Raw genomic sequence first — 55,904 nt, 5'->3', positions numbered from 1 at the left:
GGTACATGGAGTCGAGGAATGAGTAGTGGTCATAGTGGAATTGATACATATGATAACGATTCAGATCGCAAGGTATCAGCCCTAGTAGGTGGTAAAGTTGTTCATGTCAAAAAAGGACTTACTTTGAATGGAGTTGCAAGTTTATACAACCAAGGAAAGTATAACAAAGGTTATCATCCAACTACGGGGCAATTAGTAACAGCATCTGATTACAATGCTGAAGTAATTATTTGGAATGAACAACTAAATCGTTACTTTCATTACTACCATTTTGCAGATATTTACGTTTCTGTCGGGCAAAATGTTAGTTCAGGTCAAGTAATTGGTTTTGAAGGAACTACGGGGTATTCTACAGGTACTCATACCCATCTATCTGTGCGAAAAGATTCTATGTGGGGAACTCTTGAAGATCCTTTAGTTATTCTTGGAATTGCTAGAGGACAACGTTTAATTTAGCAGAATAGGAGTTTAGCATTGCTAAACCCCTACGTTTTGGGCTGGGATGAGTGCGATCGCTTTTCTATTCTCATACATACAGGAAGTGCGTTGGCGCAGCCCGCCGCAGGCATCGCCTTTGTAACTACTCCTTCGTGCGATCGCTTTTCTATTCTCATACACGATCAAGTGGTGCGACGTGACGGGAGCAGAGTGCGATCGCTTAGTTATTACTCGAACAAATTAAATCCTTTGTTGTCTCTCAACTTTCTGTCAAATGTTGCTGTTGTAGTACAACCAAATTGTTGAGCGATCGCCCCAATCAAATAGTCCGAAAAATCTGCACTTCCCTGCTTAAAACGCTGCAAAGCTTGATAAACTACAGAGCGATTTTCTAACTCAAAAACTGCACATTGCAACATCATGTCTATAGTCTTACTGATTTCTTCCCTATTAAATTGATAAGGCTTACCGCGCAAAACCCAAACTAATTCACACAGAACTATATTAGCAACAAAACACTGCTCTGCTCCTTCGATAATCTCAACAGCTTTCTCCCACTGCTGCTCATCATCTTTCGTCAGGTAGCGCACTAAAATATTGGTATCAACTCCAATCACTTGACCCTTCTCTAATTGCTGTTTCCATTTCCTCTAAAGTTGCGCTTTTCATTCCTGGACGATGTAAAATCCCTGATAAGCTTTGAACAGGGATATTCAAGGGAATAAGTGTCACTATCCCATTTTCATCAATCACAAAATCAACCTTGCTACCTGTGTCTAAATTAAGGTAATCTCTAATTTCTTTAGGGATAGTTACTTGTCCTTTTGTCGTGATGGTTGCACTAGCCATTACTCCAACTCCTTACTTTTGTTCCTTACTAGATTATCAAGTCGATTGTACACCAGTTTTCACGTATTTGAATCACACTGTAAGGACACAGCATTGTTCTCTACGGCAAATGTGGTCTATTTAGCTGAAAGTGCGATGTCTAAAAGCCTGTATGCGTCTACGCTGTTTGTGACAACGCAAAGTGGGATCGCTTTTCTATTGTCCATGACGAAGTGCGGTCTTCGTAGCTTACCGTAGGTATCGCTTTTCTATTCTCATACATAATGAAGTGCGTTGGCGCAGCCCGCCGCAGGCATCGCTGCATTTTTGACGAAATGCCCATCCAGGGCATAGAGAAATAGAAAATTTCTTGAGTCTTTTTCTACACCTTTTTTAGTATTTCTCAAGCTAGATGTATTTTTTGATAGTTGCAGCAAACTAAGTAATAATGAGCATCAACCATAATAGCCATGAATACCGAAAATCAAACGAATTCCCCCAATATTTCTGCTAACTCCCAACCATATGAAAGCAAAGAGGAACTTAACGAAAAAGCTCCTTTTGAATTTGGGCTAAGTGTTACATTGGGCGTTATAACAATTCTTCTGATTGCCGCAACTGCTTATTTAGGACTCATTAAGTTCTAACTCCAAAGAAAAGATTTTGCACGAATCAGCGAAACGGTTAACCAACAAAATTATTGTACGGGCGGCGTAACCTGCCCGTACTTGCTGACACTTTTATGATGTAACTTTACTTAACGCTTTTAGTGACTACCTCACGCACGCGATATATGGGGCGTCCTTGAGATTCGTGGTAAGTACGCATTAGCAACTCTGCCAAAAGACCGAAGCAAAAAAGCTGTACACCAGTTACTAATAAGAGAACCGCCAAAATCAGTAAAGGGCGATCGCCTATATCCTGATGAAAAGCTAATTTGACAAAAGTCAAGTAAATAGCGATCGCTCCACCCGAAAGCATGGAAATCAAACCCCACAGTCCAAAAACGTGCATTGGACGAGTGAGGAACTTTTTCATGAATAAAATAGTTAGCAAATCCATCAACACCCGGAAAGTACGGGATAATCCATACTTACTCTGACCAAAGCGGCGGGCGTGATGACGTACCGGAATTTCGGTAATTCTTGCTCCTTCAATGTACGCCAAAGCTGGTAAAAATCGGTGCAGTTCGCCATAAAGATTCATATCTGCAACCAATTCGGCACGATAAGCCTTCAGCGAACAACCATAATCATGAATATTTACACTAGTAGTCCGTCTAATCAGCCAGTTGGCAATTTTGGAAGGAAGTAACCGCTTCAAAGCACCATCTTGACGGTTTTTCCGCCAACCGCTGACCAAATCGTAACCTTCTTCTAACTTTGCCAACAGCAACGGTATATCTACTGGGTCATTTTGCAAATCAGCATCTAAAGTGACAATTGCTTTACCTAAAGCATGATTAAATCCAGCAGACATCGCTGCCGTTTGACCGTAATTGCGTCGCAAAATTACCGCTTTTAAATCGTTGCGTGTTTGCGCTTCTCTTCTGAGAAACTCCGCACTGCCATCAGAAGAACCGTCATCCACACAAATGATCTCATAACTTAACTCACTTGCAGTTAAAGTAGAAGCGATCGCCTCCAACAAATGCGGTATCGATTCAACCTCATTATATATTGGCACCACAACCGAAACATCAGGAACAACCGACGACATCGCCCCATTTTGTTCAGTCATCCTTTGGGAAATCAACCCACCCCTCATATTCCTTCGCGTCCTTCGCGTCTTCGCGGTTCGTAACTCATCACAACCCTACCAGCACCTCGCAGTTGTTGATAATATGACTGACTAACCGCATCTCCCTGTTCCGTCAAACAGTCAATTGCAATACCATTTCGTCCCTTATCTTTGCCAGAACTATGGATGTAATAACCATCCGCCAAATAAAGTCCAACATGAGTCGCTTTTTGGGGAGTGCCAAAAAATACCAAATCCCCCGCCTCTAGTTCTGCTGTACTAATTTGCCGGGTGAATTCTTCTTGCTGATAAGCGTCTCTAGGTATCCAAACACCCACCGAAGCAAAAGCCGCTTGCATCAACCCCGAACAGTCGTAGTTTGGTGCTACGGTACCACCCCAGAGGTAATAATTTGCTTGTTGCATCGCTTGTTGCGTAAAAACAATTACCTCAGCGAGCAGTTTTTTTATCTGAGATTGAGAAAATGCAGTAGCTTCATAAGGTACAGTAGCAGATTGTAATAAACTCAAATCTGTCAGCGATACCCATCCTGGATAGTCATCCTCACACAAACAGACCTCAACGGCTGAATCATTATCATTTGATGTTATCCGCAAATGTCGCCCTACTGCGGCTTGAGTTGCCAAGCGCGTACATTCAGGAGAATCATATAAGTTTAGGTCAGCAAGACACTGATACTCGTCAGATTTTAGATTAAAGGACATTCTTCAAGAACAATGATTTTTTTTAAGCAAGACGAACAACTAGAAAATCTTGGGTTAGGCATTTTAGAGGCAACTTGGGCACAATTTCCCACTTTAGCCCGTAACCAAATTGCTCTGACTTGGATTGTCTACGATCCGCCGATACTTGTAAATACTGGTGGTGCTTTAACTCCAAATGCTTTTTGGAACCATTCTGTACGTGGTTTTACTTATCGTGGCGTTGAACGTATTTATCCTGCGAGTGTGGTAAAGCTGTTTTACATGGTAGCGGTAAACGAATGGCTGGAAAAGCAAATGCTTCAGACTTCCAAGGAATTGGAAAGAGCCACGCGAGATATGATAGTTGATTCTAGCAATGATGGTACCAGCTTGGTTATAGATATGCTGAGTGGAACCACTTCGGGTCCAGAATTATCGGCAGGACCATTTGAAACTTGGAAGCATCAACGCAATATTGTTAACCGCTATATCAAGTCTTTGGGGTGGGAAGAATTAGAGACGATAAACGTTTGCCAAAAAACGTGGGGTGATGGTCCTTATGGACGGGAACGGGCATTTTATGGAGAAATGCTGGAGAATCGCAACATGTTGACAACAAACGCCACTGCCAGATTATTGCATAGTATCGTTGGTGGAGTGGCAGTGTCAAGTGGGCGATCGCAAGCAATGATGGCTTTACTCAAACGCAGTCTCAAAAGAGAAGATTTACCAACAGACGTTGAAGAAGACCAAATTACAGGCTTTTTAGGTAGTGGACTTCCCGAAAACGCGCAAATTTGGTCAAAAGCCGGTTGGACAAGTCAAGTTCGTCATGACGCAGCTTACATCGAGTTACAAGATTTGCCACCGTATCTTTTAGTCGTATTTACAGAAGGCAAAGCACACGCAAAAAGTCGCGATATTTTGCCCTTTATTTCCCAACAGTTTGCTTTATCAATTAGCAATTTAGCATAGCCTAGTAGGGGTGGGGTCTCCCCGCCCTTACTAAAAAGTTTACATAAATGAACTTGAGTCAAACTTTTCATTATCTATAACAACATTTTCAATTGCGTAGACGCTCTTAGCGGTGAAGCAGCGCTGCGGGAGGGTTTCCCTCGTGCCGACTCTGCACCAAGCCGTAAGCGCAAAGCGCAGGCTTCGCCAACGCGCAGCGTCTTTGCGATTGAGAAGGGCTTGTCGTAGACATCGCTCGTCATCTTGATCAATACTATTTCTCAATAAGCTATTGAGAGTATTATCATGACCATTCGTCTAACCGATACAGACTTTGGTGAATTGTCTAACGATGTGCAGCTTAATGACTGTGAGAGAAAAGTAGAATTATCTACTTGGTTTGGTCAAAGCAGCAGTCACTGGACTTTTCTTCGCCATAACCTTGAGCTAGCAATCCATGAAAGCGAGTATTCTGAAGCAGTGATTGTTGAAGGTGAACACGATGATTTGCCTTTTCTGACATCTAAATTTTTTCTGTCTGGTGGTATGAGAACCACTACGCCAAATGTAGCTGGTGTAGATGACGATTACGAAGAAGTTGCAGGCTACAACTACTTGTTTTTCTTGCCTGATATTCGGGAGTTTGAGCATTTTGCTGCGAATCAGCGCAAGCAGTGTATTAGCATTTATTGGTATCCCGATTTACTTTCTAGTTTCCAAAGCAGCTTTGAGGAATTGCCTGTTTTGCTCCAGCAGTTGATAGAAAATCCCACAAAGCAGCGGTTTCATCAGCCATTAGGAGCGATTACACCTGCAATGCGACTGGTGCTGAAGCAAATATTGCAGTGTCCGTTCCGAGAAACACTCAGAGAAATGTATTTAGAAGCAAAGGTGTTGGAATTACTGGTACTTCAGATTGCACAGTGGGGGGAAAATAATCAGGTATTGCAGCGATCGCTCTTTTTCCGTCCCGATGAAATTGAACGTTTACATCACGCTAAAGCCATTCTAAATCAAACGCTTCAGAATCCACCTTCTTTACTAAATTTAGCCAGACAAATCGGACTCAATGACTTTAAGCTCAAGCGGGGATTTCGAGAAGTTTTTGGCACTACGGTGTGTGGGTACGTGCAATCTTTGCGGCTAGAGCAAGCACAACAGCTACTCCGAGGCACTAATTTGGCGATCGCAGAAATTGCTTATCAAGTGGGGTATGAAAGCACAAGTCATTTTGGCTACTTATTTAAGCGGCAATTTGGTGTCACTCCTAGAGATTATCGTCAGCACAAAGGCTTGTAGCAAAAGGTAGATCCCGATTCAGATAAAAAAAATCCGGTTTCAGATATATGCAAACATCCAAATTTTCGTATTCTCCTGAATAGAGTTACATAATAATAATTCTCAAATATTAAGCTCTGTTTTCAGAAATACGGTTGGGTGTGTGGAGTTATGAAACTGTTGCGATCGTTTTTTATTTCCTGTTTTCTTATTGCTGTCGTCATACAACCAACTCAGGCAAAGGAAGTTACTAAAATTCCTCGCGTGCAAGAGCTAGAGCGTTCTGCAAGAACAGTGAAAGAATGGTTGGCTCAGATAGAACAAGACAAGCAAACGCCACAAACTGAAGTTGTGCAAGTTACCTCAGTTAAGGCAAATCCCACTGATAAGGGTGTGGAGGTGATTTTACAGACTAGCCAAGGTGAACAGTTGCAAGTCACAAATCGCAGTGCGGGTAATAACTTTATTGCTGATATTCCTAATGCTCAACTGCGCTTACCCAACGGTGATGCGTTCACATTCCGCTCTAATAAACCAATTGCGGGTGTTACTGAGATAACGGTAACAAACTTTGATGCCAATACTATCCGCGTGACAGTGACGGGTGAGGGGAGTGTACCAACAGTCGAATTGTTTGACAGTCCCAACGAGGGTATAATCTTCTCTGTGGCTAGTGCAGCATCGGGAGCGCCAACACAGCAGCCACCGCAAACCCCACCAACTCCCTCTCAACAAAAGCCAGAAAGTCAAACACAGCCAAACCAACCATCTGCACAAGATGATGAACCGATTGAGTTGGTAGTAACGGGTGAACAAGATGGGTATCGAGTGCCAGATGCAACAACTGCCACAAGAACTGATACCCCAACCCGTGATATTCCCCAGTCGATTCAAGTTATCCCCCAACAAGTTATCAAAGATCAGCAAATCACCCGGATTAGCGATGCTGCACGGAATGTCAGTGGTGTGACTCCACAAGGGGGCTATGCTGGGGCTACGGATAATTACAACATTCGGGGATTCACAACCTATGACAACTTGAGAAACGGTTTTGCCGTTCAGGACAACTTTGTGAATCCGACTAACATTGAGCGGATCGAAGTTCTCAAGGGTCCGGCTTCAGTGCTATATGGACAGTTTGAGCCGGGAGGTGTGGTGAATTACATTACCAAACAACCACTCAGCGAGCCTTACTACTCTGCTGAATTTACAGCCGGAAGTTTTAGCACTTATCGTCCCTCCATTGATATTTCTGGACCGCTGAACTCAGACAAAACATTGCTGTACCGTCTGAATGCCGCATACGAAAACTTTGGTAGTTTTATCGATTTTAATCATCAGGAAACATACGCGATCGCACCAGCACTGAGCTACAAAATTGGTGATGCGACAACATTGACACTGGAGTATGAATATCTCAATGTCGATCGCACTTATTATGATGGTCTTCCGCCCGATCCAAGCGTTTTTAAAGCTCCGATTAGTCGTTTTCTAGGGGAACCAGGCGATCGTTTCTCCAAAGAGACACACTCTGTATTTCTGAATGTCAATCATCGCTTCAGTGAAAACATCCGGCTTCGCAGTGGCTTTTCTGTTACGCTTGATGATTCTGAAGAGTCAGAGTTTCGACCGAATAGCATTGATTCAGATGGTCGTACCGTGCTGCGAAGGTTTGCCGCAGGTCCTGGTTATTTACAAAACTACTCTCTGCAAAACGACCTAATCGGTAATTTCAGCACAGGTTCCATCCAACATCAAGTTCTTTTGGGGTTGGAGTGGAATAAATATATCTATGGCTACGATTATCTCCGAAGCACTGTTTCACTGACTCCCAGTATTGATTTATTCAATCCTGTGTATGGCGCTTCCCCACCACCAGAGTTTGATGAGGCAGCGCAACGGGATCGTTATGACCGCAATACGATCGCCCTTTATCTGCAAGATCAAGTTACATTGCTGCCAAATCTGAAGCTATTGGTGGGCGGCAGGTATGACTTTGTTCACCGCAAAAATCGCTCTCAACTGCTGGATTCTTTCGGTAGAGATCCAATTGATGACGCTACCAATGAGCGGCTTTATGATGAGGCTTTTTCACCTCGCGTTGGCATTGTTTATCAGCCCCTACCGCCGATTTCAATTTACGCCAGCTACAGCCGCTCGTTTAATCCCAGCTTTTCGCGGACGGTAGATGGAAATCTACTGCCACCAGAGCGCGGCACTCAGTATGAAGTCGGAGTCAAAGCGGAACTGGTTAAAGACAGGCTATCCGCTACTTTTGCCGCCTATGATATTACCAAGGAAAATGTCGCTACAACCGATCCCAATCCAGATAACTCTGACTTTTCCATCGCAGCTGGAGAAGTGAAAAGTCGCGGTTTGGAATTTGATATTTCTGGGCAGATTCTACCAGGCTGGAATGTGATTGCATCCTACTTTGTCAACGATGCTTTTGTAAGCAAGGATAACAGCCTACCAGTGGGCGACTCTCTTGTAAATGCTCCCAGTGCTGGTGGTAGTCTGTGGACAACTTATGAAATTCAAAGCGGTGATTTGAGAGGATTAGGGTTTGGTGGGGGAGTATTTTATACAGGCGATCGCGAAGCCACACTCCCCAACACATTCAAAATCCCCTCCTATGTGCGTGCTGATGCCACCATTTTTTACAAACGCGATAACTGGCGGGTTGGGCTGAACTTTAAGAATCTTTTTAGTACTCAGTATTACGATTCTCAAGGCTACTATCTGCGTCCTGGTGCGCCGTTGACTGTTCTGGGAACGATTTCCGTGCAGTTTTGACCTTGCAAAGGGAAAGGGAGCATTGGGACTTCTTGATGCTGCATCTGAGAGTACATCGTGAACCGGAAAAAACTACGCGATATCGTTTTTTACCTGCACCAATATATCGGTTTTTTTGTTGGACTGGTGCTGCTTATCGTTGGCTTGACAGGTAGCCTGTTAGTGTTCGAGCAAGATTTTGACCACTTTATGATTGCTCAACAGTATGGAATTATTACGCCCCAACAGGTGCAGTTATCTCCAGAGTCTGTGGTGAATACAATTGAGGCGAAGTATGCCGCGCGAGGCGATCTCCATCTTTTTCGTATTTATTTGCCAGATACTCCTTCTTCTCCCTACGTGGGGCAGTTGTCATCAACTGATGAGCAAAGGACAGAAGTTTTTGTCAACCCTTATACAGGCAAAATTATCGGTGAGCGTATATCGGATAAAACTCTAATTGGTATGCTCCTTAAACTGCACGTTAGCCTAATGGCAGGGGAAACCGGAACTATAATTGTTGGCATTGCTGCGTTTCTAATGTGTATCCTCACTATCACAGGTTTAGTTCTGTGGCCCGGTTGGCGTAAGCTAATTGCAGGCTTCAAAATTAAGCTTGATGCTCATCCCCAAAGGGCGAACTTTGATATTCACAAAGTGGCTGGCATTATCGCTGTGGTTTTTTTATTCTTTACTGGCTTTACGGGCTTCTGCTGGAATTTCTACGATTTGACTGAGCCGATCATTTATGCTGTGACATTCACCCCTTTACCATCCGAGCTAGTATCCAAGCCAATTCCTGGTAAATCGATTTTAGGACTAACACAGCAACTGAAAATTGCCGATGCTGCCTTACCTGGTGCTGTTACCAAAAGCATTTACTTCCCTGGTAAACCAGAAGAAGCTCTACAAATTCGCATGAAGCTGCCGCAGGAAAATGTAGAGTATGGGAATAGTAATGTTTATCTTGACCAGTACAGTGGTGAGGTTTTGCGAGTTGATAATGCTTTAAAGATGCGGTTGGGCGATCGCGTCCTCAACTCCTTTACTCCCCTACACTATGGTACTTTTGGTGGCTTGCCTACTCGCATTCTCTATGTGTTCGTGGGACTTGCACCACTGATTCTATTTGTCACTGGCTTTCTAATGTACTGGTATCGTCACTGGACAAAACGTCCTACAAAAAATAACATTTATACAACTTCAAATTGACGCCCTATAAATTGGCATTACAGCACAATTCACGCATTCATTAAATTACAGAGCGTATTTGCTTTCTTCTTGGAAGAGTGAAGCTAGAGATTCATAGCGATCGCTTCCACATCTTCTACAGAAAGGGACAAAGCATCAGCCACTTGTTCTCGGTTTAATCCCATACTCAGTAGTCGAGGTACTGCTTGTTGCAGGCGTTGTTGTGCAGCTTGGGCTTGTTGTTGTGCAGCTTGGGCTTGTTGTTCTGCGGCTTGGGCTTGTTGTTGTGCGGCTTGCGATCGCGCCATTAATTCCCCAAATGTCATAAAAAGCTGACCATCTGGGTATGAAAGTTGCCACTGTTCACCGGAGACATCAAAATTAATTTGCAGCCGTGGACTCACCCATTTTTCACCAACATCTATCCAGTCTAAACCATACTCACCGCGTAACCAAACTCGTAGTTCATTATTTGCTGGGTCATATATATAGTATTCTTCCACACCGTATTGACTGTAGAACAGCAACTTACGATCCATTTCTACTGATGTGTTGACTGGGGAGAGAATTTCAAACACTACTTGGGGCGGTTGGTTTCCTTCTTCCCACTGCTTATAAGAAGATCGGCGACCTTTGGGACGACTAAGGGCAACCATCACATCAGGTGCATATTTAATCTTGTTATTGCCTTCGATGGGATACCAGAACAAATCACCAGCGATGAAAACATTGGGATCATCTGCAAAGAGAATATCTAAATTACCTTTGATCAGCACGATAATTTCAAAGTGTTCTGTATTATTTGCCATCGGCTGACCATCAGATTCAGGATAGAAAATCTCAGAAGGTGCAGAAGATTCAATTTGGGAAACCATCGCTGTTACCTCCACTCGTATTTCTATTTTAGGCGATCGCTGTTTTTCTTCTGAGCTTTGAGTGTTGTCACCATTCAGATGTAATATGTCTAAATCAACGGCGATCGCGTTCTTCCACTTCTATTGCATCATTGTCTGTTCAAAAGCATTGTAAAGCACTGTTAATCCATCTACCACACTCTGAAGCTGCTCTTTTGGAAGGTCAGCTAAAACAGAGGCAATTCTGGCACTCGTCATCGCACGAACTTGTTGCAAATGATACTTACCTATTTCTGTCAAGTTTAGTACAACATGGCGACGCTCTTGAGGATTTTCTACTTTGCTGACCAAATTCTTCTGTACAAGACGCTCTATCAGATTTGAAGCTGTAGCTCTAGTTACACCTAGATGTTCCGCTACTTGCTTCATAGAAGCACCAGGATGACGGTCAAGGAAAGCAAGCATCCTAAATTGTGGTACTGAAAGCGATTCTGTCAAAAAAGAGGCATTGCGCCGCATCTCTGCCCGAAAAAACTGTGTGATGATAGGAAGCGTTTCCATCATTTTGGCAGCGCATTGTTGCGAAGTTACTTCTGTTGCAACTTTTTTGGGAGTCATTCCGTCTTCATTCTCCTGTGAACGGGCAATTCCAAGGCATTTTTATATCTTCACCTTTTTAATCAAAGAACTGGCATTGCTATGACTTGACTAAAGAAGTATGAAGGATGAAAAAGGAACTCAGTACACGCCCCTCGTGAGCGAAAAAATCAAGCTTTTTTCCTCAGTTCAAGCCGCATCCCTTAAGGGTTGGGGTAATTTCATACTTCATTTGACTATCTTCAGTATGTCAATTGAAAAACGTGAATTTATGTATGTTTTTTTGCTCATACCTCATAAATATTTCTGTAGACAGATGAAAAACTAATAGTTAGCATAGCTAATTAATATTAGTTAACATTGAATATGTATTTCTAAAAATCTACAAAAATTCTTTATTTAGAGGCTCTCATCTATGCTCCCACCAGTTAGGGTGAGATATTTATCTCCTAAGTTAAAAACTAAGCCTTTCTCAAACACTGAAAAATTTGTGTGCCAGGGATTGCCGATGTTGCCAAAACAGATCGCAAAGGGAATCGTACTGCTAGGTTTGATTGGTCTTTGTAGCTGTACCGCTTCTGAGGCACAGTCTAGTAAGCAAAAAGATAAAACTAAGCAAGCTGTACCTGTTGTGGTTGCTACAGTGACTCGGAAAACTATACCGATTGAGTTACAACAGACTGGAACTGTGGTAGCGTACTCGACTGTAACCGTTAAATCACAAATTGCTGGGCAGTTGATGGGAGTTTATTTCCAAGAAGGTCAAAATGTTAAGAAAGGTCAACTGCTGTTCAAAATAGATTCAAGAACGCAGCAAGCAGCGTTGATGCAAGCGCAAGCGAACCGACAGAAAGCGATCGCACTAGTGAAACAGTCACAGGCAAACTTATCAAAAGCTATTGCCCAAGTCAATCAAGATAAAGCTACCCTCCTGAAAGACCAAACCCAAGCGAAAAATGCCCAAGTCCAAGCACAACGGTATAATAGTCTCTTAGGTCAAGGAGCGATTAGCAAAGAGCAAGCAGAGCAGTTTCGCACCTCATCTGATGCCCAAAAAGCAACAGTATTAGCAGATAATCAAGGTATTGCCAACTCCGTTGCAGCAGTTGAAGCGGCAAAAGCAGACGTAAATAATACCAAAGCAGAGGTGAGTGCAGCAGACGCAGCAGTTGACACCGCGAAAATCGCACTTTCTTATAGTTCGATTTACTCACCAATTGCTGGACGTACAGGCAAGTTGAATGTAAATCAGGGTAACTTGATTGGAAACAATGACAGCAATCCTTTAGTGACAATTAGTCAAATTAGCCCAATTTACGTTAGCTCTTCGCTTCCGCAACGTTTACTGCCAGAACTTAACAAATATCGCGCACAGGGAAAAATAGAAGTAGATGCGATTATTCCCAAAGATGAACAGCATCCGGAACGCGGTGAACTTTCCTTCATAGACAGTGGTGTAGATACTTCAACAGGAACCATTCAACTTAAAAGTACGTTTGCTAACACATCAGGACGCTTATCACCAGGGCAATTTGTCAATTTAGTTGTGAGACTAACACAAGAACCGAATGCGATCGTTGTACCAACCACAGCAGTACAGACAGGGCAAAAAGGTCAATTTGTGTATGTGTTGAATCCTGCCGACAAAACTGTAGACATGCGTCCAGTTGTAGTCGGTAACGCAGTTAACAATGAAACAGTCATTACACAAGGGTTAAAAGAAGGGGAACAAGTCGTCACCGACGGACAATTTAACCTCAGACCCAAAGCCAAAGTGCAAATTAGTCAGCAGTCAAGAGTCAATAGTCAATAGTCATCTGTTGGTTGTTGGTTGATAGTTGTTAGTTGATAGTTGATGGTTGGAGCGTTGGTAACCATTAACTACTAATTACTAACACCTAACCACTAACTCCTAACCACTAACAACTAACACCTAACCACTAACCACCCCCATGAACATCTCTGCATTATTTATCAAGCGACCGATAATGACCACACTCGTGATGCTGGGCATCATGCTGTTTGGGTTAGTGAGTTATCGATCGCTACCTGTAAGCGACTTACCAACTGTGGATTTTCCCACAATTCAGGTGTCAGCAACTTTACCTGGAGCAAGTCCAGATACGATGGCATCTTCGGTCGCAACACCATTAGAACAGCAATTTTCTAGTATTGCTGGTGTTGATTCGATGACTTCTACAAGTTCTCTGGGTTCGGCACAAATTACCCTGCAATTTAATTTGAGTCGGGATATAGACGCTGCTGCTCAAGATGTACAAGCGGCAATTTCTAAGGCAGCACGGCAGTTACCGACTAATATGCCTAATCCCCCATCATTCCGGAAGGTGAACCCATCAGATTCACCTATTTTGTATGTAGCATTGAGTTCGTCAGTGCTGCCTTTATCAGAAGTAGATAAATATGGAGAGACAATTTTAGCGCAGCGTTTGTCGATGGTTGACGGTGTAGCGCAGGTACAAATTTATGGTTCGCAAAAGTACGCGGTTCGCATTTACCTAGACCCACAATCGTTAAGTGCTAAGGGGTTAGGAATTGACCAAGTAGCAACGGCAGTATCCAAAGGAAATTCCAACTTAGCTACTGGTAATTTGTATGGCGATCGCCAAAATTACACGATTGAGGCAAATGGGCAATTGCAAAACGCCGAAGCATATCGTTCTTTGGTAGTTGCTTATCGTAACGGCGCACCGGTTCAGTTGGGAGAATTGGGAAAGGTATTTGATAGTGTAGAAAATGACAAGATAGCAAGTTGGTTTAACGGTACGCGAGCGGTCCTCCTAGCAATTCAACGACAGCCAGGAAGCAACACTGTAGAAGTCGTAGAAGGTGTCAAGAAGATTTTACCGACCTTTCGCGAACAAATTCCCGCAGCGGTGGATATGCAAATTTTGTATGACCGCTCCGAATCTATCCGCGAGTCGGTGAATGATGTGAAATTTACCTTATTTCTCACCATTTGTCTAGTGGTGTTGGTAATTTTCCTGTTTTTACGCAACCTATCAGCTACAATCATTCCCAGTTTGGCAGTGCCTTTGTCACTCGTGGGAACTTTTGCAGTCATGTTATTGCTGGGTTACTCCCTGGATAACCTGTCTTTAATGGCTCTTACCCTTGCTGTTGGCTTTGTGGTGGATGATGCGGTGGTGATGTTAGAAAACATCGTCCGTCACATGGAAATGGGCGAAAGTCGTATGCAAGCTGCCCTCAACGGTTCCAAAGAAATTGGTTTCACCATTTTATCGATGACAATCTCCCTAGTAGCCGTATTTATTCCCCTTATTTTCATGGGTGGGATTTTGGGAAGATTGTTCAGCGAGTTTGCTGTTACTATCAGCGTGTCAATTTTGGTATCTGGTTTTATCTCCCTCACCCTGACACCGATGCTTTGCAGTCTTTTTCTCAAGCATGAAGGTGAGCATCAGCATTCAGAAAACGGACACTCAACATCAAATAATGGTAACGGACATTCATTAAAAAACGGACACGCCACATCAAATAATGGTAACGGACATTTCTTAGAAAACGGACACGCCACATCAAATAATGGTAACGGACATTCCTTAAAAAACGGACACGCCACATCAAATAATGGTAACGGACATTTCTTAGAAAACGGACACGCCACATCAAATAATGGTAACGGACATTCATTAAAAAACGGACACGCGACATCAAATAATGGTAACGGACATTCCTTAAAAAACGGACACGCGACAAGTAACGAATATCAAATAATTAAAACCAAAAAACAGAAACCAAAAAACTGGAAAGGTCGTCTTTACAATGCTTCTGAATGGGTATTTGATACTATGCTGGGGGGCTACGAAGCAACCCTGAAGCTGTCAATGAAATATCATCGCACAACGATGATTCTTTCTGGGGTGATTTTGATTGCAACTATATATCTGTTTGTTATCGTTCCCAAAGGATTTATTCCCAATGACGACACCGGACAGTTGAACGTAAGCACCGAAGCTGCTCAGGATATTTCCTTTGCGGAGATGGTGAAGCATCAGCAAGTAGTCGCAGACATAGTTCGTCGCGACCCGAATGTAGAAGCGATTAACTCCAGTGTTGGTGCTGGTGGAGCTAATGCCACAGCTAACTCAGGACGCATCTTTGTTAAGCTGAAGCCACGTTCTGAACGACACAAGAATGCTGATGATGTAGCGCAGGAATTACGACCCAAATTAGCGGGTATACCGGGAATTAGAGCATTTGTGCAGAATCCACCATCTATACGGATAGGTGGACAGCAAACAAAAGCATTGTATCAATTTGCACTATCAAGTCCCAATTTACAAGACTTGTATCAACACGCACCGACTTTGGAAATGAAAATGCGGCAAATGCCCGAACTGCAAGAAGTTAACAGCGACTTGCAAATCAAAAATCCGCAAATTCAAGTAAATGTTAACCGTGAACAGGCATCAGCTGTTGGTTTGACGGCTAATCAAATCGAAAGCGCTCTCAACAGCGCTTATGGTACTAGTCAGGTTTCTACTATCTATGCATCTGATGGTCAGTATCAAGTGATTATGGGTGTAGACCCGCAGTATCAACTTAATCCCAATGACCTGGACTTACTGACGATTACCTCTAGTAATAATCAGCAAGTACCTTTAAATGCTGTTGCAACCATTACTAAAAGTGTGGGACCGTTAACGGTTAACCATTCCGGACAACTTGCTGCTGTGACGATTTCCTTTAACCTCAAACCGGGAGTATCTCTCGGTAGCGTTACCGGCAAGATTGAAAAACTAGCTCGTGAAACTTTACCCGCAACCATCAGCACCAGCTTCCAAGGAACAGCGCAAGTGTTTCAATCTTCGCTTTCTAGCCTGGGAATTTTACTGGTAATTGCTATTTTGGTAATCTACATTATATTGGGGATTCTCTACGAAGATTTTATTCACCCGATTACAATTCTTTCTAGTTTACCTTCGGCGGGGTTTGGTGCTTTACTTACCTTATTGCTATTTGGCGTTGACCTGAATATATATGCTTTTGTCGGTATCATCATGTTAGTCGGCATCGTCAAGAAAAACGGCATCATGATGATTGACTTTGCTGTAGAAGCTGAAAAACATCAAGGCAAAACGCCGTATGATGCCATTTATGAAGCTTGTGTGGTCAGGTTTCGTCCGATTATGATGACAACAATGGCGGCATTGATGGGTACTTTGCCTATAGCACTAGGTTTGGGTGCAGGTGCAGAATCTCGTCGTCCTTTAGGTTTGGCTGTGGTTGGTGGATTAGTGTTCTCTCAAGTATTAACGCTTTATATTACCCCTGTTTTCTTCACCTACATGGAAGCTTTGCGTAAGCGCTTGAAAAAGCAAGGTAAAAAGCAAAAGGAGAAAAACAAAGAAGCTACAGTGTTACACAGATAAGTTTAAGGTTTTTTCAGTTCTCTGGGTGCGTCCGCCAAAACGACGAACATGACGAGAACCAATGCGAACGATCCAGATTTGGGCATCAGGGTGACGGGTTTCGAGGCGATCGCAGGCAGCAATTTCGCTGCGATCAACTTCAAAATCTCCGGTTTCGATGTCGATCGCTACAATTTTACCGTAGTTGCCTTCCTCAACCTGTTGACGCACCTGAGACTCATAAATCTCATCACCTCTTCGAGCAAACTCTTCTTTACTATACCGAGGGGGTTGAACTGTCATAGGCTTGACCTCGATTTCAATGTTCCCCTACATTTTATCCTGTGCAATGGATGTGGCGATCGCCGAAGCAAAAGAGGTGAGCAAACCTGAAGTGGTTAGATTTCATGTATCAATTGTTTAGTAAGCGCTTACTACAATCCCTTATTTAATCTCGGAAAAACAAAAATTGTTGCCCAAAATGCAAATATGGGCAAACAAATTAAATGAACTAATAAAACCGATGTCGCTACCCCGAAAACTTGCCTTTGAACTCCTATCAGTAACGCTGCGGCAAATATCCCAGTAAATATAATATTCCACCGCAAATCTAAATTAGGTTTACCAATAGCTACTAATAACTGAGAAGCGGCATCTGCAAAAGGTCGAGAAATTGCCGATAAACAAATCATTATCAAAACTGGAATCGCAGGTACCCACTTTTGACCAAAAACAATTGGCACATAAAAAGGAGCCAAGCTAGCTTGCAATATAACAAAAGGAATAATAATACAACTAATAGTTTTTATACTGGTAAAATAGCGTTTTTTGAACTCAAACCAATCAGAACGCGCCGCACATAAATGTGGTAAAATTGCTGAACTAACGGCGTTGATAATACTTAAGCTAATGCCTAAACCAGCATTAAAGCCAAAGAAGTATATACCCAGTTCTTTAATGCCGATGAAGCGTCCAACTATGAGATAATCTAAGTTATTTCTGAGAGTTTTGAGTAAACCAACACCGAGCAAGTTTTTACCAAAGCTGAAAATTTCGCCCCAGTGCTTGGTGGTGAATTTAGAGTGCGATCGCCAATCGTGAAAATAATAGTATATGATTAGCTCCAGCGGTGCCACCAAAAACGCTGGCAGCACAAAAGACCACACACCCATCCCCGCAACCGCTAATACAGCAGAAAATATACTTGCAAACGAGTTTTGCAAGCTATCAGTTACAGCGATAATTTTTAAGCGATTTTCTCTTTGAATTAAAGTCTTTTGAATAGCCGAGACGGGCCATATTAAATAAACAAGTCCTGATACAATAATTGGCAAAAGAATCTGATTATTTTTATAAAACCAAGAAATCGGAAAAGCGGCAACACTCTGGATGAAAAATAAACTAATAAAAATCATCCAGTTTAACCAGTATGCAGAATTGCACAAAACCTCTAATTCTTTTTCTTCAGCTTGAATAATTTTTGCACCTATACCAACATTCGTAAACGTCAAAGTAAACTCGCGAACTGTCATCACAATTGCTCCCAAACCGTAGTCGTAAGGAGTCAAAAAACGAGCAATGATGACTACTAATCCTAAACGCAAGACTCTGTAGACGATTTCTGTTATACCTAGCCAGCTAAGATTGCGAAGAAACTGGCTAGATAGTTTTTCTTGAAGTCGATTAATTAATGAGTCAAGAAAATTCGGTTTCTGTAGATGCCGCTTATTAATGAATGTCATATTCTAATACATAAAAGCAGAGGGTATTATCCCAATCGTAGTGAGCGCTGAAGCGCTCAAGCAAAAACTTTTAAGGGCTAGAGCCGCTTACTACAATATTAATTAGGACTTACGCAGTCTTTCACGGAGTAACGAACCGCGTTCGGCTTTGCCGTCTCCGAAGGAGAAGGTGCGTTCGCGCTTCGCGTCTCGAAGAGAAGGACACGTTCGCCCTTGGCGTCTCCGTTCGCGTAGCGTCTCCGAAGGAGAAGGAGAAGGAATAAGAGTTTAAGAGAGATTTTGCGTAAGTTATATTAATGTTCAACGGTGTTAGCAACCGTACCTAAAATGGAAACACGAGAAGATTTTAATTCTTCTAATGCTTGTTTCAAAGTAGGACGAAGTGCTTTACCTAATCCGGTGACTAACACAATTCCATCTACTTGTGAAAGCAAAACATTGGTATCGAGACGACCTAAAAGATGTGGTGTATCGTACACAACTAAGTCGTAATTTGTTTGCGATATATCGATAAAAGTCTGCATTGTTAATGAAGACAAAAGCTTTGTTGGGTTAACAGGTATTCTCCCAGCAGTCAAGATAAACAAATTATCATCTGAGGGTGATTGCTGAATTACTTTGCTGATATCTATACCGTCAGAAAGTACTTCACTAAATCCTTGATTGTTTAATAAACCGAATCTCAAATGTATTTGCGGATGGCGTAAATCTCCATCTACTAATAATACTCGCGCTCCGGCTTCTGCCGCCATCTGTGCTAAATATGCCGCCACTGTGGTTTTCCCTTCGCCAGATGTTGCGGAAGTGATAGCAATTGAGCGAATAGAAGCCTCCATTTTATAAGATTGAACTTTCGTATAAAACGAGCAAAATGCTTCTATAAACTGAGCCGATTTGTATTGTACAGATTTAGCATAATTATCTAGTTCGCGTTCCGGATTATGTTTTTTAGTTAACTGAGCTACATCACCTGCACGCGCCAATTTTTTCAGTTCTTTATGGAAAGGAATTACCCCCAATAAAGGCAATTGAGTTGTCTGTTTTACCTCGTCACCATCGTGATAGACATTTTCTAAATTATCGAGAACAAAAGCAACTAAAATGCCTAAAAGAATACCTGCAACTCCTCCTAAAAGTATGTTACTTGCACCGCTAGGTGAAACGGGCATTAGTTGACCGGTTTTGTTACGCGGTAATGTGGGAGGCATAATTAGTTCCCAAGGAACTTCTTGTTGTGCAGCATCTACGCGCAATGCTTCTTGGCGATTTAAAAGCTGATTCAACGTATCAGTAGCTGCTTGCAATTCTCGTTGCATATTAGCGTACTGACGTGAAAGTACTGGATATTCAATAATTTGTTGATTTAATTTAACTTGAGCCGCATTTGTAGCTGATAAACTAGCTTCGAGTGACTTAACTTGGTTAGTATTATTAGCCAGTTGTTGGATAAGTTCGCGGCGAACAGAATTTTGAAAACCGCCTACTTGCGATGAATTTAATTCGACATCGGGTGCGTTGTTTCCTAATGTTAATTGTGCTTCTTGATTCAATAAAGGTAATAGTTTTTCTCGTTGTTCGCGCAAAAGCCTGATTGTCGGACTTTCGTCACTAAAACGAACTGATTCTGTAGCAATCTTGGCTTCGATGTCGCGGATGCGAGTGAGTATCTGTTGATATTGAGGTGATTCACTCAAAGCTGAAGCTGCGATCGCTTCATTTTGTGGCATTCCCAACTGACCTTGCAAAGAAAGATACAGTGATTTTGCCTCAGCCAATTTTTTCTCAGTTTCTAACTTCGTAGCTTGCAGTTCATCACGTCTTTTTAACAGTTGTTCCCCTTGTAGCTGCGGGTTAAACAAGTCATGTTGCTGCTGAAAAAATTGTAATTGACCTTGCAGCGCATTTACCCGATACCGCAATTTTGGCAACTGTTCATCAACAAATTTGATTCCCTGACGTAAATTCGTTTGCTGTTGTTGTTGACTATACTTGCGATAAGCTTGCGATACGCGATCCAAGACAATCTGAACTTTTTGCGGATCGGAATCACGATAGCGAACCTCGATGATTCGAGATTCATCTTTACCTTTTGCCATTCGGTTAACATACAGTGTACCTTCTCGCCCGCTAGCTAGTTTACCAGATACATCATTGCCAACCAAGCGATCGTAGCTAATTTCTGGATATTGTTTTTGCAGTTCTTGAATTACCGGATTTATCAGCTTCGGACTTTTCAAAACCTCCATCAAAGCTTGATAATCCAACGCAGTAGTATTTTGTCTGCTGATTTCGTTGACATTTTGCTGCAACGTTTGCGAAAGCAAAATCAGTAACTCATTATCAGAAGTTTTTAACGGTTCAACTAACAGTTGAAACTTGCCTTCATACTTGGGAATACGAGTTGCACTCCAGCCAATTGTTCCTGTTGTGACTATAACTGCCACGCTAGCAATTACAGCTATTCTGCGGCGTAAAACTGTAACAATTTGACTCAAACCTTGATTGTTTTCATTGCCTTCAGGTTTTTTCCAAAACCCATAAGATTCTCTTGACAATGAATTGGAATTTTTCAGTTCCTGCAAATCTTCTTCCTTAATTGGCATCTGCGTTCCCATGCAAAACTGTTGAGGATATCAATTTGATAATTCTCTTTCGGAAAACTTAATTTTTTTTCCAACCGAGGTAGGCAGATAATTTGGATAGCTACCAATAGCTAATGTTGCGATTGCCAAAACCTAGATTGGATTGTTGAGAAAAAGAGCGAACAGTCAACATAAAGTTATATTGTAGACCCTACATCTTGGATTAATTATGTCTCAATAAATCGATTTTGGAGAATAAGAGACATGATACTTACCAAAATTTTTCTAAGTCTAGATATCCTCAACATATCCTGTTAACAGAATAATGCACTGCGCTTAGTCAAAATTTCATCAAAAAATATTATTGATGAAGATTAAGTAAAGTTAATCCTAAAATTCTTTATTCCAAGTTAAATTTGGGGACAGAGCCGCGTCAAATCTTAACCAGGATAGTATTTTCTCAGTTCTACCGCTCTTCAAATCGCCAATGCTAGTAATTACAGGTTAATGCATTGATTTATAGCTGACTAGAAATTTGTACAGATGGTATTCCGGATTAGCTATTGATAACATCTGCGTGCTGACTTGTTAATTAAATAACTTTATCGGCAATTTTGGCTTGGCTACTCATGCTATTAAAAGGGACTTTTTTCGTCTCAGTAATTTCCTTTTGATAGCAGTACTAAAGTGGAAAAATCGAGTTGTGATGCTTAGATTTACAAGGCTAGTTGAAAAGGCATTTGTTGTATTTTCTCTTTTTCTTTCAACAGCTGCCTTGATACCAGTGCTATTAGAAAGTCCAGATGGTAGTATTCCCCAAGACCCTTATAGTCCCTTACTTTTCATGGGGATTTATATGGTGACTTTGCTTTTGCTTGCGACACAGCGAAAGAGTTTTCTGCTAGTTGCACAAAAGGACTTTTTAATTTGGGTACTGGTAGGAATTGCATTAGCATCAGCAATTTGGACTGTAGCACCAGATATTACCCTACGCCGCAGTTTATTGTTGTTAGGAACAACTCTATTTGGCATATACTTAGCTATGCGCTACAGCTTGCGAGAGCAACTACAGTTATTAAGCTGGGCGCTAGGTTTGGTAATTTTACTTAGTATTGTGTTTGCCATAGGATTGCCATCTTACGGTTTAATGACCATTCAAGAGGGAGGCGTTCACGCAGGTGCTTGGCGGGGTATAATGTCGCACAAAAACCTCTTGGGACGGTTGATGGTTTTGAGCAGTATGGTGTTTTTATTTGTAGCAAATTCTGATTCAATTGCTAACAGTAAAAACCGCTGGTTGCCGTGGATTGGCTATGTTCTTTCCATTGTTTTAATAGTTCGATCAACATCCAAAACTGCTTTAGTTGTATTTGTGGTGTTGATGCTAATTATGCCGCTGTATAGAACTTGGCGGCGTAATTTTAACCAACTAGTACCGATAGCGATCGCTCTCATTCTGGTAATAGGAAGTGCAGTTATTTTGTTTGTCGATAACTTACCCTTCATCACCAGTGCATTAGGGAGAGATTTGACACTAACAGGACGCACAGAGTTATGGAGCGTAATGCTTGAACTCATTCAAGAACGTCCTTTATTAGGTTACGGATTCAATGGCTTTTGGAGAGATTGGGATAGCGATGTCACTGCCTATCTTTGGCGTACACTTCAATGGGAATGTCCCTACGGTCATAACGGCTTCATGGATTTATTAGCCGAATTAGGTATATCCGGATTAGCTGTATTTTTATTGAGTTTAACAACAGCTTATATCCAAGGAGTACGCTGGTTAAGAATTACCAAAAACGTAGAAGGACTGTGGACATTAATGTATTTAAGCTTTTTGGTAATTTATAACATCAGCGAAAGTACCCTTTTAGCTACTAACAGCATCTTTTGGATTCTATATGTGTCCACAATTTTTTCAATGGCTATAGAGTCAGAACAAGCTCAAATTTACAGCTATGCGGCAGTAATGGCACAAGAAAAAGAGCCAAACTTTAGATAAGGAGAAAGAATGCTAATTTCAGTATGTGTAGCAAGTTATAAACGTCCTGAAGGATTAAACCGCTTGCTAACAGGTTTAAATCAGCTAACTTTTAATAAGTGTGAAACACCAGAAATAGAAGTAATTATTGTTGATAACGATGTCACTGGTTCAGCGAGTAAAGTTTGCACAAGTCAACTGCTTAAATTCAAATGGAAAATGAAATATTCCATTGAACGACAGCGGGGTATTTCCTATGCGAGAAATAAAGCGATCGCCTGCGTTAACAAAAATGCAAACTTCATCGCTTTCATAGATGATGACGAAGTTCCCCACCCATCTTGGTTAGATGAACTTTTATTCGTTCAGCAAACACATAATGCAGACGTAGTAACCGGACCCGCATTACCACACTTTATCAAATCAGACGTACCTAACTGGATTATCCAAGGTAAATTTTTTGAGCCACAACGTTACCCAACAGGACATCTCCTCAAAGTTGCATTTACCAACAACGTACTAATTCGCTCCTCAATTTTACACAATATAGATAAAATTTTCGACGAGCGTTTTGCACTCTCCGGCGGCGAAGATTCCCACTTTTTCATGCGCCTTCACCGCGCAGGATATAAACTAATATGGGCAGACCAAGCCTTAGTTTACGAGTGGATACCCGAAAGCCGTACTAACATCAAATGGATACTCCAACGCGGTTATTTAGGTTGGAGCAGACACAGCTTTTGCGAACGCGAACTTTACCCTTCAATAATCCTACTCACCATACGCATCACCAAAGGAATCGCACTAATAGCTCAAGGATTATGCTTCATCCTTCCCTCCCTTTTCTTCGGACAACATCAATTTATTAAAGCATTATTACGTATCTACAAAGGCGTAGGAACCCTAGCAGGTATCGCCGGAATGCGCTACCAAGCCTACAAAATAACTCAAGGAATCTAACCAAACAGACTTGAATCTAACCCTTCAAAAATAGATTCTCTCCTCCTCTTCTCTTCGCGTACTTCGCGTCTTTGCGGTTCGTTAAACACGTGCATCTCAACTCATCTCCTGCAATTGTAAGAACCTAACTCTTCAACACACCTCACAAATTATTTAAGCACTTTAGTGCTTACTACCTAAAAACTCCAAGCTACGTAATGAAAATATTATACTTAACAACCGTCCTTCCTAGTAAAAAAACAACAGGCGGTGAAATTGCATCACAGACATTTATCGATGCACTTCAACATAACGGACATGAAGTCTTAATCCTAGGATATCAACGCCCAAGCAGTATTTTCCAACCAAAACACAATGAAATCGCCATCGCTCAAAGACACATAGAAACCGACAAATCCCGACTTTATCCAATGCTTTGGATGAGCTTAGGACTATTAAAAAATCTTCCCTACTCCTCAGCAAAATATTATTCCCAAAAATACATCAATCAACTCAAAATTTTAAAACAAGAAAACTTTGACATTTTCATAATAGATCATGCCCAAATCGGCTGGTTAGCACCTTTCATTAACAACAAAGCAAAAATTATATTCATCGCTCATAACGTTGAACATGAAATATATCTAGCGCAATTGAAAAACTCTCAAAGCCAGATATCACAACATATATATCAGCGAGAAACTTACCTCATCAAAGATATGGAAGATAACTTGGCAAGAACAGCTACACAAGTTTGGACATTTACAGAAGATGATGCTAGCTATTTTTTAAATATCAATCAAGCAACTAAAATTTTTCATCTACCTTCTAGCTTGAAAATATCACCGAATCAACCTACAATCAAAAACTTTGATATAGGTATTATCGGTTCTTGGACATGGAAAGCTAATAAATTAGGGCTGAATTGGTTTTTAGATAAAGTTTATCCGCACCTACCCACAAACTTATCAATTCACATAGCTGGGTTAGGTGCTGAGTGGTTGCGCGGACAGTATCCTAATATCAATTATTGCGGTTTTGTCCCCAGTGTCCAAACATTTATGGCAGAGGCAAAAGTATTAGCAATTCCCTCTATTAGTGGGGGTGGTGTACAGATAAAAACTTTGGATGCGATCGCTTCCGGTTCTCCTTTAGTAGCAACACCTACGGCATTACGTGGCATATCTGAATATCCCTCTTCAGTTATAGTTGCCGAAAAACCAGAAGAATTCGCTCTTTATTTAATTCAATTATTAACTTTAAACACAATACCAGATATTTGTGCCGAGGCGATCGCCTGGTCAGAAAACCGCCACTCAAAATTTATTGCGGATATTATTTATGCCATAAATCATCTTTAATACATTATTTTTACATGCAACGACTCAAATCAATACTACAGAGAAGCTTCACAGCAAAAATTGCCATTGGCTTCATCTTAGTTTTACTCTCTACAAATCTCTACCTTTTTTCGCCACAATTCCCCAGCAGCACAGAAGCCGCAGCTACTAATATTATCTTGCCCTTATCGACTCGCGGTTCTCAGATTCTTGATGCTAAAGGCAAAATCGTCATGCTGCGCGGCATCAACTGGTTTGGTATAGAAGTTAACACACATGCGCCTCATGGTCTTTGGATCAGAGACTATAAAGACATGCTGGCTCAAATTAAAAGTTTGGGCTACAACTTCATTCGTTTACCCTATTCCGTAGAAGCACTGCGTTCTCCAAACGTCAGCGGTATCAACTTTTCTATCGGAGCAAATAAAAATTTGCAAGGGAAAACTCCTCTTGAAATTATGGATTTAGTAATTCAAGAAGCTCAACGTCAAGGATTGCTGATTCTGTTAGACAGTCATTGTCTTAAAGATGACCGAATTTCTGAATTATGGTATGGAGACGGATTCACTGAGAAAGACTGGATTGACACTTGGACGATGCTGGCAAATCGTTACAAAAAATACACCAACATCATCGGAGCAGATTTGAAAAACGAACCCCACGGTAGTGCAAGTTGGGGAACTGACAACCAAGCTACAGACTGGCGATTAGCTGCACAGCGGGCAGGAAACCAAATTCTCAGCATAAACCCAAATTGGCTAATTCTCGTTGAAGGAATAGAGAAAAATGTGCCCGGTCAAAAACAGTCAAATTACTTTTGGGGTGCAAATCTCGAAGGTGTCCGCAAATATCCAGTGCGTCTGAAAATACCCAAAAAACTAGTATATTCACCTCACGAATACGGTGGTTCTAATGTGTCCTGGTTTGCAGATCCGATATTCCCCGCAAATCTTTATCAACGCTGGGAAACTGGATTTAATTATATTGCCACTCAGCGTATTGCCCCAATTTTAATTGGTGAATTTGGCGGATATTTTGTAGATAACAAATCAAAAGAAGGAATTTGGCAACGCTTTCTTATCGATTACATTGCTAAGAAAAAGCTGAGTTTTGCTTATTGGTGTTGGAATCCCAATAGTAAAGGTACTGGCGGCATTCTCCTAGATGACTGGCAAAATATAAACGCTCCAAAACAAAAGCTTTTGAATAAGCTACTGAAATAAACTTCCCCAAACCCCTAACTTTACACTCTTTCTTTGCGCCTTTGCGCCTTGGCGTGAGGTAAATTTTAACATGTCGAAAAACACCAAACCAAGAATTTTAATTATATCCATGAGAAACTTGCATTCTCAAGCTTTTCGCTCTGCCGAATATGAATTTGAAGATGCAATTTGCACTTTTGACTATGCTGATATGCTGACACCTGAGTTCGCTTCTGGCTTTAGAAAGCAAATAAATAAAAAGTTAGCAAATTACGCCGGATTAACTGTAGGTAACGGCAAGCTTCTCAAATCAGGTTGTCGGACATCAACTGTGGATAAAGAATATGATTTATTATTTTTTATCTGCCAGCATTTTTGGGATATAACCTGTATAAATTCAATAAAACAATGGCGAGAAAAGTGTTATAAAGCTGTTTTATGGATAGATGAAATATGGGCTAAAGAAGTTTTGGAACATAAGACTAAGCTTTGTCTGGAACTTGTCAAAGATTTTGATTATATTTTCACGACTCAAGCCAAGAGTGTTGATGCGATCGCTAATCTACTTCAGCGTCCTTGTTACTCTCTACCTTATGCCGTCGATGCTATCAAATTCTGCCCCTATCCGCTTCAACCTCAAAGAAATATTGATGTTTATAGCATCGGTCGTCGTTCACCAATAGTACACAAAGCTTTAATAGAACTAGCAGAAGACAATTTTTTATATTTATATGACACTCTCAAAGGTCTGCAAATGATTAACTATAAAGAACATCGAACTTTATATATTAATCTAATTAAAAGAAGTCGTTATTTTATCGCTAATAAAGCAAAATTTGACAGCGTTAATCAAACAGGTAATCAAGAAGAATTAGGTTCTCGCTTTTTTGAAGGAGCAGCAGGTGGAGCAGTAATGATTGGAATTCCTCCAAATTGTGAAGCTTATACCACATACTTTAATTGGCAAGATGCAGTAATTGAAATACCCTACAATGCCGTTAATATAGCTGATATCATAGCAGAACTTGACGCACAGCCCGAACGCATAAAGAGAATACGTCAAGACAATATTATTAACTCACTATTACGCCACGACTGGGTATATCGCTGGAGCCAAATATTAGATAAAGTCGGACTCGAACAAACACCAGAAATGTTATCTAGACAAGCTAATTTAAAGAATCTAGCCAAGTTAGTAATAAAAGCATAAATTAGCTTAAATAACAGATTTACAAAGTTAATAACTCAATCTATTATTTAGCCCGCGTAGGCGGGCTTTGTCTGTATAGCCCCGACTTCTAGTCGCTAGGGCTTTTCTGTAAAAATCTATTATTTAGCCCGCGTAGGCGGGCTTTGTTTGTATAGCCGCGACTTCTAGTCGCTAGGGCTAATTACAATCTATCAACAATTTCCCAAATTCTGCTATCATCCTTACGGTCTTTTTTCAGAAATAACTTGAATTTTTGTTTCAAAAGTAGTATAAAGAAAACAACATCATCTACTAAATATCTTTTCCACAATCTTTTAGGTTCACGTAATAACCTAAACAACCATTCTAACCCTACTTCACTCATCCATTTAGGCGCTCTTTTCACATTGTCGGCTTCAAAATCGATAGTTGCCCCTAATGCCATAAATATTTTGATAAATGGCAAACTATCTTTGTACTTGTATATCCACTTTTCTTGTTTTGGAGCGCCAAGACCTATCACCAGAACTGTAGCACCTGAATTATTAATCATGTCAATTATGTTTTGACATTCCTCTACGTCATGTTCAAACCCAAAAGGCGGAGAATATGTAGCAATTACCATATTTCTGCCGATTTTTTGATTTATCTTATTTTGAGCCGTGAGAGCTACTCCTTTACCTGCTCCTAAAAGAAAAATCTTTATTTCTTCATTTTTCTTATGGTAATTGTAGAAAGCAGGAAATATGTCTGAACCGGAGATTTTTTCTTTGATTGGTGTTCCGAGAAATCTTGAAGCATAAATCAGGATTTTACTGTCACAAAGGTTATAATCACTAATGCTGTATGCTTGCAAAAATTCCGGGTCTTTTTCGAGTTTGATGAGATGATCGACATTGGGCGTAAATACTACCCCCGATTCTAAGTTTTCTAAAAACTCTCTCTTTGACAAATTGTCAAATTCCAAGTTCAGAATTTTAACTTTATTCATGGTAGCGCCCAGTACGTGATAACTTTCAAATTGTTCACAAAAAAAACAATATACAGTGAAGCGTGAGGAGAAGTTTCAAGACTCAATATTGTTCTTTCATTGTTCAGGATTTTCTGGGTCTAGACATTTGTCATCAAATATGAATACAGTAAATTGGCAATACATGAAAGCCATTTAGTAGCAGTTACATCAATTGTGGATAAACATTCCTGACGGGGCGATATCGCGCCAATCATGCTTTCTTTACATGGGGAAACAATCATTTCATTGCTGCCTGACCTCGAATCTGCTTTATCTACGCCCTTAATTATCACGAACAAAACTAGAACATTTAACCACACAATCTGTAATGTGAGAAACTAATTCAAAACCAAGTAAGTTGAGGAGCAATATAATTTTGGTTTTGATTTACCAAATTTTTGCCGGAGATAAAATTTAAGCTTACAGGAAATTTTCTCACGACTGAAATTTGATAATAACTGATAGCTTAACATAAAAGATAAAAAGATAATAGTAGCTTCACCTATTTTTCATGAAAAAAATATGAAGTTCAGTTGATATAAAGTCAAGAAAAGCCGGAAAATTCGAGATTTTATCTGTTTTTAGTTGCAGAAGTTAGGCGATCGCTCAAGCGTAAAAAATTTGTAAAGCAGAGTCCAGAGACTGGGATAGTCGATTAATGTAAAAATTACTGTAATCCAATTTTTGTTGGGGAGGCTGTGCAAAGCAAAAACAACTGCTGCATCAGCACTGTTGCACTTTCATGCGGAGGCATCACCATTCCGAACTGCCGTAGAGACTGGAGAGAGCGCGGAACGTCTCTACTCCCCATTTTCATAGGAACAAGTATAGTTAATTTTTGTCAACCGTTAAATTCAGGATATATTACTTGATTTTATGGTGTCAAATATTAAATACTTTCCACCCAATTAAGTATGTGTGAATTGATTTTTTGGTGTTAAATTTTGAATATTGCCAGAAGTTGACTCAAAACAACTAAACCCTTATCTATTTTGGCAATATTCTTAGAGGAGTGAATGTGAGTAATATTTTTCTTCGTAAACGTGTTTTTTGCCTGACCAGTGTAACTGTAGCAGTTCTAGGTAGCGGCTTATCTGCTGTTGCTCAGACAGTACCAGCGGTTCAACAATCAACTCAGCTATCCACAACTGAAGTGTCTGTTGACCAAACGAGTGCTGGGGTAGAGACTCAAAGCCAAAACTTCTCTACTGTATCAGAAGGCAATCCTGTTTTGGTATCAAATTCTACAACTTCGCAACAGTTCCCAGGCATCAATACAGAGGAAACTGCTAATCGAATAGTCACGCCTGTTCCCGGAACAACGTCAACCTCATCTGCGGCACTAACTACTCAATACCCGCAAGCGCAATTTCAAGCATCTTTACCAAAATCTAATTCTCAGGTGGCACAAGCGGATATTGATCCGGGTAGACCTACCCGTGGTGGCAGTAGCTATGTTGGTATCGCTGCCAACCTTGGTATAAGTGGCGGTGACTCCGCTGTGGGCGACGGCAATTTTATGGTGATTAGCAAAATAGGATTGTCAAATGCCATATCAGTGCGACCGTCGGCTGTGATTGGCGACAATACTGCTTTTTTGATTCCTGTTACTTACGACTTTTCCTTTCAGCAGTCATCAGATCCATTTAGCGAACCATTACCGATCGCTCCTTATGTCGGGGCTGGTGCAGCGATTAATACTGGGGATGACACTCAAGCCGCTTTTTTAGTAACTGGTGGCGTTGATGTGCCTCTAAATGCTCAATTTACGGCAAATGCTGCTGTAAATGCCGCATTTTTTGATGAAACCGACATCGGATTGTCGATTGGAGTTGGCTACAACTTCGGTCGCTTCTAAATCTAATAGGTAATTGGGCAATTGTTTAATGGGCAATGGGCAATTGTTTAATGGGCAATGGGCAATGGGAACGTGAGAATAAAGTCAAATCTTTTTCCCATGCCCACTTGGACGATGCCCCATGCCCCATGCCCCATGCCCACTTGGACGATGCCCCATGCCCAATTACCCATTACCCAATTTTTACTTAGGGCTAACTTTATCTATCGTCTTAATTTTACCGTCGTCGCCAACTGTCCAGACATCGTAAACACCGACCACATCGCCATTTTGGTCAATATCTACGTTGCCGCTGGCTCCCTGGTAGTTAATTTTCTTACCTTCTTTCAGTAACTTCAGTCCCTCGCAGACATCAGCAACTTCTGTACCAGGACCATTGGCAACTTCACGGATTTTGCTGGCTATGCCGACACCTGTATTATCTTTAGCGGATTGCGCTGCCAATGCTAACAAAGCGGCAGCGTCCCAAGCGTGGGCAGTATATGGTGCTGGTGGAGATCCTTTTTTGGATTGCCAAAGCTTGGCGAAAGCATCTAATCCTTTACCATTGGAACCAGGTACAGTACCGATCGCTCCACTAACAATATATTTACCATCACCAGCTTTCCCAACTCTATTTGGGAAGGTATCTGACTTGGTGCCATCTGTCAGCATAATCTGTACTCCCTGAGCCAGACCTTGCTGATAAGCAGTTTTTAGTAGTAAACTAGCAGTTTCTTCATAAGCTACGACCAATACTGCATCCGGTTTCCCGGCAAAAGCTGCTTGAGCTTCGGTATCAAAAGTGGTGGCTTTGGGGTCGTAACGGGTGGGGCTATTTTTGTTAACTACTGTTCCACCTGATTTTTCAAAAGCTTGGACAAATGCTTTTTCAAAGCCTACACCGTAGTCGTTATTTATTACAACTGTGGAAACTTTTTTGAAGCCTTTTTTATTCGCAAGTTGAGCCAAGGCTAATGCTTGGTAGGTATCGGGGGGAGCAGTACGCGCCCAATAACCTTTATAATCTCCTTTGCCTGCCTTTTCGGTAAATACTGGGCTAGTACTACCTGGAGAAATCAACATCACTTTATTGGGTGTAGCGATGGAAACTGCGGCTGTAGAAACGCTGCTGGCAAAAGACCCAACTACACCACCAACTCTATCTACGGTTGCTAATTTTGTCATCCCCGCAGCACCGGCTCTAGGGTCTGTTTGGTCGTCTACAGGTACGAGGGTGACTTTTTCACCGTTCACCCCACCACAAGCGTTAACTGTATCCACAACTAAGGGAACAGCACCCACCATCTGCTGACCGATGGAAGCTAAGTCACCAGTTGAGGGTAACAGCGAACCAATTTTCAGTCCTTTGGCATTACTCGCTGTGGTAGTTGAACTGGCAGGGGCAGTAGTAGCACCATTAGTTGTGGTAGTGGTGCTACTAGTAGTTGTAGTCGTTTTCGTACAAGCTGCCGCGAGGAAGCCAGATAATAAAGTAGCTAAACTTAGAGCTAAGGCGGAATTGATTTTTTTCATAAATTACTTTCACTCCTCTGATTTGTGGGAGCCTGAAAGCAATATTCTAACTGGATTATCAGGACTCCGGATGATAAATCATATCATCATCCTTAGGGCATCATCCTTGGGGAATAAAAGTATCTGCTCTTAGTCGATAATTTTTACTGATTCGTAGTAAGCGCTTAAGCGCTTATCTTAGGCACTGAAGTGCCTACTACGAACCTCAATTCACACTCTTCGGTGTGGATTGCAGTTTTAGTTTTGACAGACTGGGAAAACGGAGAGGGAGGGATTCGAACCCTCGGTACGGAGTTGCCTGCCGTACAACAGATTAGCAATCTGCCGCTTTCGACCACTCAGCCACCTCTCCAGTGTCACGAATATGAATAATATCAGATTTTCAAGGCACAGTCAAGGGGGATTTGTTATTTGTTGGTTATTTGTTGGTGGTTAGTTGTTAGGTAGAGACGTTCCACACCGAACGTCTGTACAAAAGTTAGTTGGTAGTTGATGGTTGTTGGGGGTTGGGGTCAAAAAATACTACTAACTACTAACTACTAACGACTAACTACTATCCAAATTCCACCAACTATCGACTAAAGTTAGAGGACTTGCGATCGCAGCCAAGCTACTGGCAAACTGCTTAACTTTTTCCACTGAGCCACGTAGGCGCGTTGACTAAACACATCATAATCGTTACGTTCAATAACGCTTAAAATGCGACTGTAATGCATCAAAGATGCCCACACAGGCAAGCGGGCATCGGGTGACAAGTAAGATATTCCTTTTTCTGCTTTGATATAATATTGGCGTGCCCTGGCAATTTGAAAACGCATGAGAGAACGCCAGCGCTCATCGACAACACCTTTCAACAAATCTTGCTCGGTGTAGTCAAATCGCGCCAAGTCTTCTTGGGGAATGTAGATTCGTCCTCGCCTTGCGTCTTCACCCACATCCCGGAGGATGTTGGTGAGTTGGTGGGCAATTCCTAAAGTGATCGCTTCTTCGGTGGGAATGTATATCGGTTTTTGGCGATTCCACGGCGCTGTGTTGGCGTTTGTATCAACTCCCATCACTGCCGTTGACATCAAACCGACGGTGCCTGCTACGCGGTAACAGTAAAGATATAACTCTTTAAATGTTTCGTAGCGGCTACGGTATAAGTCCATACGCTGACCGGCAATCATATCCCGAAAGGGTTGAATGTCCATTGAGAAGCGTTGGATGGTATCTACCAAAGCTACATCGAAATTTTCAAAAGGGCTGCCGCTAAAAATAGATTCTAGCTGCTGTTCCCAAAAATCTAGTGTTTCCGGCGTAGTAATAGCAGATGCAGGACCATCCACCAGTTCGTCTGTTCGGCGGCACCAAGCGTAAATTGCCCAAATAGCGGGACGCTTTTCCTTACTCACTAACAAAGTACCAAGGTAAAAAGTCGTGGAGTACTTTGCTATCAGTTGGCGACAAAGTTTATAGGACTCATCCACAGAGACCAGCGTTTTCATGCGCGCTTTGGAATCAGGCAGTTGCAGCATTCGTTGCAGGCGGTCGGGTTGGCGTTTGCAGGCTTGAGGAATTTACCTCTGGGTGTACTTCCGAAATCGCCTGCGCTGTAAGCTTACCAGAAAGCACGGCACCTTCCATACTCCCTAAGTAGCGTTGCATGGTATAACTGCCTGCGAGATAGAAGTTTTTTATCGGGGTAACTTGGGTAGGGCGGTATTGTTGGCGACCAGGTATCGCCGTATAAACCGATCGCGGTGTCTTGACGACATGATATTTCAGCAGTTTTGCTGGATTGTCTCCCCCTAAGTCGTCAGGAAAGAGTTTTTTCAGTTCGACTAGGGAAGCGCTGACAATTTCCTCATCGGATTTGTCAATCCAATCTTTCGCTGGTGCTAAAACTAACTCCAGCATTGAGCGATCGCTATTGGCGTATTCGCGGCAGGTGTTGCTCATATCAGCATAAACGCTGAGAAGAGGCGATCGCGAAAATAATAAGTGGTCTATATCTGTCAGTTTCCGGTCAAACCACAGATGCAAGTTAATTACCGGCACACCTGACAAACCTTCGAGCTTTTGGAAAAACTCTATTGACTGCCAAGGTTTTGGTAACATCACTTTCATTACATCCACCGACATTGCCGAAACATACAAGTCAGCGGTAATAATTTCATCTGCTGCGCCATTCAAGCCCCGAATCACAAATGCTTTCACAGTACCATCAACGTTTAGCATTATCTCTTTCAGGGGCGCATTTAACCGCACTTCGCCACCACCAGAGGTTATATGGTCTACTATCGGTTGACACAATCGCTCGGTAGGAGAACCATCCAAGAAGGCAATTTTAGAGCCATATCGTTCTTGGAGAAAGCGATTCAGCGCTGTTAGTAGAATTGTCGCGGAAACTTCATCCGGATTGATAAAGGTCAGCGCTTTGGATGCGGCGATAAAAATATCACTATTCACCCGTTCGTCTACACCTTGCCTTCTCAGCCACTCTATGAGAGTGTACTTATCCATATCTTCAACATACTTCTGACCGCGAACCACGGCTGGGAGTAGTCCTATGGCGAACTTAATTTTTTGCTCCCAAGTCAGCATGTCATTGTTGCGAAGAATCGACGCGATCACGTTGAAAGGTGCCGGAATATCCGGAACATCAAAACGTGAGAGAGTTCCCGGCTTTTCTGGCTGATTGAAAATTAGCGTGTGCTGTTTCCATTGCAGCCGGTCTTCAATTTGTAACTCTTTTAATAACTGAAGCATATTCGGGTATGCTCCAAAGAAAGCGTGCAATCCGGCTTCGTACCAGTCGCCGTCTGAGTCTTTCCACGCTGCCACTAAACCACCTAATACGTTTTGGCTTTCCAAAACAATTGGTGTGTGTCCTGCGTCCGTGAGATATTTCGCGCAGGAAAGTCCTGCTAAACCCGCTCCAGCGATCGCTACTCGCATTTAACCTTACTTTTCTTCAATATTTCTTAATCGTTTTCTCGTTTTCATTATACGTTGCAATCCGTTACATTTATCATCCCTCGTGCGATCGTCTCTGAAGAGGCAGGGGGGAGGGGGGCTTTCTTGCAGGGAGACAAGGGAGACAAGGGAGACAAGGGGGACAAGGGGACAAGGTGACAAGGGAGACAAGGTGACAAGGGGACAAGGGGACAAGGGGACAAGGTGACAAGGGAGACAAGGTGACAATTCTTTCTCCCCATCCCCCCATCCCCCCCTCCCCCCCTCTCCCCATCCCCTGCGTTCTTCATTAAAACTTATTTGTCTGAGTTATAAATTATTCAAATTATTCATCCCTGAGTTTTTATGTTATTTTGCTAGACCACAAAAAGATGAAAACCTTGCCCATTCTGCCTTATACCTTCTGAGAACGACAGATTATTAAATAATTTTCTCTGAAAGTATATTTGCTATACCTAAGCTGGAAAAGATGCTAATAGTCTTTAAATATTTTTTTGTAGTAATTACAACTATTTTTTTGAAAACATACTGGAAGTTCATTCACCATTATTATCTCTGAATAACTGATTTATTCAGTAATAATGAGCATTTGCGAGCTTGATAAGTTTACGGCATTGGTAAAGAATGCTAGCTGCTTCATCGTATATCTGGCTTAAGTAAATGAGAAGCAATATGTATGATCTATATCCTTAAATAAAATAAATTTAGTATTTTTACTGTTGCAAATGATGTATTGCATCTTTATTTTAGGGTTTTTCTTAGAGTTATTCATAACAAATTTAAATCTAAAAGTAGTAACTAATCGACATCATCTCAAAGCTTTATTTACTTATTTGCCAACAACGGTATATTATGATTTCTGCTGGGGATCGCTCATTAGCGTGCTTCTAACTAAGGAGAGATTTGTTTAAATTGGCAAAGAATATAGAGTTTGATTTTTTTGGATAAAAATTATCTTTGCCAAAACTAGGGTTGCACTTCTTATGTATGCGGGTACCTAAAATTTGACTTAACCATGCTATCTTTGGGATTTTTTTGCATTGCATCTTGGATTGGTTCATTTTTGTCGTTGAGCGAAAACTTGCCACCAAGTTTTATGCCAAAGGTTTCTCCGACAAAGGTTTCATCCAATCTAGATAAACTATTAAGTAACAATCGGGAATTTTTGGAGACACCTAAGCAACGATTAAATGTCTGGAGTACGACGATATTACCTACAAGGTTTTTGAAGATAGATTGGGGTTCTAAAGAATCACCACCAACGAAAGCTAAGTTATCGAATGTTTCGGTAAGCAAAGTAAAGCAAAGTAAAAATCAGTTTTGTAGTTCTCTGCCAGATATTGCATCTGAGAAGATTCCGGTAAAAACGGCAAGTGTTTTGCCGATTCCTCGGTTGATAGAATCAAGCTTGAATAACCGAGATTTGTTGTCAAATAAAATTTTGCGATCGCTGCAAAATTTCTTCAACTTCTCGACGATAGAGCAAGGTGTAACAACACCAGTAGTAGTTGTTCGTCGCGACCAAGACAACTATGAAGTGTGGGTAAATAACCGTATAGTTGCAACTTTACCCGACGAAATCGAAGCCAAATCAATGCAACAACGTTTAACGCAAGTCGTCAATTTGCCTAGGTTAGATGCTAATCAATTCCGACCGGCATTAGTTGACGGTATACCCGCGTTAATGGTAGGAAATCGCTTTTTATTTGCAATACAAAAAGAAGTTTCTCACTCCTCTCACCGCAGTGGTGAACTATTAGCGATTGAATGGATTAATAATCTTCGTTCAGCTTTGCAAGCACCTGCTTTATCATTAGTGGAAGGACAGCAACAAATGTATGGTTTAACTCCTTCCAAGAAAAAAATGTTTGGTTTAGCTTCTTGGTATGGTGGTTATTTTCATGGTCGAACAACCGCGAATGGTGAGAAATACAATCAAGATGAATTAACAGTTGCTCATAAGTCACTGCCTTTTAACACTTTCTTACAAGTGACTAATTTAAAGAATGGCAACTCTGTGATTGTGCGCGTAAACGATCGCGGTCCTTATATTCCACCAAGAAGTCTCGATTTGTCAAGGGAAGCAGCGAGGTGTATCAACAGTGAAACCGCTGGAGTAGTACCTTATAAAGCCGTAATTTTGCAAAGTAGCGAACCGAAAAAGTTCTTGAAAAATTCATCTATTTCTACCGCAAATCTTAAACCAGGTAGAAAACTCGCAGTAGTTTCAGATTATTGAACGGCGATTGTGGGTAAATGGTAATTGGGAATTGGGAATTGGGTAATAGGTAATTGGTAATTGGTGAGCCGGTGCGTTGGGGAGGCAGTGCGCTGGACGGGTTTCCCGGCAGACGCGCACCTGCCGTCGGGTCTCCCGACTTGAAGCAACTGGCGAACCCGAAGGGTAATGGATAATTGGTAATTGGAGGAGCAAATTCCCCCTTGTCTTCCTTGTCCACGCCAGACGCACGCCAGGTGCTACAACGGGGGGAACCCCCGCAACGCACTGGCTCCTCAACGGAGGACGCCTCCGCACAGCGCTGGCTCCCCTTGTCCTCCCCTCCCCTTGTCCCCCCCTCCTCCCAGTCCCCATTCCCCATTCCTGCCATAGGTAAATCATTATGTCAGTATCGCAACTTGAGCGCTTTGGACATCACCTGATTCTGGGTATTTCGGGTACCACATTAAGCGATGATGATAAACGCGCACTCAGCGAATTGAAACCGATTGGGGTGATATTTTTTGCAAAGAACTTTCGTCAAGGTACTCATTATCAAGTTTGGTTGGAAGCTTTTAAGGAACTAATCGACCAGGTAAGACAATACGCTGAACGCGATTCGATGTTTCTCACTCTTGACCATGAGGGAGGTTCTGTAATTCGCACACCTTTGCCGATCGCTCGATTTCCTCATCCTTTTGTGTTGGGAACACTGGCTATTGAAGTAGCGAAGGCAACAGCATTAGAATTAAAGTCATTGGGAATCAATGTATCTTGGTCTCCTGTAGCGGATATTTTTTCTAATCCTGAGAATCCCGTCATTGGACCGAGGGCTTTTGGTACGACTGCACAAACTGCTGCACAAGGTGCCTGCGATTACTATTTGGGATTGAAGGAGTCAGGAATTTTGGGATGTGCGAAGCATTTCCCCGGACATGGAGACACTAGTCAAGATTCGCACATTGAGCTACCAAGGCTAAATCTGACAGTCGAAGATTTGCGATCGCGTGAACTGATACCTTTTCAAGCGCTGATCGAACAACAAATACCGATGATTATGACCGCACACATTCTATTTCCTCAGATAGATGCAGTGCCGGCAACCTTGTCAAAATTAATTTTAAATGACATTCTCCGCAAAGAGCTTGGTTTTAAGGGAGTGATTGTATCTGATGACTTAGATATGAAAGCTGTCTCAGATATGTTTATGAAAAGTGGGACTGTGGCAAAAGCGTTTAATGCAGGTTGCGATTTATTTATCGTGTCCCGCAATATCAATTCATCATCTCTGGAAAGAACATATGCGATCGCTCAAGATTTCTCTGATTCGCTTGATAACGGCAGTCTTGATGAATCGGTAGTTGCAGCAGCTAAAGCACGAATTGATAAACTACTTGAGGTGACTCCTCAATATATAGTTCATAGTCTTGATAAAAATACACTCTTGAAACATGCTGGACTAGCGATCGCTTGTTCGTGTGGAGAGACAGATTACTTTAAGGATCTACTACGTGCAAGTTTCGGAAATTCTAAAAGTTTAGACGTTGACTGAAACATTGTTCTCTAAAGCAAGTATGGAGACTTCACAGGTATGACCATGTAAAGTTTTAAGACGCTTGCGATTGAAGATACTTCCATCGGACTGTTTGGTCTGTAACACTAGCTAAAAACTCAGCATCCGAATCATCTTGTAAATCGCTAACTTTTACAGGTTCCCGATTAATACAAGTCCAGTACATCACCTCAGCTTTTAAAAGTGACAAACCTTCAAATTGATGATTTAAAAGATTGCGATCGCCGTTCGCGGTTAAGCTCCGTAGCAATCTCAGTTGGACTGTAACCACTAAGTAATCCCCGCAAACAAGCTTTTTCAGTCGGAGTCAGTTGTTTGCACTGCCTGCGTCTTTCTTGCTGCTTGGCATCCGCAATATCTCGGTATAACTTTTCTAGGTTCCAACACTCGCTTGCTTCGGCGAACTTCTCCGCTAAATCATCGCTTCGTGGATGAGGATGTAATGCCATTACACTTATGGTCAGAATAAATTTTACTAATAGATATTAGGCTAACAGTGTTTATACAGGCAAGAAACTACATGTAATCTTTATAATTCAGTGAATATAAGGACTGGTAGCTTCATCAAGATTAGGCATCTGCACTTCGCGATCGCTTGGGAATCTGTGCAAATTACCATTTAGGCATCTAGCTGGGAGTAACGCACTCTGTACCAGGCGATCGCTTTACAATGAAGGTGGATGAACCGGATACGCTTATGACTTTGCCAGAATTGCAAAAACAAGCACTGCAATTGCCGATTAATGAACGTTGGCAATTAGTACAAACTCTGTTGGAATCGCTACAACAAGAAACTTCTCCTGCGAAGAAAAAAGGCAATTTATCCCGTTTGCGGGGTATTGCTAAAGGTACAAAGTCAAGCGATCGCTTTTAATTTCCGAGACTTTGAAGATGCGGTGCAATATGCTTGTGCAATAGCGCACGGATTAGATGTAATTGTTACCCGTGATGTATCTGGGGAGTGTAAGTGGGGAAATTCCCGTAGTGTCACCTGGGCAGTTAGGGAATATTTCAAGTTAACTTCTCAAATCACTATTTTACAAGCTTTATATATCTAGTCATCAGATAAAATTCAACAACCAAACTCATTGTTTATTGTTTGGTTGTTGAATTTTTTGCTGTGATGTTATTTGCTGTATTGGTCTAGCTGGGGTTTTGTGTTGCGGAAATTGCTAATGATGTTGCTAACGCTCATTAGGTGACTTGAGGTGAGAGCTTTGGCTATGTTTTGTTTATTACTTATAAAGCATGGTATATATGATTAAAAAATTCACTGCCATAAAATCACTTCTTCTCCTTACAAGTTTGGGGCTAGGAGTTACATCCCACATAGGTCAGGCTCAGGCGCAACAGGCAGCAAAAATGAGATTCGTCTGGGATTTTACAGCTTCAGGCGGCGCTGTTTATCTAAATATCTGCTCTGATCCTAAGTTCAATATCAACGAAAGAACTGGAGGGTGTGCAAAAATCGACATTTTGAACTCAAATGTGACAACGAATAGAGATAGAACACGCTTGGTAACAGATAGATTAAAGTTTGGTCAACAATACAAAGCTTGTCTAGTAGCTGACAACACTTTCAGCAACAGACAAGGGCGATGGATTGATTGTGTAGATTTTGCTGCTGTAGAAGGACAGACCATCTCATTTTCGCTAGGTAGAGCAAGGTATGTCGGTGCCCCCTAATCCTTAAAGTAAAGCGATCGCACTTTCGATAACCCGATTATTTCATGCGATACCTAACGGTAAGCTGAGTCCGAACGGGACACCCTGCCGGAACGCTAACGCACTTTCCACCACACGTCATCAGATCCCCGACTTCTTAAAGAAGTCGGGGATCTAGGGGAAGCGATCGCAAAGCGCGATAGTCATTAGGTAGTAACTTTTAAGAAAGTCAGGCGATCGCACTTTCCACCACACGTCATCAGATCCCCGACTTCTTAAAGAAGTCGGGGATCTATCCCAGGCTAATCATCCAGCAGCAGTCTTTTGAAACCAGCGCTATCAGGTAGGTTATGATCTGCCAAAAATTGTTGATAAGCTGATTGTTCCTGAATCTGCATCTTGACATACTCTGTTTTGGGTAGTGTTCCCGCTCGTAAACCTGCATATTCCAAATAGCTGGAAAACTCCCATTCTTCAGGTTGCTGCACGAGTCCTGCTTTCACCGGATTGAGATGAATATAGCGTGAGAGATTGACAAGATAATCAGTTTGTGAAACATGAATACTTTGAAACCGTCCCTGAAATAACACCCCAGAACGATTAAAACGCTTATTAATTGCCTTTGTGTATGAGAGTGAGAGGGATTTCATCCCATCAGACAGGGTTTCATCTCTCAGATAGACCAAAAAATGATAATGATTGGGCATTAAACAATAAGCAACAATATCTACTGCATTAGTGATGAGATGTTCTCTTATCAACCGGAGAAAATAAACATAGTTTTCACGCTCAAAGAAAATCGAGGAGCGATTATTCCCCCGATTGTAGACATGGTAAAAGTTGCCAATTTGCAAGGGAATCCGTCTTTGCGGCATAGGCTTTGAATCTGGGATGTTGCCTTTAGTATTCCCTTTTTTGGACTTTAGATCCCCGACTTCTTTAAGAAGTCGGGGATCTAGGGGAAGCGATCGCACTTTCTATGACTCGATTATTTTGGGCGATCGCACTTTCCATAACCCGATTCTTTAATGCGATCGCGCTTTCGATTACATGATGGTTTTATGCGATCGCATTTTCGATGACAGGATTATTTTAAGCGATCGCACTCTTGATGACACGCTGATTTCATGCGATGCCTACGGCGGTAAACTACGCACTTTCTCCCGACACGATGATTTTGGGCGATCGCCTATTTATATCCATATTACAAAGAGTGCGATGCCTACGGCGGTAAACTACGCACTTTCGGTGACATGATGATTTTAGGCGATCGCTACATTTTTCTTAACTCAATAAGTCTTAAAAATTAAATGAACTTTTGGCAATCTCTAAGGGTAATAATCCTACTTAATTTTTTAGGATTATTTACAATAAATATTAAATCTGCCCAAGCAAATCCCCAGCAATGTTATCAACAAGCACTACCTACCTTTACTAATTCGTATACGGCTGATTTAGTAGCATGGATGTGTCAAGGAGCTACATCTACCATACCAGCTCAATGTTTTAAAGCAGCACTTCCTACTTTTTATGATAATCAAGTTGCCAAACGAGCAGCTATGGTATGTAAAAGAGCTACATCTACAGCACCAGGAAAATGTTTTCTTGAGACTATAGGTACTTTTTATAACTCCGAGTCAGTTGAACGGGCTTTTAAATTATGTAAAGTAAATTCTAATACTTCTGATACGTCGTCTATTAGTAACAATTCTAGAGAACTAGATAGGTTATGCAAAGTAGCCCAAACAGGCAATGGGAACACTCTCTACTACTCCAATGGTCAAGTTATAACACATTATACAGGAAAAAAAGGAGCAACTTGGTATCACTCCAATGGTCGAGTCATGACACATTATGCAGGAGAAAAAGGAGCAACTTGGTATCACTCTAATGGTAAAGTTATGACACTTCATGCAGGAGAAAAAGGAGCAACTTGGTACTACTCTAATGGTAAAGTTATGACACTTCATGCAGGAAAAAAAGGAGCAACTTGGTACTACTCTAATGGTCAAGTTATGACAAATGATGGAAACTTAATATCAGAAGAAGAACTGCTTTACCCATGTAGCTACATTGAGTAGAGATAATCTTCAATTTAGTCACACTTGATACACCAGACGCTGCGCGAATCCTAACGCACTTTCCCTTAGACGATGATATAGAGCGATGCCTACGGCGGTAAACTACGCACTTTTGATGACACGATTATTTTAGGCGATAGCCGTAGGCTTAACTGAGTTATCACACTTTCCATAACTCGATTATTTCATGCGATGGCTCCGCCCGCCGCAGGCATCGGACTCTCCACCACACGTCATTCATATCCACGACTTCTTAGAGTGGATATAGAAGAAGCGATCGCACTCTCTATTACACGATTATTTCATGCGATCGCCTATTTCTATCAATATCACTAAGAGGGTGATCGCGCTTTCCAATACATGATATTTAGTGCGATCGCATCTACCCACCTAAAATAACCTGCAAAATATTACGTAATGCTTGAGTGTCAACTTCCTGGAGTTCTCCTAACTTTTTAATCACTAGTTTTTTGTCAATGGTAGTTAAAACTGGTTTAATAATTGAAGGTTTAATTAAACCAGCCGCTTTCCACTCAGTAATTGTCATTTCACCAAAAGAGGTTGCTGGATTTACTTGACTTGTGACAGCTATCAACACCACATCTGAACGTTCGCGTTGATAATTGGTAGAACTAATAATAACTGCTGGGCGTTTTTTAGTAGTAGTCTGGTCAGTGAAAGGAAACGGTACTAAAACAACATCACCAAACTTATAATTGGTCATACTCAGCATCATCGGGGTTATCCCAGATTTTATGTAAAGCTGGTTCAGAAAGCTTTGCAGCAGCTAGAGTGAGGCTAACATCTGTATTTTGCTTAGATAAAGAATCAATAAAATTTTCAACTAGTACCATTTGTTCGGGAACTAGATGACGTATTTTTTCAATTAACCTTTGCTCCGATATTTTGTCAGCTTGCATTATTTACACCCTCCTTTCCTGTTTATTATTTTGTGCGATCGCTCTCTCCAATACCACAATTATTTTATGCGATCGCCTAAACATTAAATCAAATCCCGTGACTCTTCCCAATCACCCAATTACGCCGGAAAAACCGCGCTAAGGCTGATTCTTCCAAAGATAGATAAATCGGGCGTCCGTGGGGACAGGTGCGCGGGTTGCGGGTACGTTGCCAATCATCTAATAGTGTCTGCATTTCTGGCAAAGTTAGGGGTGTACCGTTGCGAATTGCACTGCGACAAGCTACGGCTACTTGTGCTGTTTGTAAGTCACCACCCCAACTAAGTTCTAAAATTGCTTCTGCACAATCGTCTCTTTGCTGTAACATTGCGGGTACGTTACGAACTGCCCAAAGTTGTTCACCAAAAGGTTCTATATCTATATTGATGCGTTGCAGTTGCGAAACTTGCGCTGGTGATAATTGATATAAAATAATTGCCGGTTCCACAGCAACAAGTTGCCAATTATCGCATAATTGCTCATATAAAACTCGCTCATGAGCAATATGTTGTTCTACCAACCACATGCCATTTTGATGTTCGACAACTATATATGTATTGCTAACTTGGGCGACGGCTTTGAGGGACGGGGAAACCCCGCCCTTACCATCGTCGGGATTGGGACGATTGACATGATAACCACCTTTTTCTTCTGCGGCTTTGATTAATTTACTAACTCGTGTTGTGTGAACTGCTTCTTTGATATTGACAGAATCGATGCGAAGTGCTTGTTCAATCGCGCTGGATATTTGTTCTTGCCAATAGCTTAATTCATTGAGGTAAATTTCCGTTTTTGCCGGGTTGCGATTCCAGTTAATTTGATCGGGGGAAATATAAAGATGTAAAAAACAGATTGGATAGCGATCGCGTGGTAATGTTCTGTGAAATCCTGTGAAAATCGTTTGCTCTAATTCTGGCGATTTTACCATGCGTCCGTTGATTGCTACACGCACCCAATCTGGACGACGACGATGACAGCGATCGGGCAATCCTATCACCAATGAAAGTGAGGATTTAGCAGTAGGGTAGAGACGACCCGCCGGGTCGTCTGTACAGGAGTTAGGAGGATTGGGTAATTCTAATTTTAGTTCTTGTAAATCGCCTTGTTTAACTTGATGTAAAATTTGCGGTAACAGTTTTCCGGTTGTGGCGGCTGGTGAAAGAGTGAACCATTCACGGTCATTTTGGCAAACTTGCCAGGTAACATGAGGATGACATAAGGCGATTTGATAAATCGACGCTTGCACTGCTTTCATTTGAATAGCTGATGTTGGCAAGCCTTGACGACGAGTTGAGCAATTTCCGAATAAATTCGATATGGTGACAATTGTACCAGGTGCGATCGCTGCTGCTTCCACTACGACAGGTTCCCCACCATAGCCATACACAACCCTAAATCCACCACTTGAAGAATTTGCCGGACGACTTAAAATTTCTAAATCTGCCAAAGTCGTCAAACTGTGCAGCGCTTCACCCCGAAATCCTAAACTGTTAATTTGCCACAAATCTGCACAAGAGCGAATTTTACTGGTACTGTGGGCAGATGCTGCTTGTTGCAAATCATCCAAATTCATCCCACAACCATTATCTGCTACGCGCACCCGCCACTGCTGCGCCCATACAGAAATTACAATCCGCGTTGCACCTGCGTCTAGGGAATTTTCTATCAATTCCCGCACCACAGAAGCTAGAGAGTCAATTACCTCTCCGGCTGTAATGAGGTATACTACCTCCGTTGGTAAAGCTTGAATCGTAGAAGACATAAATCTCAGTGTAGGCGAGTTGCCAAGCACTGAATAGAATAAGCAAATTTGTTTACAATCAGCTAGGAAATTTTATGAATTGTAAAGAAATTTTTTCGTACTAAGCGCTTCAGCGCTAATTATAAAGCGCTTCAGCGCTTAGTACCTAATTATCCCGCATCGCTAAAGCTTTCATCGGTTCGGGTTTCAGCAACCCATTCAACAATGATGCCGGACGTTGACCGTAGGGCCAAGCAAAAGCATGACGGAAAGCTGCATCTTGACAAGCTTGTAACTGTTGGAAATTAATAATGTCGTAAGTTAAGAGATTTTCATACTCAAAGGGTAGACGGACATTATGCAAACCGGCATTATCAGTACAAATAGCGATATCTACCCCCGCATCAAAACATCGGTCAAAAACTAATTTGAGTTGACGTATATCCTCTAAAGTACCGGTTTTTAAGTATGTTGTCGGGCAAACTTCCAAACACTGCCCGCGTTTAGCTACATCTTTAAGTAACTCTGGATACAATAGCGGAATTTGGATGCCGTGACCAATCCGCATCAAATAAGGTAATAATTCTGGATAGCAGCCAGCGGTGGTTTCATAAAGGTGTCCGGTGGTTTTGACATTCAGCGATCGCGCATAATCATACAAACTAATCCACTCAGAAAGGCGATCGGCATAATAGCTATCACCACCAGCAACATCTATTCCACAAATATACTTGGTATTTTGTGCTGCTAAATCTACAATCGCTTTATTCACCTCATAAGGTAAGCGCGAGTGCATACAAAGTATTTGGCTGGTAATAATCGGATATTCTTGTAATTGACTTGCTTGCCCAACAACTTCCACAATTTCCGCCATTTTGTCAATTCTCTTTGATTGACTTAAATGCTTTGGTGTGCGGAGATAAGGAGTATAGCGCAGTTCTAGATAAGCCAAATTCTCAAAAATATAAGCACCCCGCATCAAACGATAGATAAAGTAAGGCAAACTTTCGGCATTTTGCACGCTTTCAACTAAAGTGTGCAATTCCAGATACTCATCTAAAGTACTGCGCGATCGCGTGAAAAACTCTTCAAAAGCCGAATAGTCAGCAAACTGCGAAAGTAACTTTGACGAACTGCGTTCTAGGTATCGCCACAGAACACGGGGTACAACCGAACCGCCCAGATGTCTATGCAATTCAGCGTATAAAGCCATAATGGTCTTTTCCCGGAAAAATTATAAAAAAGTCTAATAATCTTAACAATAGCGCAGAAAAGAAGAGTGGGGCATTGGGCATTGGGCATTGAGAATTGGGCATTGGGCAATGGGCAATGGGCAATGGGCAATGGGCATTGGGAATTAAAGAAGAAATAGTTTGCTCATCGGTGAATAAATACGATTCTTTCCATGCCCATTGCCCCATGCCCCATGCCCCATGCCCCATTCCCCATGCCCCATGCCCCATGCCCTATGCCCTATGCCCCATGCCCCATGCCCTATGCCCTATGCCCCATGCCCTATTGCCTGCAATAATTCTCTCACTGTGCAAGGTTTGGATAAAAATGCTTTGACCCCCGTGCCGGCGGATTCGGCTATGTTTTGATTTGATAACAATCCGCTCATGGCGATAATTTTCACCCTCGGATTTATTTTTTGTAGCGTGCGGATGGCGATCGCACCATCCATCCAAGGCATCATCATATCTAGCAACACTACACTAATTTCCTGCTGATGTTGGGCATAAATCGCTACAGCTTCAACTCCATCACTGGCTGTTAGCACCCGATAATTATATGTTTCTAAAGATGATTTAGTCAGATCGCGAATTGCAGCTTCGTCATCCACTACCAAAATTAATTCGCCATTTCCCATAAGTGGTTTTAGTTCAACAGAAGGCGGATCGATTTCTACTTTGGTGGAAGAAGGTAAGTAAATCTGAAATTGCGTTCCTTTATTAACTTCACTGTATAAATTAACAAATCCACCGTGCTTTTTAATAATGCCCAGTGCTGTGGAAAGTCCTAAACCTGTACCTTTTCCTACTTCTTTAGTAGTAAAAAATGCCTCAAAAATTCGCTCTTGAATTGTCTGCGGTATCCCTATACCCGTATCCGCAATGGTGATAGCAACATAACAACCCACTTGGGCGTCGATATGCATTTTCGCATAATGTTCATCAATGACGATATTTTCTGCTGAAATCGTCATTATACCGCCGTCGGGCATGGCATCGCGGGCGTTGACAACTAAGTTCATCAGTACTTGATGCAGTTGGGTAGCGTTTCCCTGCACATGCCAAAGATTGTCTGATATGTGTGTATGGCAAGCGATGGATTTAGAGAATGTTCCGGTGATAATGTCTTCAATTTCTGTTAGCAAAGAGTTCATTGAAACATTTGTCTGTCTGCCTTCGATACCGCGTGCGAAAGACAAGATTTGTCTAACTAAATTTGCTCCGCGTTTGACATTCTTTTCTAACATTTTTAGCAAGTGTTCGCTTTGCGGATCGGACAATTTCATCTGCAATAAAGGAACTGCTAATAAAATCGGCGCTAACACATTGTTGAGGTCGTGGGCAATACCACCAGCTAAAGTGCCGATACATTCTAAACGTTGCGATCGCAAAAGTTCTGCTTCTAGTTGTTTCTTTTGCGTGATTTCTGTATTCACAGTCAAAATTGATTGAGGTTGCCCAAATTCATCACGTACCAAAGTCCATCGACTTTCTACTAGAATTTCCTCACCATTTTTTTGTACTTGTTTTAATTCACCTTGCCACGAACCGTTTTTAATTACAGTTAAAAGCGCTGACTGAGGAAGCGGTAAATCTTCGTACAAAAGCGCCAAAGCATCTTTACCAACAGCTTCCTCAACTTTCCAGCCATACAAACGTTCCGCGCTTTTATTCCAGAATAAAATCTGGTTTTGGATATTTTTTACGAAAATTGCGTCAGTTGCCACATCCAGCAGCGCTGCTTGTTCGCGGATTTTCTGTTCTGCTTGTTTCAGTTGGCTGATATAATGTATAAGCAATTTATACAAAATTGCGAAAAGCGCTAAATCTGCGCTCTTGCTGATGAAAAATTTAGCGATCGCCTTTATGCTTCCAGCAAATTGCCTTTTTGACAACTTTCTGTTTGTTTCTTTGGGAAACAATTTAGGCAACATTTGCTCTGATAACTTTTGTGTTGACTCAATGTCGAGAACTAGCATTTGAATATTATTTGTCATTTGCTTATCTCTAGGAGATATAATTGACTGCCGAGCGGCTTCAAACATGTGTTTCGACAATAAAATTTCTGATTCTCTGGATGTTTGTTTATTGAGATAATTTGCGGCTCAAGTTAAGAAATATACTGCTATTTGCCGGATAATCTTTGATACATGTGTGAGTTTTTTTACTTACACTTTGATAATCTTGACAAGAAAGTGCATCTGTAGCGATCGCGTAATCAGTTCTTGCACTCCCACAGGAAAAAGGTAATTGGGAATTGGGCATGGGGCATGGGTTATGGTAAAAAACGCATTCCTAATTCCCAATTCCCATTGCCTATTGCCCATTGCCCATTGCCCATTGCCCAATGCCCAATGCCCAATGCCCAATGCCCAATTTTCAAACCTTAGTAAATTTAATAGCAATTTCAACATTCAGAAAAATGTCGCCTTAGTTACATTTAATCAAAATTGGTTTATTTGATTAAGCTACTGTTTGATTCTCCCAGATAGTATTTGGCACACTTTTCTCTTGGAAATTTCTGGCTTTATTTTGACGATTTTTGATATATATACTGCCAGATAAGATCCTAACAATTTTAATATAAATTAATAGTTCTCAGTAGTCAGAAACTAACTTTAGTTGATAAATTTACAAAAATTAAGATGAAACTCATAATTGAACGCTGATAACTGATAAATTTCTTGTAGTTGCTTTCAACGAATCAGTGACTTTTTCGGAAAATCCGATTGAATAAGCTTGACATTAGTCAGACAATCTGTTGATAATAAGAGTTTGTGAAAACTTTAGCTCTTTAATAAACGCTTGGCTAACGTCATTGTCATAGGCGCCCAGTGGGGCGATGAAGGAAAAGGTAAAATAACAGACTTACTCAGCCGCTCCGCAAACGTTGTTGTACGTTACCAAGGGGGTGTGAATGCTGGACACACGATTGTAGTTAACGATCAAACCTTTAAACTGCACTTAATTCCCTCTGGTATATTGTATCCAGATACCGAGTGCATAATTGGCTGCGGAACGGTAATCGATCCACAGGTTCTCATCGAAGAACTCGATCAACTTGAAAAACTAAATATATCCACTCGCAATCTGCTGATTTCTGAGACGGCTCATGTAACGATGCCTTACCATAGATTGATTGACTCCGCATCCGAAGAACGACGGGGAAATCATAAAATCGGCACAACAGGTAGGGGTATTGGTCCAACTTATGCTGACAAATCTGAGCGTATTGGTATCAGAATGTTAGATTTGATGGACGAAATCGGGTTGCGCGAACAGTTAGAGTGGACGATTAATTATAAAAACGCAATTCTGGAAAAGTTTTATAACTTGCCGCCCCTAAATACCCAAGAGGTGATAGAGCAGTATTTGGGGTATGCAGAACGGTTGCGACCTTATGTAGTTGATACCTCATTAAAAATATACGATGCGGTGCTGCGACGGCGCAATATTTTGTTTGAAGGAGCGCAAGGTACGCTTCTCGACTTAGATCATGGAACTTATCCTTATGTAACATCCTCGAACCCCGTAGCAGGGGGGGCTTGCGTTGGTACAGGGTTAGGACCGACAATGATAGACCGGGTAATTGGGGTATCGAAAGCGTATACCACCAGAGTAGGAGAAGGACCATTCCCCACCGAACAAGACGGAAAAGTGGGAGAATTGTTATGCGATCGCGGTGCCGAATTTGGCACAACCACCGGACGCAAACGCCGCTGCGGTTGGTTTGATGCCGTTATCGGTCGCTACGCCGCTAGAATTAACGGTATGGATTGTCTGGCGATTACCAAACTTGATGTCCTCGACGAATTGAAGGAAATTAAAGTTTGTGTCGCTTATGAAATAGATGGCGAACGTTGCGATCACTTCCCCTCTAGCGCTCGTCAATTTGCACGCTGTCGCCCCATTTATAAAACAATGCCGGGATGGCAGGTGTCAACAAGTGACTGCCGCACTTTAGAAGACTTGCCGAAGCAAGCGCTGGACTATCTAAAATTCTTAGCAGAATTAATCGAAGTCCCGATCGCGATCGTCTCCCTCGGAGCCAGCCGCGATCAAACTATCATCGTAGAAGACCCAATTCACGGTCCCAAACGCGCATTATTGCACGCCGACGGCACACCAGCCACTTTGTTAAGTGCTTAATAGGGCATGGGGCATGGGGCAATGGGCATGGGGCATGGGGCATGGGGCATGGGGCATGGGGCATGGGTAATCGTAAAAAACGCATTCCTAATTCCCAATGCCCATTGCCCATTGCCCATTGCCCATTGCCCATTGCCCATTGCCCATTGCCCATTGCCCAATTCCCAATTACCTTTTCCCCAACTTGTATGGATCTCACAATTGAATGTCAAAAGCGTCCAGAAAATAGCAAACCCAATGCTTTGCGCCGTTCTGGGCGAATTCCTGCGAATTTATACGGTCACAAAGGTACAGAGTCTATCTCTTTAACCATTGATGCCAAAACTGTTGAGCGCTTGCTGAAAAAAGGTTCAGTCAACAACACTTTGATTGATTTGAAAATTACTGATATCCCTTGGCAAGGCAAAACTTTGTTGCGGGAAGTTCAGATTCATCCAGCAAAACGTACTCCTTTCCACCTCAGCTTTTTTGCGGTAGCAGGTCACGGTCCGACTACAGTAGAAGTACCGCTGCGATTTGTCGGAGATGCTGCCGGGGTTAAACTAGAAGGTGGTTTGTTAGACACCGTGTTTAACGAATTGCAAGTCAGTTGCGAACCGGAGAACATCCCAGAGGCAATTGAAGTTGATGTTTCTAACATGAAAGTTGGCGACAGCTTGCAGATCAATCAGCTACCATTGCCCCAAGGTTTAACAGTTCTCAATGACGCAGAGCAAGTTGCTGTTAGCATTTTGCCACCACAAATCACGCCAGAAAAAGAAGCTGCACTCGAAGCAGCTCAGGCTGAAACTGAGGCTACATCGGAAACAGAGACAGAAACCGAGTCTGAAACAGAATCTGAAGCTAGCTGAAGTATATAATAGTTGTCGATAATACCAGGGGGTAACTCCTGGTTTTTTTATGTTTGAATTGCCAAATCGCCAAGGACGCTAAAAAATGACAGTTTCTGTTCCAGCATTAATTGAGCAGATGTTGCAACCTGGGTTTTATCCCCATGCGGTAACAGAACCAATTCAACTGATTCAAACGCACATTTCTTATGTGCTGCTAACTGGGGATTATGCTTATAAAGTAAAAAAGCCGATGAATTTTGGCTTTTTAGACTTTTCAACTTTGGAAAAACGGCAGCATTTTTCTCAAGAAGAATTGCGGTTAAATCAGCGAGGTGCAGCAGAACTGTATTTAGAAGTTTTGCCTATTACTCTGACGGATAATCAATATCATCTGGGGGGAACGGGAGAAGCTGTAGAATATGTGTTGAAAATGCAGCAATTTCCTCAAGAGACTTTATTTAGCGCTTTATTTGAACAGGGTAAGTTAAATGAAACAGATTTGGAAAACTTGGGACAAGTTGTAGCTGAATATCACGCGAAAACTGAAACCAATGATTATATTCGCACTTTTGGCGAAGTTGCTCAAGTTCGAGAAGCGTTTGACGAGAATTACGAGCAATCTGAAAAATATATTGGTGGTCCTCAAACGCAGACGCAGTTTGACGAAACAAAGCAATATACAGATAACTTTTTTAGCGATCGCACGGAACTATTTAAAAGTCGCATCGCTAATAACTTCATTCGCGAATGTCACGGAGACTTGCACTTAAGAAATATTGCTTTGTGGCAAGATAAAATTTTACTCTTCGATTGCATTGAGTTTAACGAAGCGTTTCGCTTTGTTGATGTCATGTTCGATATTGCTTATGCTGTGATGAATCTGGAAGCAGAGCAACGACAAGATTTGAGTAATGCCTACTTGAATACTTATTTAGAGCAAACTGGCGATTGGGAAGGGTTACAAGTATTACCGATATATTTAAACCGTCAAGCGTATGTTCGGGCAAAGGTGACATCATTTTTGTTGGACGATCCAAGTGTTCCCGCAGATGTGAAAGAAGAGGCAGCAAAAACCGCAGCTGAGTATTATAAACTGGCTTGGAATTATACTAAACCCAAGCAAGGAAAATTAATATTGATGTCGGGGTTGTCGGGTTCTGGTAAAAGTACCGTAGCTAAGTTATTATCTCGCGAATTAGGAGCAATTCTGATTCGTTCGGATGCGGTGCGGAAACATTTGGCGGGAATTCCACTTTTAGAACGCGGTGGTGATGATTTGTATACACCTGAGATGACGGAGAAAACTTATGCACGGTTGCTGTCATTGGGAATTATACTAGCAAATCAAGGTTATACGGTGATTTTGGATGCCAAGTATGACAAACAGAAGTTGAGAAAAGAAGCGATCGCCCAAGCTAATAAACATCAACTTCCCCTACAAATTATTCAATGCACCGCACCGATAGAAGTTTTGGAACAACGGTTGCGCGATCGCACTGGTGATATTGCCGATGCCACAGTTGATTTATTACAATCACAACTTAACTTGGCTGAACCTTTCACCGAAGAAGAAAAACCCTACCTGAAAATTTTGGATACAACTCAACCACAACAGGCACAATTAAAAGAAGTAATTCGCCAATAAATTTAAACTTATGGCAGAAAAAAAGAACGACTTCGGCGGTCTGATTACCATCTCTCAAGCTTTCTTTTCTCAACTCGTCTTTGGCTTATTTTTAACACTCATATTTTCCATGACCGGCGCACCAGCATCCCTAAGTATCTTCTTAGGTATATTGGGCGGTATAGCCTTAGGCGGGTTGACAACAGCAACTAGAAGCGGTCCCCAAGCCCCTACTTTAGGCTCGGCTGAAGGCATTGATGCTGGATTGAAATACTGGTTATTTTTTCTACTTGGTTTTCTGTTTTTGGGGTATCCAGCACCGATGAGCGTTTTGTTAAGCGCATTAGCCGGTTTAGGTGGGGGCTGGATTATTGCTTGGTGGGAAACCACAGAACAAACTAAAACTCAACTGGCAGCTGAAGGTTCAGAAGAAGTCGAAGGACAACTCCCAAACGAAAGAGCAATCAAACGGAAACGCAGACCCACTCGTCGTTTCCGTCGCTCTCGTGGAGGTTTCAATTTTCGGTTTTGGGAAAGGTAGTAATTGGGCATTGGGCATTGGGCATGGGGCATTGGGCATCGTCCAAGTGGGCATCGGGCATAGTCCCTTTGTGAAATACGTCTAGCTTCTTTTTATTCCCATTGCCCATTGCCCATTGCCCATTGCCCATTAAACAATTGCCCCATGCCCAATTCCCAATTATGTTTTTATACCTCTCTAAGTTACTACCGCTGTTTTTTTACCCGCTTGGGTTAGCTTGCGTTTTTTTGCTGTTTTCACTGTTTCTGCTGTGGAAAAGACCGCGCATGGCAGCTATGGCGATCGCACTGGCATTAACTGTATTGCTAGTTTCTGGTAATGCTTGGGTTTCTCACTCTTTGGTGCGATCGCTTGAATGGCAAAATCTCCCCACGGAAATACCTTCTTCTGAAGCAATTGTGGTTTTGGGTGGTGCAACTAAATCAGCGACTCCGCCACGTCCTGGTGTAGATTTAAGTGAAACAGGCGATCGCGTTATTTACGCCGCTCAACTTTACCGCCAAAAGAAAGCCCCCATAATCATTCTCAGTGGTGGTCGTATCGATTGGCGCGGCAGCGGTTCCCCAGAGTCAGCGGATATGGCAACAATTCTTACTTCTATTGGTATACCAACAGAGGCAATTGTCCAAGAACCTGACTCTCTCAATACTCATGAAAATGCCGTAAATGTCCGGAAAATTCTCGCGGCTCGTGGTATTCATCGGGTATTGTTAGTCACTTCGGCAATGCATATGCCGCGATCGCTACTTATCTTCAAGCGTCAAGGAATTGATGTTATTCCTGCACCTACTGATTTTCTCATCAGTCAAGGCGATATCCAAGAACTCACCAACACCCCCAAAGCCGCTATCTTAAATTTGTTTCCCGATAGTGACAATTTACAGCAATTTACCAGAGCTTTAAAAGAGTACATTGGTACTGTTGTCTATCGTTTACGCGGTTGGCTTTGAAAAAACTCACAAAACAAAGCTTTCATTTGTAATTCATAATTAATAATTCATAATTTATAATCCTCACTACTACAAACCGAAAGTAGCTAAATAAATACGCAAGCGTATCAATGTCTTAAAAAATACTTGACTATTTTAACCCGCCTAATCGCGGGTTTTGTTTGCGTACCCGCGTTGTTTCCACCCTTCGCGGGCGTGAGGGCGATTGATAAATCGCTATAATTTCAATAGTTAGAAAATCCTAAATCCCTGGGTATCTATAAAAAATGAATAAAAACTTACCCTATATTCTTCGCATTCCTCAACCGGAAATTGAGGAAACCTTTGCCGCTCACCAAACTACCCATGAGTTTTATCACGAAGTTCGGGCGCGGTCAGAGTTTAAGCGTCATTGTGAATGGTATTATATCACAGCAGAACGCAACCGTCAAGACTTAGAAAAAATGCGCGGCGAATTAAATATTTTCCGTTTGTTTCGCCGCCGATAAGAAATTTAGATTATATTATTTCTAGCTCATTATCACGTAAGTGAGCCTTAAATTTTTTACTAAACTTTACTACAAAGGGCAGGTTAGCGCTAATCGGTTTACCTTTCCATTCGGTTGCAATTTGCACTACTTCGCCTTCTGAGCCTTTGATGTCAAAACCCTGACCGCGATGTTCAGGATGATGATAAACTATTACGGATTCTTTCACGCGGACGCGATCGCCAATTTTCATATTAACATTTACACCTAGTTGCTTTTCTACAAGTATCTCCACAGCCATTCCTCATTTGACTTGCTTTTTTGAAAAAATAGACTGCTTGCTTTAGCGAAGATTAATGCTTAAGTAGCTGCTATAAAAACAAAGCCCCGAAATTCAGTCATGCCGTTGGCGCGATCGCCTATCATTAAAAGCCCGTGCAGGCTTTAATAGTAATTAGACGGCAACATGACTAGTCGTCAGGTACTTTAGCAAGAAGTCTCATTTTTTATCTTCGATTTCAAGAGCGTTAAATAAAGCGAGAACTCCAACAGACGCGATCGCGCTAGAGACGTTGCCCTATACCCTCACTCCTGATGGGTAGGCTTACAAGCAAGGAACAACTCGATGACGCTTTTTAAGTGCGCCTTAACGCCAAGATTAATTTTACAACAAATGGGGCATTGGGCAATTTGACGAGGGGAAAGGGGAGTGGGGAGACAAGGAGACAAGGAGAGGGGGAGACAAGGAGACAAGGAGAGGGGGAGACAAGGAGACAAGGAGAGGGGGAGACAAGGAGA

61 protein-coding genes and 1 tRNA gene (1 of these 62 running past the window's edge) are annotated in these 55,904 nt (G+C 41.8%); 32 read left to right on the top strand and 30 right to left on the bottom strand.

Annotated elements, in window-relative coordinates; all coding sequences use genetic code 11:
* On the top strand, positions 1-456 hold the end of the coding sequence (locus AABK37_RS10170) for a Calx-beta domain-containing protein (protein WP_432551449.1). The gene continues 5,055 nt to the left of window position 1, outside the view; 456 of the gene's 5,511 nt are visible here — the last part of the coding sequence; its start codon lies beyond the left edge, outside the window; the stop codon is at positions 454-456.
* Between the two features lie 21 nt (positions 457-477).
* Here AABK37_RS10170 and AABK37_RS10165 read toward each other — a convergent pair whose 3' ends face one another.
* From AABK37_RS10165 to AABK37_RS10155, 3 genes are read right to left on the bottom strand one after another with little or no spacing between them, the layout of a single operon-like run.
* A complete protein-coding gene (locus AABK37_RS10165) occupies positions 478-618 on the bottom strand; it encodes a hypothetical protein (protein WP_432551448.1) in 141 nt (46 codons plus the stop codon).
* Between the two features lie 47 nt (positions 619-665).
* The gene (locus AABK37_RS10160) at positions 666-1,055 is read right to left on the bottom strand and encodes a PIN domain-containing protein (RefSeq protein WP_432551447.1); all 390 of its coding nucleotides are present in this window, start codon (positions 1,053-1,055) and stop codon (positions 666-668) included.
* Positions 1,042-1,287, bottom strand: a complete 246-nt coding sequence (locus AABK37_RS10155; protein WP_039754742.1) for an AbrB/MazE/SpoVT family DNA-binding domain-containing protein — start codon at positions 1,285-1,287, stop codon at positions 1,042-1,044. Before AABK37_RS10155 ends, AABK37_RS10160 begins: the two co-directional genes overlap by 14 nt.
* Before the next feature lie 449 nt (positions 1,288-1,736).
* Between AABK37_RS10155 and AABK37_RS10150 the strand changes: the two genes are divergently transcribed.
* Positions 1,737-1,913, top strand: a complete 177-nt coding sequence (locus AABK37_RS10150; RefSeq protein WP_432551446.1) for a hypothetical protein — start codon at positions 1,737-1,739, stop codon at positions 1,911-1,913.
* Positions 1,914-2,019: 106 nt separating this feature from the next.
* On the opposite strand, the gene AABK37_RS10145 is transcribed toward AABK37_RS10150, so the two are convergent.
* Entirely contained in the window at positions 2,020-3,033 is a 1,014-nt protein-coding gene (locus AABK37_RS10145) for a glycosyltransferase family 2 protein (protein WP_432551445.1), read from the bottom strand.
* Positions 3,030-3,731: an NlpC/P60 family protein gene (locus AABK37_RS10140; RefSeq protein WP_432551444.1), complete on the bottom strand. Its 702-nt coding sequence runs from the start codon at positions 3,729-3,731 to the stop codon at positions 3,030-3,032. The genes AABK37_RS10145 and AABK37_RS10140 overlap by 4 nt, the downstream gene beginning before the upstream one ends.
* A 12-nt stretch (positions 3,732-3,743) precedes the next feature.
* Here AABK37_RS10140 and AABK37_RS10135 point away from each other — a divergent pair, with 12 nt between their 5' ends.
* Positions 3,744-4,685 (top strand): serine hydrolase, encoded by a 942-nt coding sequence (locus tag AABK37_RS10135; protein ID WP_432551443.1) that lies wholly within the window; start codon positions 3,744-3,746, stop codon positions 4,683-4,685.
* A 74-nt stretch (positions 4,686-4,759) separates the two neighbouring features.
* Here the strand turns inward: AABK37_RS10135 and AABK37_RS10130 are convergent, their stop codons facing one another.
* On the bottom strand, positions 4,760-4,927 hold the full coding sequence (locus tag AABK37_RS10130) for a hypothetical protein (protein ID WP_432551442.1): 168 nt from the start codon (positions 4,925-4,927) through the stop codon (positions 4,760-4,762).
* Between the two features lie 43 nt (positions 4,928-4,970).
* Between AABK37_RS10130 and AABK37_RS10125 the strand changes: the two genes are divergently transcribed.
* The 3 genes from AABK37_RS10125 to AABK37_RS10115 all read left to right on the top strand — a co-directional run bounded on the left by AABK37_RS10125 (position 4,971) and on the right by AABK37_RS10115 (position 9,929).
* Entirely contained in the window at positions 4,971-5,963 is a 993-nt protein-coding gene (locus tag AABK37_RS10125) for a helix-turn-helix transcriptional regulator (protein ID WP_432551441.1), read from the top strand.
* Positions 5,964-6,113: 150 nt separating this feature from the next.
* Entirely contained in the window at positions 6,114-8,738 is a 2,625-nt protein-coding gene (locus AABK37_RS10120; RefSeq protein WP_432551440.1) for a TonB-dependent siderophore receptor, read from the top strand.
* Positions 8,739-8,795: 57 nt separating this feature from the next.
* On the top strand, positions 8,796-9,929 hold the full coding sequence (locus AABK37_RS10115) for a PepSY-associated TM helix domain-containing protein (protein ID WP_432551439.1): 1,134 nt from the start codon (positions 8,796-8,798) through the stop codon (positions 9,927-9,929).
* Positions 9,930-10,012: 83 nt separating this feature from the next.
* On the opposite strand, the gene AABK37_RS10110 is transcribed toward AABK37_RS10115, so the two are convergent.
* Positions 10,013-10,783: a Uma2 family endonuclease gene (locus AABK37_RS10110; protein ID WP_432551438.1), complete on the bottom strand. Its 771-nt coding sequence runs from the start codon at positions 10,781-10,783 to the stop codon at positions 10,013-10,015.
* Positions 10,784-10,903: 120 nt separating this feature from the next.
* The gene (locus AABK37_RS10105) at positions 10,904-11,380 is read right to left on the bottom strand and encodes a MarR family winged helix-turn-helix transcriptional regulator (RefSeq protein ID WP_432551437.1); all 477 of its coding nucleotides are present in this window, start codon (positions 11,378-11,380) and stop codon (positions 10,904-10,906) included.
* A 487-nt stretch (positions 11,381-11,867) separates the two neighbouring features.
* On the opposite strand from AABK37_RS10105, the gene AABK37_RS10100 reads away from it, so the two are divergent.
* Complete coding sequence (locus tag AABK37_RS10100) at positions 11,868-13,172, top strand: efflux RND transporter periplasmic adaptor subunit (RefSeq protein WP_432551436.1); 1,305 nt, start codon at positions 11,868-11,870, stop codon at positions 13,170-13,172.
* 139 nt (positions 13,173-13,311) lie between these two features.
* Positions 13,312-16,773, top strand: coding sequence for an efflux RND transporter permease subunit (locus AABK37_RS10095; protein ID WP_432551435.1), 3,462 nt, complete (start codon positions 13,312-13,314; stop codon positions 16,771-16,773).
* Here the strand turns inward: AABK37_RS10095 and AABK37_RS10090 are convergent.
* The 3 genes from AABK37_RS10090 to AABK37_RS10080 form a co-directional block, all read right to left on the bottom strand.
* On the bottom strand, positions 16,762-17,055 hold the full coding sequence (locus AABK37_RS10090) for a hypothetical protein (protein ID WP_432551434.1): 294 nt from the start codon (positions 17,053-17,055) through the stop codon (positions 16,762-16,764). The two genes, AABK37_RS10095 and AABK37_RS10090, sit on opposite strands and share 12 nt — an antisense overlap.
* 131 nt (positions 17,056-17,186) lie before the next feature.
* Complete coding sequence (locus AABK37_RS10085; protein ID WP_432551433.1) at positions 17,187-18,494, bottom strand: lipopolysaccharide biosynthesis protein; 1,308 nt, start codon at positions 18,492-18,494, stop codon at positions 17,187-17,189.
* Between the two features lie 293 nt (positions 18,495-18,787).
* Positions 18,788-21,097, bottom strand: a complete 2,310-nt coding sequence (locus AABK37_RS10080; RefSeq protein ID WP_432551432.1) for a GumC family protein — start codon at positions 21,095-21,097, stop codon at positions 18,788-18,790.
* Between the two features lie 685 nt (positions 21,098-21,782).
* On the opposite strand from AABK37_RS10080, the gene AABK37_RS10075 reads away from it, so the two are divergent.
* From AABK37_RS10075 to AABK37_RS10055, 5 genes are all read left to right on the top strand, one after another.
* On the top strand, positions 21,783-23,081 hold the full coding sequence (locus AABK37_RS10075) for an O-antigen ligase family protein (protein WP_432551465.1): 1,299 nt from the start codon (positions 21,783-21,785) through the stop codon (positions 23,079-23,081).
* A 9-nt stretch (positions 23,082-23,090) separates the two neighbouring features.
* A complete protein-coding gene (locus AABK37_RS10070) occupies positions 23,091-24,020 on the top strand; it encodes a glycosyltransferase family 2 protein (RefSeq protein WP_432551431.1) in 930 nt (309 codons plus the stop codon).
* Between the two features lie 197 nt (positions 24,021-24,217).
* Positions 24,218-25,360 (top strand): glycosyltransferase, encoded by a 1,143-nt coding sequence (locus AABK37_RS10065; protein ID WP_432551430.1) that lies wholly within the window; start codon positions 24,218-24,220, stop codon positions 25,358-25,360.
* Between the two features lie 14 nt (positions 25,361-25,374).
* On the top strand, positions 25,375-26,562 hold the full coding sequence (locus AABK37_RS10060; RefSeq protein WP_432551429.1) for a glycoside hydrolase family 5 protein: 1,188 nt from the start codon (positions 25,375-25,377) through the stop codon (positions 26,560-26,562).
* A gap of 70 nt (positions 26,563-26,632) precedes the next feature.
* Positions 26,633-27,751, top strand: coding sequence for a glycosyltransferase family protein (locus tag AABK37_RS10055; RefSeq protein ID WP_432551428.1), 1,119 nt, complete (start codon positions 26,633-26,635; stop codon positions 27,749-27,751).
* Between the two features lie 181 nt (positions 27,752-27,932).
* On the opposite strand, the gene AABK37_RS10050 is transcribed toward AABK37_RS10055, so the two are convergent.
* The gene (locus AABK37_RS10050; RefSeq protein WP_432551427.1) at positions 27,933-28,721 is read right to left on the bottom strand and encodes a WecB/TagA/CpsF family glycosyltransferase; all 789 of its coding nucleotides are present in this window, start codon (positions 28,719-28,721) and stop codon (positions 27,933-27,935) included.
* Positions 28,722-29,760: 1,039 nt separating this feature from the next.
* Between AABK37_RS10050 and AABK37_RS10045 the strand changes: the two genes are divergently transcribed.
* Both AABK37_RS10045 and AABK37_RS10040 read left to right on the top strand, forming a co-directional pair.
* Positions 29,761-30,600 (top strand): hypothetical protein, encoded by an 840-nt coding sequence (locus tag AABK37_RS10045; protein ID WP_432551426.1) that lies wholly within the window; start codon positions 29,761-29,763, stop codon positions 30,598-30,600.
* Between the two features lie 50 nt (positions 30,601-30,650).
* Positions 30,651-30,791 (top strand): hypothetical protein, encoded by a 141-nt coding sequence (locus AABK37_RS10040; protein ID WP_432551425.1) that lies wholly within the window; start codon positions 30,651-30,653, stop codon positions 30,789-30,791.
* On the opposite strand, the gene AABK37_RS10035 is transcribed toward AABK37_RS10040, so the two are convergent.
* The 4 genes from AABK37_RS10035 to pds form a co-directional block, all read right to left on the bottom strand.
* Positions 30,784-32,115, bottom strand: a complete 1,332-nt coding sequence (locus tag AABK37_RS10035; protein ID WP_432551424.1) for an ABC transporter substrate-binding protein — start codon at positions 32,113-32,115, stop codon at positions 30,784-30,786. The two genes, AABK37_RS10040 and AABK37_RS10035, sit on opposite strands and share 8 nt — an antisense overlap.
* A gap of 260 nt (positions 32,116-32,375) precedes the next feature.
* Positions 32,376-32,467: transfer RNA gene (locus AABK37_RS10030), tRNA-Ser, on the bottom strand.
* Between the two features lie 232 nt (positions 32,468-32,699).
* On the bottom strand, positions 32,700-33,632 hold the full coding sequence (gene crtB / locus AABK37_RS10025; RefSeq protein WP_432551423.1) for a 15-cis-phytoene synthase CrtB: 933 nt from the start codon (positions 33,630-33,632) through the stop codon (positions 32,700-32,702).
* Positions 33,616-35,055: a 15-cis-phytoene desaturase gene (pds, locus tag AABK37_RS10020; RefSeq protein WP_432551422.1), complete on the bottom strand. Its 1,440-nt coding sequence runs from the start codon at positions 35,053-35,055 to the stop codon at positions 33,616-33,618. The genes crtB and pds overlap by 17 nt, the downstream gene beginning before the upstream one ends.
* A gap of 82 nt (positions 35,056-35,137) precedes the next feature.
* On the opposite strand from pds, the gene AABK37_RS10015 reads away from it, so the two are divergent.
* Entirely contained in the window at positions 35,138-35,281 is a 144-nt protein-coding gene (locus AABK37_RS10015; protein ID WP_432551421.1) for a hypothetical protein, read from the top strand.
* A gap of 807 nt (positions 35,282-36,088) precedes the next feature.
* Positions 36,089-37,312, top strand: coding sequence for a septal ring lytic transglycosylase RlpA family protein (locus tag AABK37_RS10010; protein WP_432551420.1), 1,224 nt, complete (start codon positions 36,089-36,091; stop codon positions 37,310-37,312).
* Here the strand turns inward: AABK37_RS10010 and AABK37_RS10005 are convergent.
* Entirely contained in the window at positions 37,272-37,673 is a 402-nt protein-coding gene (locus AABK37_RS10005; RefSeq protein WP_432551419.1) for a hypothetical protein, read from the bottom strand. The genes AABK37_RS10010 and AABK37_RS10005 overlap by 41 nt on opposite strands.
* Before the next feature lie 21 nt (positions 37,674-37,694).
* Here AABK37_RS10005 and nagZ point away from each other — a divergent pair, with 21 nt between their 5' ends.
* Positions 37,695-38,843: a beta-N-acetylhexosaminidase gene (gene nagZ, locus AABK37_RS10000; RefSeq protein ID WP_432551418.1), complete on the top strand. Its 1,149-nt coding sequence runs from the start codon at positions 37,695-37,697 to the stop codon at positions 38,841-38,843.
* A 55-nt stretch (positions 38,844-38,898) separates the two neighbouring features.
* Here nagZ and AABK37_RS09995 read toward each other — a convergent pair whose 3' ends face one another.
* Both AABK37_RS09995 and AABK37_RS09990 read right to left on the bottom strand, forming a co-directional pair.
* Positions 38,899-39,054 (bottom strand): hypothetical protein, encoded by a 156-nt coding sequence (locus AABK37_RS09995; protein WP_432551417.1) that lies wholly within the window; start codon positions 39,052-39,054, stop codon positions 38,899-38,901.
* A 4-nt stretch (positions 39,055-39,058) separates the two neighbouring features.
* Positions 39,059-39,313, bottom strand: coding sequence for a hypothetical protein (locus AABK37_RS09990; RefSeq protein WP_432551416.1), 255 nt, complete (start codon positions 39,311-39,313; stop codon positions 39,059-39,061).
* Positions 39,314-39,534: 221 nt separating this feature from the next.
* Between AABK37_RS09990 and AABK37_RS09985 the strand changes: the two genes are divergently transcribed.
* From AABK37_RS09985 to AABK37_RS09975, 3 genes are all read left to right on the top strand, one after another.
* The gene (locus AABK37_RS09985) at positions 39,535-39,738 is read left to right on the top strand and encodes a hypothetical protein (RefSeq protein ID WP_432551415.1); all 204 of its coding nucleotides are present in this window, start codon (positions 39,535-39,537) and stop codon (positions 39,736-39,738) included.
* Positions 39,704-39,922, top strand: coding sequence for a PIN domain-containing protein (locus AABK37_RS09980; protein ID WP_432551414.1), 219 nt, complete (start codon positions 39,704-39,706; stop codon positions 39,920-39,922). Before AABK37_RS09985 ends, AABK37_RS09980 begins: the two co-directional genes overlap by 35 nt.
* 199 nt (positions 39,923-40,121) lie before the next feature.
* Positions 40,122-40,550 carry a hypothetical protein gene (locus AABK37_RS09975; protein ID WP_432551413.1) on the top strand — a complete coding sequence of 143 codons (429 nt, stop codon included), beginning with the start codon at positions 40,122-40,124 and terminating at the stop codon, positions 40,548-40,550.
* A gap of 281 nt (positions 40,551-40,831) precedes the next feature.
* On the opposite strand, the gene AABK37_RS09970 is transcribed toward AABK37_RS09975, so the two are convergent.
* On the bottom strand, positions 40,832-41,404 hold the full coding sequence (locus AABK37_RS09970; protein ID WP_432551412.1) for a transposase: 573 nt from the start codon (positions 41,402-41,404) through the stop codon (positions 40,832-40,834).
* Positions 41,405-41,579: 175 nt separating this feature from the next.
* Here AABK37_RS09970 and AABK37_RS09965 point away from each other — a divergent pair, with 175 nt between their 5' ends.
* The 3 genes from AABK37_RS09965 (at position 41,580) to AABK37_RS09955 (ending at position 42,946) form a co-directional block, all read left to right on the top strand.
* Positions 41,580-41,786 carry a hypothetical protein gene (locus AABK37_RS09965; RefSeq protein ID WP_432551411.1) on the top strand — a complete coding sequence of 69 codons (207 nt, stop codon included), beginning with the start codon at positions 41,580-41,582 and terminating at the stop codon, positions 41,784-41,786.
* Positions 41,787-41,839: 53 nt separating this feature from the next.
* Positions 41,840-42,610 carry a hypothetical protein gene (locus AABK37_RS09960; RefSeq protein WP_432551410.1) on the top strand — a complete coding sequence of 257 codons (771 nt, stop codon included), beginning with the start codon at positions 41,840-41,842 and terminating at the stop codon, positions 42,608-42,610.
* Positions 42,611-42,802: 192 nt separating this feature from the next.
* Positions 42,803-42,946 carry a hypothetical protein gene (locus tag AABK37_RS09955; protein WP_432551409.1) on the top strand — a complete coding sequence of 48 codons (144 nt, stop codon included), beginning with the start codon at positions 42,803-42,805 and terminating at the stop codon, positions 42,944-42,946.
* A gap of 46 nt (positions 42,947-42,992) precedes the next feature.
* On the opposite strand, the gene AABK37_RS09950 is transcribed toward AABK37_RS09955, so the two are convergent.
* The 5 genes from AABK37_RS09950 to AABK37_RS09930 form a co-directional block, all read right to left on the bottom strand.
* On the bottom strand, positions 42,993-43,334 hold the full coding sequence (locus AABK37_RS09950; protein WP_432551408.1) for a type II toxin-antitoxin system PemK/MazF family toxin: 342 nt from the start codon (positions 43,332-43,334) through the stop codon (positions 42,993-42,995).
* Entirely contained in the window at positions 43,321-43,530 is a 210-nt protein-coding gene (locus tag AABK37_RS09945) for a toxin-antitoxin system, antitoxin component, Xre family protein (protein WP_432551407.1), read from the bottom strand. Before AABK37_RS09945 ends, AABK37_RS09950 begins: the two co-directional genes overlap by 14 nt.
* Before the next feature lie 88 nt (positions 43,531-43,618).
* Positions 43,619-45,331: a DNA mismatch repair endonuclease MutL gene (gene mutL / locus AABK37_RS09940; protein WP_432551406.1), complete on the bottom strand. Its 1,713-nt coding sequence runs from the start codon at positions 45,329-45,331 to the stop codon at positions 43,619-43,621.
* A gap of 145 nt (positions 45,332-45,476) precedes the next feature.
* Positions 45,477-46,523, bottom strand: a complete 1,047-nt coding sequence (locus AABK37_RS09935; RefSeq protein ID WP_432551405.1) for an adenosine deaminase — start codon at positions 46,521-46,523, stop codon at positions 45,477-45,479.
* Positions 46,507-46,731, bottom strand: coding sequence for a hypothetical protein (locus AABK37_RS09930; RefSeq protein ID WP_432551404.1), 225 nt, complete (start codon positions 46,729-46,731; stop codon positions 46,507-46,509). The genes AABK37_RS09935 and AABK37_RS09930 overlap by 17 nt, the downstream gene beginning before the upstream one ends.
* On the opposite strand from AABK37_RS09930, the gene AABK37_RS09925 reads away from it, so the two are divergent.
* A complete protein-coding gene (locus AABK37_RS09925; RefSeq protein WP_432551403.1) occupies positions 46,716-46,841 on the top strand; it encodes a hypothetical protein in 126 nt (41 codons plus the stop codon). The two genes, AABK37_RS09930 and AABK37_RS09925, sit on opposite strands and share 16 nt — an antisense overlap.
* Here the strand turns inward: AABK37_RS09925 and AABK37_RS09920 are convergent.
* Positions 46,812-48,539, bottom strand: coding sequence for a hybrid sensor histidine kinase/response regulator (locus AABK37_RS09920; protein WP_432551402.1), 1,728 nt, complete (start codon positions 48,537-48,539; stop codon positions 46,812-46,814). The genes AABK37_RS09925 and AABK37_RS09920 overlap by 30 nt on opposite strands.
* 88 nt (positions 48,540-48,627) lie before the next feature.
* A complete protein-coding gene (locus tag AABK37_RS09915; protein ID WP_432551401.1) occupies positions 48,628-48,807 on the bottom strand; it encodes a hypothetical protein in 180 nt (59 codons plus the stop codon).
* Positions 48,808-48,812: 5 nt separating this feature from the next.
* On the opposite strand from AABK37_RS09915, the gene AABK37_RS09910 reads away from it, so the two are divergent.
* Positions 48,813-48,932, top strand: a complete 120-nt coding sequence (locus tag AABK37_RS09910; RefSeq protein ID WP_432551400.1) for a histidine kinase — start codon at positions 48,813-48,815, stop codon at positions 48,930-48,932.
* A gap of 415 nt (positions 48,933-49,347) precedes the next feature.
* Positions 49,348-50,691 (top strand): adenylosuccinate synthase, encoded by a 1,344-nt coding sequence (locus AABK37_RS09905; protein WP_432551399.1) that lies wholly within the window; start codon positions 49,348-49,350, stop codon positions 50,689-50,691.
* On the opposite strand, the gene AABK37_RS09900 is transcribed toward AABK37_RS09905, so the two are convergent.
* The gene (locus tag AABK37_RS09900; protein ID WP_432551398.1) at positions 50,688-50,810 is read right to left on the bottom strand and encodes a hypothetical protein; all 123 of its coding nucleotides are present in this window, start codon (positions 50,808-50,810) and stop codon (positions 50,688-50,690) included. The two genes, AABK37_RS09905 and AABK37_RS09900, sit on opposite strands and share 4 nt — an antisense overlap.
* On the opposite strand from AABK37_RS09900, the gene AABK37_RS09895 reads away from it, so the two are divergent.
* From AABK37_RS09895 to AABK37_RS09885, 3 genes are all read left to right on the top strand, one after another.
* Positions 50,796-51,542: a 50S ribosomal protein L25/general stress protein Ctc gene (locus tag AABK37_RS09895; RefSeq protein ID WP_432551397.1), complete on the top strand. Its 747-nt coding sequence runs from the start codon at positions 50,796-50,798 to the stop codon at positions 51,540-51,542. The genes AABK37_RS09900 and AABK37_RS09895 overlap by 15 nt on opposite strands.
* Positions 51,543-51,627: 85 nt before the next feature.
* On the top strand, positions 51,628-53,169 hold the full coding sequence (locus AABK37_RS09890) for an AAA family ATPase (RefSeq protein ID WP_432551396.1): 1,542 nt from the start codon (positions 51,628-51,630) through the stop codon (positions 53,167-53,169).
* A gap of 10 nt (positions 53,170-53,179) precedes the next feature.
* Positions 53,180-53,689, top strand: coding sequence for a hypothetical protein (locus AABK37_RS09885; protein WP_432551395.1), 510 nt, complete (start codon positions 53,180-53,182; stop codon positions 53,687-53,689).
* Here the strand turns inward: AABK37_RS09885 and AABK37_RS09880 are convergent.
* The gene (locus tag AABK37_RS09880; RefSeq protein ID WP_432551394.1) at positions 53,664-53,819 is read right to left on the bottom strand and encodes a hypothetical protein; all 156 of its coding nucleotides are present in this window, start codon (positions 53,817-53,819) and stop codon (positions 53,664-53,666) included. The genes AABK37_RS09885 and AABK37_RS09880 overlap by 26 nt on opposite strands.
* Before the next feature lie 31 nt (positions 53,820-53,850).
* On the opposite strand from AABK37_RS09880, the gene AABK37_RS09875 reads away from it, so the two are divergent.
* Together AABK37_RS09875 and AABK37_RS09870 are read left to right on the top strand one after the other, a co-directional pair.
* Positions 53,851-54,639 carry a YdcF family protein gene (locus AABK37_RS09875; protein WP_432551464.1) on the top strand — a complete coding sequence of 263 codons (789 nt, stop codon included), beginning with the start codon at positions 53,851-53,853 and terminating at the stop codon, positions 54,637-54,639.
* A 266-nt stretch (positions 54,640-54,905) separates the two neighbouring features.
* Positions 54,906-55,127: a hypothetical protein gene (locus AABK37_RS09870; RefSeq protein WP_432551393.1), complete on the top strand. Its 222-nt coding sequence runs from the start codon at positions 54,906-54,908 to the stop codon at positions 55,125-55,127.
* A 10-nt stretch (positions 55,128-55,137) separates the two neighbouring features.
* On the opposite strand, the gene AABK37_RS09865 is transcribed toward AABK37_RS09870, so the two are convergent.
* On the bottom strand, positions 55,138-55,407 hold the full coding sequence (locus AABK37_RS09865; protein WP_432551392.1) for a ferredoxin-thioredoxin reductase variable chain: 270 nt from the start codon (positions 55,405-55,407) through the stop codon (positions 55,138-55,140).
* Between the last annotated feature and the right edge of the window lie 497 nt (positions 55,408-55,904).

It is taken from the genome of Tolypothrix sp. VBCCA 56010, assembly GCF_050875635.1.
GTDB lineage: Bacteria > Cyanobacteriota > Cyanobacteriia > Cyanobacteriales > Nostocaceae > Hassallia.
This window is presented reverse-complemented; position numbering and strand designations above follow the sequence as displayed.

What these genes read in the sequence shown, in the direction of transcription:
- AABK37_RS10155 (WP_039754742.1), bottom strand. Translation starts at nt 1,287, where the DNA reads ATGGCTAGTGCAACCATCACGACAAAAGGACAAGTAACTATCCCTAAA.
- AABK37_RS10150 (WP_432551446.1), top strand. Translation starts at nt 1,737, where the DNA reads ATGAATACCGAAAATCAAACGAATTCCCCCAATATTTCTGCTAACTCC.
- AABK37_RS10145 (WP_432551445.1), bottom strand. Translation starts at nt 3,033, where the DNA reads ATGAGGGGTGGGTTGATTTCCCAAAGGATGACTGAACAAAATGGGGCG.
- AABK37_RS10140 (WP_432551444.1), bottom strand. Translation starts at nt 3,731, where the DNA reads ATGTCCTTTAATCTAAAATCTGACGAGTATCAGTGTCTTGCTGACCTA.
- AABK37_RS10135 (WP_432551443.1), top strand. Translation starts at nt 3,744, where the DNA reads ATGATTTTTTTTAAGCAAGACGAACAACTAGAAAATCTTGGGTTAGGC.
- AABK37_RS10130 (WP_432551442.1), bottom strand. Translation starts at nt 4,927, where the DNA reads ATGACGAGCGATGTCTACGACAAGCCCTTCTCAATCGCAAAGACGCTG.
- AABK37_RS10125 (WP_432551441.1), top strand. Translation starts at nt 4,971, where the DNA reads ATGACCATTCGTCTAACCGATACAGACTTTGGTGAATTGTCTAACGAT.
- AABK37_RS10120 (WP_432551440.1), top strand. Translation starts at nt 6,114, where the DNA reads ATGAAACTGTTGCGATCGTTTTTTATTTCCTGTTTTCTTATTGCTGTC.
- AABK37_RS10110 (WP_432551438.1), bottom strand. Translation starts at nt 10,783, where the DNA reads ATGGTTTCCCAAATTGAATCTTCTGCACCTTCTGAGATTTTCTATCCT.
- AABK37_RS10105 (WP_432551437.1), bottom strand. Translation starts at nt 11,380, where the DNA reads ATGACTCCCAAAAAAGTTGCAACAGAAGTAACTTCGCAACAATGCGCT.
- AABK37_RS10100 (WP_432551436.1), top strand. Translation starts at nt 11,868, where the DNA reads ATGTTGCCAAAACAGATCGCAAAGGGAATCGTACTGCTAGGTTTGATT.
- AABK37_RS10095 (WP_432551435.1), top strand. Translation starts at nt 13,312, where the DNA reads ATGAACATCTCTGCATTATTTATCAAGCGACCGATAATGACCACACTC.
- AABK37_RS10090 (WP_432551434.1), bottom strand. Translation starts at nt 17,055, where the DNA reads ATGACAGTTCAACCCCCTCGGTATAGTAAAGAAGAGTTTGCTCGAAGA.
- AABK37_RS10085 (WP_432551433.1), bottom strand. Translation starts at nt 18,494, where the DNA reads ATGACATTCATTAATAAGCGGCATCTACAGAAACCGAATTTTCTTGAC.
- AABK37_RS10080 (WP_432551432.1), bottom strand. Translation starts at nt 21,097, where the DNA reads ATGCCAATTAAGGAAGAAGATTTGCAGGAACTGAAAAATTCCAATTCA.
- AABK37_RS10075 (WP_432551465.1), top strand. Translation starts at nt 21,783, where the DNA reads ATGCTTAGATTTACAAGGCTAGTTGAAAAGGCATTTGTTGTATTTTCT.
- AABK37_RS10070 (WP_432551431.1), top strand. Translation starts at nt 23,091, where the DNA reads ATGCTAATTTCAGTATGTGTAGCAAGTTATAAACGTCCTGAAGGATTA.
- AABK37_RS10065 (WP_432551430.1), top strand. Translation starts at nt 24,218, where the DNA reads ATGAAAATATTATACTTAACAACCGTCCTTCCTAGTAAAAAAACAACA.
- AABK37_RS10060 (WP_432551429.1), top strand. Translation starts at nt 25,375, where the DNA reads ATGCAACGACTCAAATCAATACTACAGAGAAGCTTCACAGCAAAAATT.
- AABK37_RS10055 (WP_432551428.1), top strand. Translation starts at nt 26,633, where the DNA reads ATGTCGAAAAACACCAAACCAAGAATTTTAATTATATCCATGAGAAAC.
- AABK37_RS10050 (WP_432551427.1), bottom strand. Translation starts at nt 28,721, where the DNA reads ATGAATAAAGTTAAAATTCTGAACTTGGAATTTGACAATTTGTCAAAG.
- AABK37_RS10040 (WP_432551425.1), top strand. Translation starts at nt 30,651, where the DNA reads ATGGGCAATGGGCAATGGGAACGTGAGAATAAAGTCAAATCTTTTTCC.
- AABK37_RS10035 (WP_432551424.1), bottom strand. Translation starts at nt 32,115, where the DNA reads ATGAAAAAAATCAATTCCGCCTTAGCTCTAAGTTTAGCTACTTTATTA.
- crtB (WP_432551423.1), bottom strand. Translation starts at nt 33,632, where the DNA reads ATGCTGCAACTGCCTGATTCCAAAGCGCGCATGAAAACGCTGGTCTCT.
- pds (WP_432551422.1), bottom strand. Translation starts at nt 35,055, where the DNA reads ATGCGAGTAGCGATCGCTGGAGCGGGTTTAGCAGGACTTTCCTGCGCG.
- AABK37_RS10010 (WP_432551420.1), top strand. Translation starts at nt 36,089, where the DNA reads ATGCTATCTTTGGGATTTTTTTGCATTGCATCTTGGATTGGTTCATTT.
- AABK37_RS10005 (WP_432551419.1), bottom strand. Translation starts at nt 37,673, where the DNA reads ATGGGGAATGGGGACTGGGAGGAGGGGGGGACAAGGGGAGGGGAGGAC.
- nagZ (WP_432551418.1), top strand. Translation starts at nt 37,695, where the DNA reads ATGTCAGTATCGCAACTTGAGCGCTTTGGACATCACCTGATTCTGGGT.
- AABK37_RS09990 (WP_432551416.1), bottom strand. Translation starts at nt 39,313, where the DNA reads ATGGCATTACATCCTCATCCACGAAGCGATGATTTAGCGGAGAAGTTC.
- AABK37_RS09985 (WP_432551415.1), top strand. Translation starts at nt 39,535, where the DNA reads ATGAAGGTGGATGAACCGGATACGCTTATGACTTTGCCAGAATTGCAA.
- AABK37_RS09975 (WP_432551413.1), top strand. Translation starts at nt 40,122, where the DNA reads ATGATTAAAAAATTCACTGCCATAAAATCACTTCTTCTCCTTACAAGT.
- AABK37_RS09970 (WP_432551412.1), bottom strand. Translation starts at nt 41,404, where the DNA reads ATGCCGCAAAGACGGATTCCCTTGCAAATTGGCAACTTTTACCATGTC.
- AABK37_RS09965 (WP_432551411.1), top strand. Translation starts at nt 41,580, where the DNA reads ATGATGGTTTTATGCGATCGCATTTTCGATGACAGGATTATTTTAAGC.
- AABK37_RS09960 (WP_432551410.1), top strand. Translation starts at nt 41,840, where the DNA reads ATGAACTTTTGGCAATCTCTAAGGGTAATAATCCTACTTAATTTTTTA.
- AABK37_RS09955 (WP_432551409.1), top strand. Translation starts at nt 42,803, where the DNA reads ATGGCTCCGCCCGCCGCAGGCATCGGACTCTCCACCACACGTCATTCA.
- AABK37_RS09950 (WP_432551408.1), bottom strand. Translation starts at nt 43,334, where the DNA reads ATGACCAATTATAAGTTTGGTGATGTTGTTTTAGTACCGTTTCCTTTC.
- AABK37_RS09945 (WP_432551407.1), bottom strand. Translation starts at nt 43,530, where the DNA reads ATGCAAGCTGACAAAATATCGGAGCAAAGGTTAATTGAAAAAATACGT.
- mutL (WP_432551406.1), bottom strand. Translation starts at nt 45,331, where the DNA reads ATGTCTTCTACGATTCAAGCTTTACCAACGGAGGTAGTATACCTCATT.
- AABK37_RS09935 (WP_432551405.1), bottom strand. Translation starts at nt 46,523, where the DNA reads ATGGCTTTATACGCTGAATTGCATAGACATCTGGGCGGTTCGGTTGTA.
- AABK37_RS09925 (WP_432551403.1), top strand. Translation starts at nt 46,716, where the DNA reads ATGCCCATTGCCCCATGCCCCATGCCCCATGCCCCATTCCCCATGCCC.
- AABK37_RS09930 (WP_432551404.1), bottom strand. Translation starts at nt 46,731, where the DNA reads ATGGGGCAATGGGCATGGAAAGAATCGTATTTATTCACCGATGAGCAA.
- AABK37_RS09920 (WP_432551402.1), bottom strand. Translation starts at nt 48,539, where the DNA reads ATGACAAATAATATTCAAATGCTAGTTCTCGACATTGAGTCAACACAA.
- AABK37_RS09915 (WP_432551401.1), bottom strand. Translation starts at nt 48,807, where the DNA reads ATGCCCAATTCCCAATTACCTTTTTCCTGTGGGAGTGCAAGAACTGAT.
- AABK37_RS09910 (WP_432551400.1), top strand. Translation starts at nt 48,813, where the DNA reads ATGGGTTATGGTAAAAAACGCATTCCTAATTCCCAATTCCCATTGCCT.
- AABK37_RS09900 (WP_432551398.1), bottom strand. Translation starts at nt 50,810, where the DNA reads ATGGGCAATGGGCAATGGGCATTGGGAATTAGGAATGCGTTTTTTACG.
- AABK37_RS09890 (WP_432551396.1), top strand. Translation starts at nt 51,628, where the DNA reads ATGACAGTTTCTGTTCCAGCATTAATTGAGCAGATGTTGCAACCTGGG.
- AABK37_RS09885 (WP_432551395.1), top strand. Translation starts at nt 53,180, where the DNA reads ATGGCAGAAAAAAAGAACGACTTCGGCGGTCTGATTACCATCTCTCAA.
- AABK37_RS09880 (WP_432551394.1), bottom strand. Translation starts at nt 53,819, where the DNA reads ATGGGCAATGGGCAATGGGCAATGGGCAATGGGAATAAAAAGAAGCTA.
- AABK37_RS09875 (WP_432551464.1), top strand. Translation starts at nt 53,851, where the DNA reads ATGTTTTTATACCTCTCTAAGTTACTACCGCTGTTTTTTTACCCGCTT.
- AABK37_RS09870 (WP_432551393.1), top strand. Translation starts at nt 54,906, where the DNA reads ATGAATAAAAACTTACCCTATATTCTTCGCATTCCTCAACCGGAAATT.
- AABK37_RS09865 (WP_432551392.1), bottom strand. Translation starts at nt 55,407, where the DNA reads ATGGCTGTGGAGATACTTGTAGAAAAGCAACTAGGTGTAAATGTTAAT.